This is a genomic window from uncultured Adlercreutzia sp. (genome assembly GCF_958431955.1).
Classification (GTDB): Bacteria; Actinomycetota; Coriobacteriia; order Coriobacteriales; family Eggerthellaceae; genus Adlercreutzia.
On the sequence record NZ_CAUASN010000004.1, the window covers coordinates 1 to 56,700 of the forward strand.

Annotated in this window: 51 protein-coding genes and 1 tRNA gene (1 of these 52 only partly in view); 12 read left to right on the forward strand and 40 right to left on the reverse strand. The window is 63.8% G+C overall.

Going from position 1 to position 56,700, the window contains the following annotated elements:
• The 5 genes from Q5064_RS02120 to dnaK all read right to left on the reverse strand — a co-directional run.
• Positions 1 to 984: Clp protease N-terminal domain-containing protein (locus Q5064_RS02120; RefSeq protein ID WP_302961887.1), on the reverse strand; the 984-nt coding region annotated here is incomplete at its 3' end.
• A gap of 181 nt (positions 985 to 1,165) precedes the next feature.
• Positions 1,166 to 1,543, reverse strand: coding sequence for a heat shock protein transcriptional repressor HspR (locus Q5064_RS02125; RefSeq protein ID WP_302961889.1), 378 nt, complete (start codon positions 1,541 to 1,543; stop codon positions 1,166 to 1,168).
• The gene (locus Q5064_RS02130) at positions 1,534 to 2,496 is read right to left on the reverse strand and encodes a DnaJ C-terminal domain-containing protein (protein ID WP_302961890.1); all 963 of its coding nucleotides are present in this window, start codon (positions 2,494 to 2,496) and stop codon (positions 1,534 to 1,536) included. The genes Q5064_RS02125 and Q5064_RS02130 overlap by 10 nt, the downstream gene beginning before the upstream one ends.
• A gap of 69 nt (positions 2,497 to 2,565) precedes the next feature.
• Entirely contained in the window at positions 2,566 to 3,255 is a 690-nt protein-coding gene (locus Q5064_RS02135; RefSeq protein WP_302961891.1) for a nucleotide exchange factor GrpE, read from the reverse strand.
• Between the two features lie 5 nt (positions 3,256 to 3,260).
• Positions 3,261 to 5,165 carry a molecular chaperone DnaK gene (dnaK, locus tag Q5064_RS02140; RefSeq protein ID WP_302961893.1) on the reverse strand — a complete coding sequence of 635 codons (1,905 nt, stop codon included), beginning with the start codon at positions 5,163 to 5,165 and terminating at the stop codon, positions 3,261 to 3,263.
• Between the two features lie 382 nt (positions 5,166 to 5,547).
• Between dnaK and Q5064_RS02145 the strand changes: the two genes are divergently transcribed.
• Positions 5,548 to 6,996: an ATP-binding protein gene (locus tag Q5064_RS02145; protein WP_302961894.1), complete on the forward strand. Its 1,449-nt coding sequence runs from the start codon at positions 5,548 to 5,550 to the stop codon at positions 6,994 to 6,996.
• Here the strand turns inward: Q5064_RS02145 and Q5064_RS02150 are convergent.
• Positions 6,993 to 8,627: an FAD-dependent oxidoreductase gene (locus Q5064_RS02150; protein WP_302961896.1), complete on the reverse strand. Its 1,635-nt coding sequence runs from the start codon at positions 8,625 to 8,627 to the stop codon at positions 6,993 to 6,995. The genes Q5064_RS02145 and Q5064_RS02150 overlap by 4 nt on opposite strands.
• Before the next feature lie 325 nt (positions 8,628 to 8,952).
• Here Q5064_RS02150 and Q5064_RS02155 point away from each other — a divergent pair, with 325 nt between their 5' ends.
• On the forward strand, positions 8,953 to 10,374 hold the full coding sequence (locus Q5064_RS02155) for a helix-turn-helix transcriptional regulator (protein ID WP_302961898.1): 1,422 nt from the start codon (positions 8,953 to 8,955) through the stop codon (positions 10,372 to 10,374).
• A 10-nt stretch (positions 10,375 to 10,384) separates the two neighbouring features.
• On the opposite strand, the gene Q5064_RS02160 is transcribed toward Q5064_RS02155, so the two are convergent.
• The 4 genes from Q5064_RS02160 to Q5064_RS02175 all read right to left on the reverse strand — a co-directional run bounded on the left by Q5064_RS02160 (position 10,385) and on the right by Q5064_RS02175 (position 12,855).
• Complete coding sequence (locus Q5064_RS02160; protein ID WP_302961899.1) at positions 10,385 to 10,723, reverse strand: helix-turn-helix transcriptional regulator; 339 nt, start codon at positions 10,721 to 10,723, stop codon at positions 10,385 to 10,387.
• On the reverse strand, positions 10,716 to 11,111 hold the full coding sequence (locus Q5064_RS02165; RefSeq protein WP_135970478.1) for a type II toxin-antitoxin system RelE/ParE family toxin: 396 nt from the start codon (positions 11,109 to 11,111) through the stop codon (positions 10,716 to 10,718). Before Q5064_RS02165 ends, Q5064_RS02160 begins: the two co-directional genes overlap by 8 nt.
• Positions 11,112 to 11,234: 123 nt before the next feature.
• Entirely contained in the window at positions 11,235 to 11,909 is a 675-nt protein-coding gene (locus tag Q5064_RS02170) for a hypothetical protein (protein ID WP_302961901.1), read from the reverse strand.
• A gap of 85 nt (positions 11,910 to 11,994) precedes the next feature.
• Positions 11,995 to 12,855 carry a DUF364 domain-containing protein gene (locus Q5064_RS02175; RefSeq protein ID WP_302961902.1) on the reverse strand — a complete coding sequence of 287 codons (861 nt, stop codon included), beginning with the start codon at positions 12,853 to 12,855 and terminating at the stop codon, positions 11,995 to 11,997.
• A 137-nt stretch (positions 12,856 to 12,992) separates the two neighbouring features.
• Here Q5064_RS02175 and Q5064_RS02180 point away from each other — a divergent pair, with 137 nt between their 5' ends.
• From Q5064_RS02180 to Q5064_RS02190, 3 genes are read left to right on the forward strand one after another with little or no spacing between them, the layout of a single operon-like run.
• A complete protein-coding gene (locus Q5064_RS02180; RefSeq protein WP_302961904.1) occupies positions 12,993 to 14,033 on the forward strand; it encodes an iron ABC transporter permease in 1,041 nt (346 codons plus the stop codon).
• Entirely contained in the window at positions 14,030 to 14,815 is a 786-nt protein-coding gene (locus Q5064_RS02185) for an ABC transporter ATP-binding protein (RefSeq protein WP_302961905.1), read from the forward strand. The genes Q5064_RS02180 and Q5064_RS02185 overlap by 4 nt, the downstream gene beginning before the upstream one ends.
• A gap of 21 nt (positions 14,816 to 14,836) precedes the next feature.
• The gene (locus Q5064_RS02190; protein ID WP_302961908.1) at positions 14,837 to 16,006 is read left to right on the forward strand and encodes an ABC transporter substrate-binding protein; all 1,170 of its coding nucleotides are present in this window, start codon (positions 14,837 to 14,839) and stop codon (positions 16,004 to 16,006) included.
• A 117-nt stretch (positions 16,007 to 16,123) separates the two neighbouring features.
• On the opposite strand, the gene Q5064_RS02195 is transcribed toward Q5064_RS02190, so the two are convergent.
• Complete coding sequence (locus tag Q5064_RS02195; protein WP_302961910.1) at positions 16,124 to 17,698, reverse strand: LuxR C-terminal-related transcriptional regulator; 1,575 nt, start codon at positions 17,696 to 17,698, stop codon at positions 16,124 to 16,126.
• A gap of 368 nt (positions 17,699 to 18,066) precedes the next feature.
• Here Q5064_RS02195 and Q5064_RS02200 point away from each other — a divergent pair, with 368 nt between their 5' ends.
• On the forward strand, positions 18,067 to 19,929 hold the full coding sequence (locus Q5064_RS02200) for an FAD-binding protein (protein WP_302961911.1): 1,863 nt from the start codon (positions 18,067 to 18,069) through the stop codon (positions 19,927 to 19,929).
• A 166-nt stretch (positions 19,930 to 20,095) separates the two neighbouring features.
• On the opposite strand, the gene Q5064_RS02205 is transcribed toward Q5064_RS02200, so the two are convergent.
• Positions 20,096 to 20,752, reverse strand: coding sequence for a hypothetical protein (locus Q5064_RS02205; RefSeq protein WP_302961912.1), 657 nt, complete (start codon positions 20,750 to 20,752; stop codon positions 20,096 to 20,098).
• The gene (locus tag Q5064_RS02210; protein WP_302961914.1) at positions 20,749 to 21,288 is read right to left on the reverse strand and encodes a hypothetical protein; all 540 of its coding nucleotides are present in this window, start codon (positions 21,286 to 21,288) and stop codon (positions 20,749 to 20,751) included. The genes Q5064_RS02205 and Q5064_RS02210 overlap by 4 nt, the downstream gene beginning before the upstream one ends.
• 196 nt (positions 21,289 to 21,484) lie before the next feature.
• Here Q5064_RS02210 and Q5064_RS02215 point away from each other — a divergent pair, with 196 nt between their 5' ends.
• Positions 21,485 to 22,732, forward strand: a complete 1,248-nt coding sequence (locus Q5064_RS02215; protein ID WP_302961916.1) for a helix-turn-helix transcriptional regulator — start codon at positions 21,485 to 21,487, stop codon at positions 22,730 to 22,732.
• Positions 22,733 to 22,788: 56 nt separating this feature from the next.
• Here the strand turns inward: Q5064_RS02215 and Q5064_RS02220 are convergent, their stop codons facing one another.
• Positions 22,789 to 23,652 carry a pyridoxamine kinase gene (locus Q5064_RS02220; RefSeq protein WP_302961917.1) on the reverse strand — a complete coding sequence of 288 codons (864 nt, stop codon included), beginning with the start codon at positions 23,650 to 23,652 and terminating at the stop codon, positions 22,789 to 22,791.
• Positions 23,653 to 23,858: 206 nt separating this feature from the next.
• On the opposite strand from Q5064_RS02220, the gene Q5064_RS02225 reads away from it, so the two are divergent.
• Entirely contained in the window at positions 23,859 to 25,496 is a 1,638-nt protein-coding gene (locus tag Q5064_RS02225) for a helicase HerA-like domain-containing protein (RefSeq protein WP_302961919.1), read from the forward strand.
• A gap of 90 nt (positions 25,497 to 25,586) precedes the next feature.
• Here the strand turns inward: Q5064_RS02225 and Q5064_RS02230 are convergent, their stop codons facing one another.
• Positions 25,587 to 26,648, reverse strand: a complete 1,062-nt coding sequence (locus Q5064_RS02230) for a nucleoid-associated protein (protein WP_302961921.1) — start codon at positions 26,646 to 26,648, stop codon at positions 25,587 to 25,589.
• Between the two features lie 90 nt (positions 26,649 to 26,738).
• Positions 26,739 to 27,503, reverse strand: coding sequence for a GH25 family lysozyme (locus Q5064_RS02235; protein ID WP_302961922.1), 765 nt, complete (start codon positions 27,501 to 27,503; stop codon positions 26,739 to 26,741).
• A 428-nt stretch (positions 27,504 to 27,931) separates the two neighbouring features.
• On the opposite strand from Q5064_RS02235, the gene Q5064_RS02240 reads away from it, so the two are divergent.
• The 3 genes from Q5064_RS02240 to Q5064_RS02250 all read left to right on the forward strand — a co-directional run bounded on the left by Q5064_RS02240 (position 27,932) and on the right by Q5064_RS02250 (position 29,383).
• Positions 27,932 to 28,516: a MarR family transcriptional regulator gene (locus Q5064_RS02240; protein ID WP_302961923.1), complete on the forward strand. Its 585-nt coding sequence runs from the start codon at positions 27,932 to 27,934 to the stop codon at positions 28,514 to 28,516.
• A gap of 67 nt (positions 28,517 to 28,583) precedes the next feature.
• A complete protein-coding gene (locus Q5064_RS02245; protein ID WP_302961925.1) occupies positions 28,584 to 29,108 on the forward strand; it encodes a ferredoxin domain-containing protein in 525 nt (174 codons plus the stop codon).
• A 119-nt stretch (positions 29,109 to 29,227) separates the two neighbouring features.
• On the forward strand, positions 29,228 to 29,383 hold the full coding sequence (locus Q5064_RS02250; RefSeq protein WP_302961926.1) for a hypothetical protein: 156 nt from the start codon (positions 29,228 to 29,230) through the stop codon (positions 29,381 to 29,383).
• A 363-nt stretch (positions 29,384 to 29,746) separates the two neighbouring features.
• Here Q5064_RS02250 and Q5064_RS02255 read toward each other — a convergent pair whose 3' ends face one another.
• The 3 genes from Q5064_RS02255 to Q5064_RS02265 form a co-directional block, all read right to left on the reverse strand.
• Positions 29,747 to 31,111, reverse strand: a complete 1,365-nt coding sequence (locus Q5064_RS02255; RefSeq protein WP_302961928.1) for a FibroRumin system radical SAM peptide maturase — start codon at positions 31,109 to 31,111, stop codon at positions 29,747 to 29,749.
• Between the two features lie 455 nt (positions 31,112 to 31,566).
• Positions 31,567 to 32,055, reverse strand: a complete 489-nt coding sequence (gene rhuM, locus Q5064_RS02260; RefSeq protein ID WP_302961929.1) for a virulence RhuM family protein — start codon at positions 32,053 to 32,055, stop codon at positions 31,567 to 31,569.
• Between the two features lie 141 nt (positions 32,056 to 32,196).
• Positions 32,197 to 32,274: transfer RNA gene (locus tag Q5064_RS02265), tRNA-Met, on the reverse strand.
• A 335-nt stretch (positions 32,275 to 32,609) separates the two neighbouring features.
• On the opposite strand from Q5064_RS02265, the gene Q5064_RS02270 reads away from it, so the two are divergent.
• Positions 32,610 to 33,614: a DMT family transporter gene (locus Q5064_RS02270; RefSeq protein WP_302961931.1), complete on the forward strand. Its 1,005-nt coding sequence runs from the start codon at positions 32,610 to 32,612 to the stop codon at positions 33,612 to 33,614.
• 66 nt (positions 33,615 to 33,680) lie between these two features.
• On the opposite strand, the gene Q5064_RS02275 is transcribed toward Q5064_RS02270, so the two are convergent.
• The 21 genes from Q5064_RS02275 to Q5064_RS02375 all read right to left on the reverse strand — a co-directional run.
• Positions 33,681 to 34,418, reverse strand: coding sequence for a ferric reductase-like transmembrane domain-containing protein (locus Q5064_RS02275; protein ID WP_302961932.1), 738 nt, complete (start codon positions 34,416 to 34,418; stop codon positions 33,681 to 33,683).
• 15 nt (positions 34,419 to 34,433) lie between these two features.
• Complete coding sequence (locus Q5064_RS02280; protein WP_302961934.1) at positions 34,434 to 34,961, reverse strand: hypothetical protein; 528 nt, start codon at positions 34,959 to 34,961, stop codon at positions 34,434 to 34,436.
• Positions 34,961 to 35,641: a molecular chaperone gene (locus Q5064_RS02285; RefSeq protein WP_302961936.1), complete on the reverse strand. Its 681-nt coding sequence runs from the start codon at positions 35,639 to 35,641 to the stop codon at positions 34,961 to 34,963. The genes Q5064_RS02280 and Q5064_RS02285 overlap by 1 nt, the downstream gene beginning before the upstream one ends.
• 22 nt (positions 35,642 to 35,663) lie before the next feature.
• A complete protein-coding gene (locus tag Q5064_RS02290; RefSeq protein WP_302961937.1) occupies positions 35,664 to 36,182 on the reverse strand; it encodes a 4Fe-4S dicluster domain-containing protein in 519 nt (172 codons plus the stop codon).
• Between the two features lie 27 nt (positions 36,183 to 36,209).
• The gene (locus tag Q5064_RS02295; protein WP_302961939.1) at positions 36,210 to 38,513 is read right to left on the reverse strand and encodes a molybdopterin-dependent oxidoreductase; all 2,304 of its coding nucleotides are present in this window, start codon (positions 38,511 to 38,513) and stop codon (positions 36,210 to 36,212) included.
• A 190-nt stretch (positions 38,514 to 38,703) separates the two neighbouring features.
• Positions 38,704 to 39,366, reverse strand: a complete 663-nt coding sequence (locus Q5064_RS02300; RefSeq protein ID WP_302961941.1) for a response regulator transcription factor — start codon at positions 39,364 to 39,366, stop codon at positions 38,704 to 38,706.
• A complete protein-coding gene (locus tag Q5064_RS02305) occupies positions 39,305 to 40,237 on the reverse strand; it encodes a hypothetical protein (RefSeq protein ID WP_302961942.1) in 933 nt (310 codons plus the stop codon). Before Q5064_RS02305 ends, Q5064_RS02300 begins: the two co-directional genes overlap by 62 nt.
• A 330-nt stretch (positions 40,238 to 40,567) precedes the next feature.
• Positions 40,568 to 41,926 (reverse strand): ATP-binding protein, encoded by a 1,359-nt coding sequence (locus Q5064_RS02310; RefSeq protein WP_302961944.1) that lies wholly within the window; start codon positions 41,924 to 41,926, stop codon positions 40,568 to 40,570.
• Between the two features lie 155 nt (positions 41,927 to 42,081).
• Positions 42,082 to 43,506: an amidophosphoribosyltransferase gene (locus tag Q5064_RS02315; RefSeq protein WP_302962031.1), complete on the reverse strand. Its 1,425-nt coding sequence runs from the start codon at positions 43,504 to 43,506 to the stop codon at positions 42,082 to 42,084.
• A 220-nt stretch (positions 43,507 to 43,726) separates the two neighbouring features.
• On the reverse strand, positions 43,727 to 46,450 hold the full coding sequence (locus Q5064_RS02320) for an AMP-binding protein (RefSeq protein WP_302961945.1): 2,724 nt from the start codon (positions 46,448 to 46,450) through the stop codon (positions 43,727 to 43,729).
• Between the two features lie 114 nt (positions 46,451 to 46,564).
• The gene (gene menB, locus Q5064_RS02325; RefSeq protein ID WP_016310002.1) at positions 46,565 to 47,404 is read right to left on the reverse strand and encodes a 1,4-dihydroxy-2-naphthoyl-CoA synthase; all 840 of its coding nucleotides are present in this window, start codon (positions 47,402 to 47,404) and stop codon (positions 46,565 to 46,567) included.
• Positions 47,405 to 47,572: 168 nt separating this feature from the next.
• On the reverse strand, positions 47,573 to 48,646 hold the full coding sequence (locus Q5064_RS02330; protein ID WP_302961946.1) for a type IV pilus twitching motility protein PilT: 1,074 nt from the start codon (positions 48,644 to 48,646) through the stop codon (positions 47,573 to 47,575).
• Positions 48,647 to 48,666: 20 nt separating this feature from the next.
• Positions 48,667 to 49,305, reverse strand: a complete 639-nt coding sequence (locus Q5064_RS02335; protein ID WP_302961948.1) for a hypothetical protein — start codon at positions 49,303 to 49,305, stop codon at positions 48,667 to 48,669.
• Positions 49,298 to 50,017, reverse strand: coding sequence for a hypothetical protein (locus Q5064_RS02340; RefSeq protein ID WP_302961949.1), 720 nt, complete (start codon positions 50,015 to 50,017; stop codon positions 49,298 to 49,300). The genes Q5064_RS02335 and Q5064_RS02340 overlap by 8 nt, the downstream gene beginning before the upstream one ends.
• Positions 50,017 to 50,580, reverse strand: a complete 564-nt coding sequence (locus Q5064_RS02345) for a DUF4860 domain-containing protein (protein ID WP_302961950.1) — start codon at positions 50,578 to 50,580, stop codon at positions 50,017 to 50,019. The genes Q5064_RS02340 and Q5064_RS02345 overlap by 1 nt, the downstream gene beginning before the upstream one ends.
• Positions 50,577 to 50,876: a hypothetical protein gene (locus tag Q5064_RS02350; protein ID WP_302961952.1), complete on the reverse strand. Its 300-nt coding sequence runs from the start codon at positions 50,874 to 50,876 to the stop codon at positions 50,577 to 50,579. Before Q5064_RS02350 ends, Q5064_RS02345 begins: the two co-directional genes overlap by 4 nt.
• A gap of 28 nt (positions 50,877 to 50,904) precedes the next feature.
• Positions 50,905 to 51,957, reverse strand: a complete 1,053-nt coding sequence (locus tag Q5064_RS02355; protein WP_302961954.1) for a type II secretion system F family protein — start codon at positions 51,955 to 51,957, stop codon at positions 50,905 to 50,907.
• A 16-nt stretch (positions 51,958 to 51,973) separates the two neighbouring features.
• The gene (locus Q5064_RS02360; protein ID WP_302961956.1) at positions 51,974 to 52,969 is read right to left on the reverse strand and encodes a transglutaminase family protein; all 996 of its coding nucleotides are present in this window, start codon (positions 52,967 to 52,969) and stop codon (positions 51,974 to 51,976) included.
• Positions 52,970 to 52,976: 7 nt separating this feature from the next.
• Positions 52,977 to 55,970 carry a response regulator gene (locus Q5064_RS02365; RefSeq protein WP_302961958.1) on the reverse strand — a complete coding sequence of 998 codons (2,994 nt, stop codon included), beginning with the start codon at positions 55,968 to 55,970 and terminating at the stop codon, positions 52,977 to 52,979.
• Between the two features lie 104 nt (positions 55,971 to 56,074).
• Positions 56,075 to 56,437: an Hpt domain-containing protein gene (locus Q5064_RS02370; protein ID WP_302961959.1), complete on the reverse strand. Its 363-nt coding sequence runs from the start codon at positions 56,435 to 56,437 to the stop codon at positions 56,075 to 56,077.
• A gap of 12 nt (positions 56,438 to 56,449) precedes the next feature.
• Positions 56,450 to 56,700, reverse strand: the end of a protein-coding gene (locus Q5064_RS02375) for a diguanylate cyclase (RefSeq protein WP_302961960.1). Its footprint extends 1,879 nt past the window's final position; only the last 251 of its 2,130 coding nucleotides appear in the window; the start codon falls outside the window, past its right edge; its stop codon occupies positions 56,450 to 56,452.

Consider the following 56,700-nt stretch of genomic DNA (forward strand, 5'->3'; position numbering starts at 1 on the left):
GGCGTCCTTCTCGATGTACTTGCGGTACTCGTCGAGCGTGGTGGCGCCGATGGCGCGCAGCTCGCCGCGAGCGAGCGCCGGCTTCAGCATGTTGCCCGCATCGAGCGAGGAGTCGCCGCCGGCACCGGCGCCGACGATGGTATGCAGCTCGTCGATGAACAGGATGATGTTGCCGTCGGACTCCTTCACCTCTCGCAGCACGTTCTTCAAGCGGTCCTCGAACTCGCCGCGGTACTTCGCGCCGGCCATCATGGCGCCCAGATCGAGCGATACGATCTCGCGGTCCTTCAGGGAAGAGGGAACGTCGCCGGCGACGATGCGCTGGGCCAGGCCCTCGACGATGGCCGTCTTGCCGGTGCCCGGCTCGCCGATGAGCACGGGGTTGTTCTTCGTGCGGCGGGACAGCACCTGGATGGTGCGGCGGATTTCCTCGTTACGGCCGATGACCGGGTCGAGCTTGCCCTCGCGGGCCTGCTGGGTGAGGTTCTGGCCGAACTGCTCCAAAGCCTCGAACTGGGTCTTGTCGGTCTGGGAGGTGACGCGAGTGTCGCCGCGCAGGCTCTCGTAGGCCGCCTCGATGTTCTTGCGGGTGATGCCCGCCGTGGTGAGGATACGGCCGGCCGCACCCTTGTCCTCGGACAGGGCGATGAGCAAGTGCTCGCTCGTGGCGTAGCTGTCGCCGAGCTTCTCGGCGATCTTCACCGAGTTGTCGATGACCTTGATGAGGTCTTGGCCGGGAATGGCCATGGGCGTGGCACCCGTCTGCTTGGGCATCTTGGCGATCTCGTCGCTCACGTTCTGGGAAAGCCACACCGGATCGGCGCCGATGCGCTTGATGATGGCGGCGAGGTTGTTCTCGTCGGAATCGAGCAGCGCCTTCAGCAAGTGAATGGGTTCGATGACGGCCGCATCGGCGTCGCCGGCAACGCCCATCGCCGCCTGAAACGCCTCCTGCGCCGTCACCGCCAGTTTATCTAGTCTCATAGGTTCTCCTTAGTTGTATGTCCCGTCGCACTTTCTACGCTCAACCTTGGTTGAGCAGGCGGGGAGCAGGGGGTGTGCCTCCACGCGCAGTTCCGCAGCGAACGAAAATGTCCTGTGGACATTTTCGCCGAGCGAGGACTGTCTGAGCATGGAGGCATGCTCCCTGCTCCTCGCCGAACGGCTACGGAAGTCGTCGGGCCGGGGATACGTGCACGATGGCGCCGACGGTTGCGCGGTTCTCCAGTTCTCGCACGCGATCGGCGAGGCGCCGCACGCGGCCGTGCAGATCCTCTACCTCGCTCTCGCGCTCGTCGAGCCGGCTCTGCAGATCAAGGATGCGCGTGACGCCGGCGAGGTTGATGCCCTCGCTCGTCAGTTCGTTGATGAGGTTGAGCCGGTCGATGTCGGCCTGGGAGTACATGCGCGTGTTGCCACTCGTGCGACGGGGCGTGACCAGGCCCTTCTGCTCGTAGGAGCGCAGGGTCTGGGGGTGCACCCCAGCCAGTTCGGCAGCGATGCTGATCATGTACAGCGGCCGGTTCCTATCGTCTAATCCCATGGTCTGATCTCCTTCTCCGTTGCCGCTTGGAAATCTTCCATGGCCTTCTTCTGGGCCTCGTTCATGTCGGTGGGCACCTCGACCTGGATGCGAATCTTCAAGTTGCCGTTCTGGCCCTTGTTCTTCACATCGGGCGCGCCCTTGCCCTTGATGGTGAGCACCTTGCCGTCTTGGGTGCCGGCGGGTACCTTCACCTTGATCTTCTTGCCGTCGGGCGTGGGCACCACAATGGAGGCGCCGAGCGCCGCTTCGGCCACGGTGACGGGCAGGGTCACGGTCACGTCGGCCTTGTCGCGGCCGAAGTAGGGATGCTCGTCGATCTTCGTGGTGATGAGCAAGTCGCCGGCCGGACCGCCGTTCTCGCCGAGGGCGCCCTGGCCCTTCAGGCGCACGCGGCCACCGTCCACAGCGCCGGCGGGCACCTTCACCGTGTGGGTGTCGGGCTCGCTCTTGCCGGGAATGCGCACGGTGATGCGCTTCTCGGTACCGTTGAAGGCCTCGTCGAAGGTCACGTTCAGCGTGACGTTCATATCCTGGCCCTTACGGGGCTGGGGTTGGCCGCCGAAGCCGCCGCCGAAGTCCCAGTTGCCTCCGAACGCACCTTCGCCGTGACGGATGCTCTCCAGAATGTCGGCCCAGCTGCCGCCGAAGCCGCCGCCCGTGGAGTAGCCGCCGCCCCCGCCGAAGATGTCCTCGACGTTGAATCCCTGACCGCCGCCCCATCCTTGGGGAATCTGGTTCTCGTTCGCGGTTCCGTACTGGTCGTAGAGATCGCGCTTCTTCGGGTCGCTCAGCACCTCGTAGGCCTCGTTCAGCTCTTTGAACTTGGCCTCGTCGCCGCCGGCATCGGGATGATGCTTGCGGGCGAGCTTGCGGAACGCCTTCTTGATCTCGTCGGCCGTGGCGGTGCGCGGAACGCCTAGCGTTTTGTAATAATCAGGCGTGGACGCCATTCGTTCCACCTCCGTTACTTTTGTCTCTTGAACACGGGAGCGGACCCGCAAGTCCGCCCCCGATTGGTCTTACTCTTCTTCCGGCTTCTCCCGCTTGGGGCCTCCCGTGGTGATGGTCACCATGGCGGGCCTGAGCACCTTGTCGCCCATGCGGTATCCCAGCTGGTATACCTGCGCGACGGTCTCGTCGGGAACGCTGGGGTCGTCCACCGTGCCCACGGCTTGGCAGGCCAGGGCATCGAAGGCCTCGCCCTCGGGGTTGATGACCTCCAAGCCGCCCTTGGCGAGCGTGTCGGTCAGCTTGGCCTGCACGGCCTTCACGCCGCCGAGCAGCCCGGTCTCGCCGTTGGTCTCGGCGTAGTCCACCGTGCGCACGAAGTCATCGAGCACGGGAAGCAGGCTTTCCATCAGCTTCTCGGTAGCGCGCACCTTCTCGGCCTCGCGCTGCTCGCCCATGCGGCGGCGGTAGGTGTCCCACTCGGCATGCAGGCGCACGTACTTGTCCTGCCAGTCGGCGGCCTCCGCCTTGGCAGCGGCAAGCGCCTCGGATTCCTCGATCACGCCGGCCACGGCTTCCGCGGCAGCCTTCTCGAGCTCGGAATCAAGCTCGCCGGCCTCGTTGGCCTCGATCACCTCGGCGTCGGCCACGACCTCGGCCTCGCGGGCATTGTCGGCGGCAGCGGTGGCCGCCTCGTCGGCAGCCACCTTCGCGTCAGTGGGGGTAGAAGAGGTGACCTTGTCCTTATCGGGCGTAGTCATCGGTCTTACTTCCCTTCCTTCTCGTCGTCGACGACCTCGTAGTCGGCCTCGATGGTGTCATCGGCCGGAGCGGTCTCGGCAGCGGCGGCCTGGGCACCCGCGGCGGCACCCTCGGTGGAGTACACGACCTCGGCGAGCTTGTAGCCGGCCTGCTGGATCTTCTCGGTGGCCGCCTTGATGGCGTCGATGTCGGTGCCCTCAAGAGCGGTCTTGGTCTCGGCGATGGCCTCCTCGGCCTGGGTCTTGGCATCGGCCGGCACCTTGTCGCCCAGCTCGTCGAGCGTCTGCTGGGTAGCGTTCACGAGCGCGTCGGCGTTGTTGCGCACCTCGGCCTCTTCCTTACGGGCGGCATCCTCCTCGGCATGCTGCTCGGCGTCCTTCACCATGCGGTCCACTTCGTCGTCGGACAGGGCGGTGGAGCCGGAGATGGTGATCTGCTGCTGCTTGCCGGTGCCGAGGTCCTTAGCGGACACGTTCACGATGCCGTTGGCGTCGATATCGAAGGTCACCTCGATCTGCGGCACACCGCGACGAGCAGCCGGGATGCCGGTCAGCTGGAAGCGGCCGAGCGTCTTGTTGCCCGCGGCCATCTCGCGCTCGCCCTGCAGGACGTGCACCTCGACGGAGGTCTGGTTGTCGGCGGCCGTGGAGTAGATCTCGGTCTTGCGGGTCGGGATGGTGGTGTTGCGCTCGATCATCTTGGTCATCACGCCGCCCATGGTCTCAACGCCGAGGGACAGCGGGGTGACGTCGAGCAGCAGGATGCCCTGCACATCGCCGGCCAGCACGCCGCCCTGAACGGCAGCGCCCATGGCCACGACCTCGTCCGGGTTCACGGACATGTTCGGAGCCTTACCGGTGAGGGTCTTCACCAACTCCTGCACGGCCGGCATACGGGTGGAGCCGCCGACGAGGATGACCTCATCGACCTCGCCCATCTTCAGGCCGGCGTCCTTCAGCGCCTGCTCGACCGGCTTCTTGCAGCGATCCAGCAGGTCCTTGGTGATGCGCTCGAACTCGGCACGGGTAAGGGTGAGGTCCAGGTGCTTCGGGCCGGAGGCGTCGGCGGTGATGAAGGGAAGGTTGATGTTGGTCTGCGTGGTGGAGGACAGCTCCATCTTCGCCTTCTCGGCCGCTTCCTTCAAACGCTGCAGGGCCATGGGGTCCTTGCGCAGGTCGATGCCGTTCTCGGCCTGGAACTTGTCGGCCATCCAGTCGATGATGCGCTGGTCCCAGTCGTCGCCGCCCAGGTGGTTGTCGCCAGCGGTGGAGGCCACCTCGAACACGCCGTCGCCGAGCTCGAGCACCGACACGTCGAAGGTGCCGCCGCCCAGGTCGAAGACGAGGATCTTCTCATCGTGGTCGACCTTGTCGAGACCGTAGGCGAGCGCCGCGGCGGTCGGCTCGTTGATGATGCGCAGGACCTCCAGGCCGGCGATCTTGCCGGCGTCCTTAGTGGCCTGGCGCTGAGCGTCGTTGAAGTAGGCCGGAACGGTGATGACGGCCTGGGTGATGGGCTGGCCCACCTGCTTCTCCGCGTCGGTCTTCAGCTTCTGAAGCACCATGGCGGAAATCTCCTCGGGGGTGTAGTCCTTGCCGTCGATATCGATGACGGCGCGACCGTCCTTGCCCTTCTCCACCTTGTAGCTCACGGTCTTCTGCTCCTCGGGGGTCTCGTCGAAGGAGCGGCCGATGAAGCGCTTGACGGAGGAGACGGTGTTCTCGGGGTTGGTGACGGCCTGGTTCTTCGCGGCCTTGCCGACCACGCGCTCGCCGTCCTTGCGGAAGCCCTCGACGGACGGGGTGGTGCGGTCGCCCTCGGCGTTCACCAGGATTTCGGGCTCGGAGCCCTCCATGACGGCCATGGCGGAGTTCGTCGTGCCCAAGTCGATGCCAAGAATCTTAGCCATTGTGTACTGCCTCGCTTTCACAGTTCTGGTACAGATGAATGATGTTGAGGCGCAGTATAAAACCTTAGTCTACTGCTGTCAAGTTTCCTCAACACCATTCAGTAAGCAAAGCTCACTTCGCAGCACCATACGCCCCTTCACCCTTATCCTTATAGGGAAGGAGAGGTTTGTTACCAAACGAAAACACAGCCGTCATCAGGGAGAATATATGCACCGTGCTCTTCGTTTCCCCATAGATAACCTGCATTCTCATGAATGAACGTTATGTGGAGGATAACAGAAAATCTAAGTCACTTCACAGAAGATTCCGCTCCTGACAGACGCAGATTCCTTCCCTATAATACAGTGCACAGGTATTGCTAGGGTAAGGAAGGTTTTCTCTATGGCCGCAGCGGATGCATCGCTTCCCATTGCCCGACGATCCACCTGGCGCGACGAGTGCCTCGAGGTCGTCTGCGGCATCGCGAACGCAGGAGGAGGACGCCTCATCTTAGATGCCGAGGTGGACGGCCGCGGCTCGGTGAAGCGCCGCACCAACCGAGTCATGAAGGCCATTCCCCCCGACGTGAAGCAGGCCCTCGGGCTCATCTGCGCCGTGGAGCTCGTACTCGACGGCGGCCGCTTCTGCCTGGAGGTGGTCGTTCCCCCGGCGGTGGAGCCCATCAGCTACCACGGGGTGTTCTACCTCTTCCAGGATGGCGAGAACCACGTGATGGACGACGACGCCCTCGACCGGCTGCTCCAGCCCGAGGCCGAGCCGGACGTGAAATGGGAGACGCGGCCGGTGGTGCAGGCGAGCATGGACGACTTGAATCTCGACCTGGTCACGCGCTTCACCGGCGCGGCCCGCGACACCGACATCACCGTCGACCACGCCGATGTGGCGGCCATGGAGGAGACCTTGCGCCACGCGGGCCTGATGACCGGCGTGGGCACCCCCACCAACGCCGGCATCCTGCTTTTGCACGACCGCCCCCAGCGCTTCATTCCCGGGGCCACGGTGCGCATCGGCTTCTTCGGCACCCGCGGCATCACGCCCATCTTCGAGGACGAGATCTGCGGCTCGCTCATCGAACAGCTCCACGGCACGGTGGAGGTGCTCTTCGACAAGTATCTCCCCCATATGGACGGGGAGGGCACGGTGCGCTCTTCGCTGGGCACCACCGGCACCAGCATGCCCCCGCGCGACGCCGTGCATGAGGCCGTGCTGAACGCGCTCGCGCACAAGGACTACGACAGCGGGGCCCCGGTGCAGGTGAGCGTGTTCTCCGACCGCCTGTGCATCGACAACGTGGGGCGGCCGCCGCTCAGCTGGGACGTGGGAGTGCTGCTAGGACGGCACACCTCGCGCCCGAACAACCCCAACCTGGTGGCGGCCCTGCGGTCCCTGGGCATTATCGACGGCTGGGGCAACGGCATTGCCGCCATTCGCATGCACTGCCTGGAGGAGGGCTCTCCCGAGCCCGTCTTCCAGCTGCGCGGCGACGAGACCACCGTGTGCTTCCCCATGGACGACGACAGCCTCATCGCCGTCTCGGTGACCCCGGCCGACGCCTTCGCCCCCGCCGCGCCGGCGCCCCGGGCCGAGCTGCCGGCCGTGCAGGTGGCGGCCCGCGAGCGCGCCCGGCAGCGAAACGTCGGCCTCACCCTGAACGACGAGCACGTGCTGGCCATGATCGACATCGACGGCCACCTGACGGCCCCGCGTATCGCCCGCAACCTCAACATATCCGAGAGCACGGTGCGCCGCTCGTTCCGCCGCCTGCGCGAGCTGGGCCTCATCGAGCGCGTCGGCTCGGACAAATCGGGCTTCTGGCAGGTAATGAGCTAGAGCGCGGCCACGTGCTTGCCGGCGAGGTAGCCGCCGGTGATGGCGCGGCCGATGGAGAGCCCCAGCACGTCCATGGGGTAGTCCACACCGCCGTAGAAGCAGCCGGACACGTTGCCCACGGCGAACAGGCCGTCGATGGGCGTGTGCTCGTCGGCTTTCAGCACCTGGTTGTCGGCGTTGATGAGCAGGCCGCCGATGATGGCCGAAAGCCCCATGCCGAACTCGTGGGGCACCACGATGAACGGCGGCGTGTCGAGGGCCCGCATGAAGGTGGGGTTCTTGCCGAAGTCGTCATCGGAACCCTTGGCGCACAGCTCGTTGTAGCGGTCCACGGTGGCCTGCACGGCGGCGGCGTCCAGCTCGTAGGCGCCCGATTCCGCATCGGCGGCCATGGCGGCGCAGGCCTCCTCGATGGTGTTGCCCTCGTAGTACCACATGCAGTTGGAGGCGTCGATCTCCGGATCGATGGCCTTCCATTCCGCAATCTGGTCCTGCCACTTCGCGTCCACGATGGTGTACAGGTTGCCGGCCTTCGCATCGCCGTCGGCGTCGTGGATGTAGTCGCGCACGTAGTTGTTCAGGTAGCCCTGCATGGGACCCTCGCACATGAAGCGCTCGCCCTTGGCGTTCACGAGCAGGTGCGGAGTGTCCACGCGGCCCACGCGGGCATCGTGGATCATCTTCGTATGGGTGGTCGGCTCGATTTCGCCACCGGCCCACACGCCCATCTTGTGCCCGTCGCCCGTGCGGTTGATCTGGCACGGCGGGAACTCCTTGATGTCGGGGCAGTAGTAGGCCACCATCTCGGGATCGCACTGGTAGTCGCCCGTGGCCAGGATGACACCCTTGCTGGCGTTGAAGAGCACGTGCTTGCCGTCCTCCTCGCACACCACGCCGGTCACACGGCCCGCCTCGTCGGTTGCCAGCTGCACGGCCGGGCAGCTGAAGAAGAACTCCACGCCCGCCGCCTCGGCGCCCGGGGCGATGGCCTTCACCACCTCATCGTGGCCGATGCGGAAGTAGGTGTTGGCATGCAGGTACACATCGTAGCCGTTGATGTGCAGCACGCGGTCGGCCTGGGGCTCGTCAGGGTTCACGTCGATGCCGCCAGCCGATGCAGCCTCCTTGAACCAGGCCAGAGCCTCGAAGGAGTTGTCGGCCCAGGCCTCCAGGAGCGCCCGGTTGCTGCGATGGTCGGCCAGCTTGATAAGATAGCTGATGAGCGCCTGCTTGCCCGCCTCGCTCGTCTGATTCAAATCGACGCCGGCGGCCATGTTGCCCTGGGAGGAAGGCGTGGCCTCGCGCTGCACGCAGGCTATCTTCGCGCCGGCTTCGGCAGCCGAGAGCGCAGCGGCCATGCCAGACACGCCAGCGCCCACAACGACCACCTCGTACTCGCGTGTCTCGTCGAAGTCGGTGATGGGCGCGGGCGGCACGAGGAAGCTCGGCGTGCCGTCCGCGGCCGCGGTCCCCTCGCCCGTGGCGGCGACGGGCGTGCCCTGCTGGGGCGCGCAGCCGGCAAGGGCGGTGCCGGCCGCCACGGCGGTGGCCAAGCCGCCGAGCTTGAACAGCCCGCGGCGGGTAAGCGCCGCGGAAGCGGGAGCCTGATCGGTGTTGACGATGGTATGCATGGGAGCCCTCCTGTAGTCTCGTTTCCTTCCCTGCCCGAAGCGCCGCGAAGGCGTCGGGGGCGGCCCCACTATGGCCGCCTTGCCAGCCGTCGCACATCCACCGCGCGGCGCTTTCCCTGTTTATCTTTATAAACCATCCTCATAAACACCCCTTTTTCCTGGGGAAACGCCTCGGCTCCTTCCCGAGGCGAAATCACCGTTCCGAAAGAAGGAGCCGCAGCGCACGTTATAATGGTGCGCGGGTACCGAAGCGTCCTGCCAGAAGACGGTCCTCGGCAGCGTGCCGGCATCCATTGGGGAATCGGGAGGGAGAAGGGGACGCGCCATGACCCACGATGCAGCTGCGCAGCCCATGCGCTCGCTTGCCTCCATAGCAGATATGCCGCTGTCGTTTCTCGGGTTCGCCCTGTGGCGCGCCTGGGTGTCGCTTTGCTACGCGAACCCCGTCTGCCCTATGCCGGTGAACGCGGCAGCCGGCCATCTCTCCTATGACATCGTGCTCGCGGCGTGCGCGGTGACTATCGCGCTGCTTTCCTCGCGGCTCGCTCCCCTGGCGGGCAAGCGGTGGGTCTACCCGGTCATTGCGCTCCTGCTCGGCTTCTCCGCCGCCGCGAATGCCGCAGCCGTCATCTGGCCCGCAGCCGCAATGTCCCTCGTCGGCCCCGCCACCCTGGCCGGTGGTGCCGGATCGGCCCTGCTCATTCTCCTGTGGTGCGAGATCTACAGCTGCCTGGGAGCCGCCCGCGTGGCGCTGTACTACGCGCTCACCATTATCGGAGGCGTGCTGCTCACCTTCCTGCTCCAAGGCTTCCGCGAAGAGTACCTCTACGGCGTGCTCATCGCGCTTCCCGCGCTTTCCGCGGCGCTCGCCCACCGGTCCTACCGCTGCCATATCCCCGCCGAAGACCGCCCCGGCGCCTCGGGGCGCCGGCTCATTCCCTGGAAGTTCTTCCTCATTCTGGCGCTGTTCGAGCTCGTAGCCAGCTACAGCTCCGCCGCCATCAGCGCCGAGCATCCCTCGCTCATCGGCTCCCACTCCACCTGGACCACCCTCGTCGGAGGCGTGCTGCTGTTCGTCTGGGTCTGGTGCTTTTCCGGCCGGCTGCCGCTCTCGACGCTCTACCGCGCCCCAGCCGTGCTCATCTGTTGCGGGCTGCTCATCGTGCCGCTGTTCGGCATCGGCGGCAGCGTGGCCGGCAGCTTCTGCACCGCACTCGGGGTTATGCTGTTCAACGCGCTGGTGCTGCTGTTCCTCTGCGACATCGCCAAGCGCTTCGGCGTGAGCGCCCTTCTCCTGTTCGGCATCGAGGAGGCGCTGCTGCTCGTGAGCTGGGTGGGCCGGGGAGCCGCGGAAGCCCTCGACGGGCAGGGGCTTTTCGGCACCCTCGGGCCTGCGGTGGGATCTGTGGCGGCCGTCGCCGTTATCGCCGTCGTCACGCTGCTCGTGCTGAACAAGCGGGAGATAGACGAGCGCTGGGGCCTGGCCTTCCTGGGAAAGCGCGCCGCCGAAGACGACGAGCGCGGTCGCATTGCCCACCGTTGCGCGGAAGTGGCCGCCCGCGGGCACCTCACGCCGCGCGAGGGCGAGGTGCTGGAGCTTTTGGCCCAGGGCAAGTCGCTTTCCGGCGTAGCCAGCGAGCTCATCATCGCCGAGGGCACGGCGAAGGCCCACACACGCCACATCTACGAGAAACTCGGCATCAACACCCGCCAGGAGCTGCTCGATCTGCTGATGGCAGAAGCATAAGCAGCTGAAACTACCCTACGGCCAAGCGGACGGAGCCTGCGGGAAACGCCACAGCCTCCTTCTTCCGAGGCGTGATGCGAATCTCTACGTCACACCCGAGGGCATCGGCATAACGCGATAGCGTGCCGATGCGCAGCGAAGACGTCCTGCCGTTCTCGATGTCGGATACGCGATTCTGCGAGATACCCGCCGCAGAAGCGAGCGCCGTCTGAGTCATGCCCAGCGTCTTGCGAATCTCCTTCAGCTTGTACTCCTCCACCGCCTCGATCATCTCCGTTTTAAGACGATCGACATTTTGCCGGTCAGCACCAAGCGTTTCCATGTATTCGCTGAAGCTCATCTCAGCCATCTTTCTTGCCTTTCTCGCTCAACCGTCTCAAATGCTCGTCATACCTTTCGTCGGCAATGGGAATGGCCTTTTTGTACCATTCGCCCCATTTATCGCGCCTTGACTTCTTCCTCTCCACCATCCCGCTCTTATCTCCGCCCAGAAGAAGGATGGCTTTTCTCCGAGGATCAAAGGCGAAAAGGATGCGGAACTCCGACATACCCGGCGACGGCGGTCGCAGCTCCTTCATGTTCTTGTGCCGAGACGCCGTCACGGTATCCACAAGCGGACGTCCCAGCGCAGGGCCGAATTCCATAAGCACCTCAACAGCAGCCGTCACGCAGTCCCTCGTCTCAGGGTCAAGAGAGGCCAGCCATTCGGTTACATATGTATAATCCACGGTCCACATAGGCAAAATATAACATATTTACGATAATATTTCCAGGAAAGCGAGTTCCACGCTTTGGAAGCGGGAGCCCGCATCCGCAAGTTCTTGCGAGAGCCAACCGAGATGCACGCATCGCAAAAGCGATTAGCGCTCATCTCCGTACGTGCTCTTACATCTGACAAGCGCGGCCGACAGGACGGCTGCTCGGCCCTCCTTGTCGGGAGCGATGCGCATGCGATCGGGCCACGCGGCGGCGAGCAGGGCCTCGGCGTCGTCGGCCAGATAGTCGCGCACCACCACGAGTGCATGGGGAAACGCCGCAGAGGGGCCCTCGGCGAGCAGGCCCACCGCCTCGGTAAGGCCGCCGCCGCGCCAGATTTCCAAACGGCCCAACTCGTCCACGACGAGCAGGGCAGAGCGCCGAAGGCGGGGCGGCGCTTCCGATTCGGAAACAGCCTCGGCGCGAACCAGCGAGCGCAGCTTCTTGAAGTGGGCGTTCACGCGCTCAATGGCCGCGTCGGATATATGCCAGGCCAGTTCCGCCCGGGCGGCCTGGGAGCCCTCGTCGAAGGTGCCGTCGGCGCGGGCCAAATCGCCCCGGCGCGCGAAGGGAATGCGCTCGCCGCCGGGCAAGAGCACGTTGTCGATGCCGAGCTTCTCGTAGCCGTTCCCGTCGGCGCGCTCTCCCGCCGAAGCCACCCACTGCCCCGGAGCGAGCACGCCGGCGCACGGCACGCCGCGCTCGGCCAGATCGGCAACGAGCCCCTCCAGCCAGCGCGTCTTCCCTATCTGAACCTCGCCCGTTAAAAGAAACAGCATCCGAAAACCTCTCGCATTCGCCCGCCCATCGTGCCCCCCGCTTCGTCCCGCGTTTCGGCAGCCAGACCCCACGCGGGGAAAGCTCCTAGACTTCAGGGTTGCGCAGAGCGGCCATAGTCAGCGCCTCGCCGAAGAACTGGCCCGTGCCGTTCTTCACCGCGAACGCCGCCTTCTCGGGGTCGGCCACCACACTGCCGGCCAGCATATCTACGCCCCAGCGGAACAGAAACGGCGCCATGACCACGCTCGGTCCCACGAGCACCGTCGTGGCCTGCGCCGATAGGTCAAGCAGGCGGGGAGCCGTCTTGTTGATGAGGGTGACGCCGGTCATGAACACGTAATCGGCCTCGGGCACCACATACTCGCACGCTGGATCGGGCACGTCGTTAGCCTGGCTGCACTTCCGCTCCAGGACGGTGAGTCGCGCATACTCCTCGATGCGCTCTACATGGGGAAAGTGCCCCACCACGACCACGCGCGCGTTGCCGCCAGCAGCGGCGATGCGCGGACGATACATCTCGAAGGCGTCCATCTTGCGAATAGTTCCGTCGGGGACCTCCACCGCGGCATCGTAGGTGCACCCGAGGGGATCCAGCAGCGCGCGCTGAGCGTACCAGGCGTTCAGGGCGGCCACGCCCAGGCTCGCCTCCTCGAAGCACCACGACTTCGCCAATTCCGCCATCTCGCGCAGCGGACGGCCACGGAAGTCATCGGCATACCGGCGCCGGGAGCCGCCGCTCGTCGTGAAGCTCACCCCCATGCCGCTGTCAGCGGTCACATAGGACCAATGGGTGCCCAGGCACCAATCGCGCACGAGCACCTCTTCGGGAATGCCGGCGATCAGATGGTTGTACAGCTTCCACGGCGTGTTCGCGCCGAAGGTATCGGGGAATCGCGTTCCTGCCGCCTCGCCGGCACTGCAGCAATCTCGCTCGGGACATCCCATGGCTCCGCCTTTCCTCGCCTTTTCTTCCTCCTGTTATAGTACCTTATTATTCTCACTTGTAAATTATACTCAATTAAGTATATAATCACCTCGCTCGCCATCGAGACCGGATTCAATAAGAGAGGGGGTACATCGCCGTGGGCCACACCGTCGCGCCGTCTCGGCGCTCCCGCGCCACCGCGCGGGCGCGCTGCGTTGTCGCCGGGCTCGCGGTGCTCCTCGTGGTGTCGGCCACCGTGTCGCTTCTGCTCGGGCGCTACCCCATCTCCCTTACCGAGGCGGCGGCCATGCTCGCCAACCTCATCGTACCCCAGGAGCCCATCTGGTCCGACCAGCAGGCCACGCTCTTCTTCAACGTGCGCCTGCCCCGCGTGCTGCTCGCCCTCATGGTGGGCTGCTGCCTGGCCGTGGCCGGCGCTGCCTACCAGGGCACCTTCCAGAACCCGCTCGTGTCCCCCGACATCCTGGGCGCCAGCCAGGGAGCCGCCTTCGGCGCGGCCGTGGCCATCCTCTTAGGTCTCAGCTCCGTTATGACCTCGGTGTTCGCCTTCGGGTTTTCGCTTCTCACCGTGCTTTTGGTGCTGCTCATCAGCGCGCGGGCCCGCGGCAACCACATGATGGTGGTGGTGCTTGCCGGCGTCATGGTGTCGTCGCTGTTCCAGGCCGGCGTCTCCTACGCGAAGCTCGTGGCCGACCCTACCGATGAGCTGGCCGACATCACCTACTGGCTCATGGGCAGTCTCACCGGCGCCAGCATGCGCGACATCACCATGGTCTTCCCCATCATGCTCTTAGGCTGCGCCACCCTGTTCGCCCTGCGCTGGCGCATTAACATCCTCACCATGGGCGATGACGAGGCCGCCACCATGGGCGTCAACGCCAAACGCACCCGCATCGTCGTCATCATCGCCGCCACCCTCGTGACGGCTGCAAGCGTCTGCGTCACCGGCATGATCGGCTGGGTGGGGCTTATCATCCCCCATCTGTGCCGCATGCTCGTGGGGGCCGACTACCGCCGGCTCATCCCGGCCTCCATGCTCATGGGCGCGACGTTCCTGCTCATCGTGGACGACATCGCCCGTCTGGCCACGACCGCCGAGATTCCCATCGGCATCCTCACGGCCTTCGTGGGGGCGCCCTTCTTCCTGTACCTCATCACCCGGAAGAAGAAGCTATGAGCATCGAAGTGACAAACCTGAGCTTCTCCTACGGAAGCCGCGAGATCCTGCGCGACCTGACCTTCTCCATTCCCGACGGCACGCTCGTGAACGTGCTCGGCCCCAATGGCGTGGGCAAATCCACCCTGTTCCGCTGCATCCTGGGGCTGAACCCCGGCTACACGGGGCATATCGCGGTGAACGGGAAGGATCTGCAGCGCCTTTCCATTCGCGAGCGCGCCCGCGAGATCTCCTATATTCCGCAGTCCCATGCGCCAGTGTACGACTACGAGGTGGTGGACGTGGTGCTCATGGCCACCGGCAACGACCTGAAGATGCTCGCCACCCCCGGCCCGGCCCAGCTGGAGAGGGCCCACGAGGCGCTCGCCCGCATCGGCATCGAGCACTTGGCCCACCGCACCTATACGCAGATCTCCGGCGGCGAACAGCAGCTCGTGCTCATCGCCCGGGCGCTCGCCCAGAACGCCCGCACCATCATCATGGACGAGCCCACGAGCGCCCTGGACTACGGCAACACCATGCGGGTGCTCTCCTGCGTGCGCCAACTCGCGCGCGAGGGGCTCTCCATCGTGCAATCGACCCACAATCCCGACCACGCCTTCCTCTACTCCGACGCCACCATGGTGCTCGCCGAGGGGCGGCTTGCGGCTTTCGGCAACCCTCACGAGGTCATCACCTCCAAGCTCATCAGCGAGCTGTACGACCTCGAGGTGGAGGTCAATTCCCTTTACGGCGACAAGGTGCGCGTCTGCGTGCCCGTTCGCGAGATAGAACGTTCCTGACTTGGGAGGAAAGGAAACCACATGTTGAGAACCTTGAGGAACAAGGGCCGCGCGCTGGCCAGCGCCACCGCAACGCTCGCTCTGGCCGGATGCCTGGCCTTCGCGCTTGCCGGCTGCTCCGGCAGCGACGGCGCCGACAGCTCCGATACGCCGGCCAACCCCGCCGTCGAGCAGGAGGTGGACGCCGATGCCGAGGCGGCCGCCGACGCTGCGGGCACCATCACCTTCACCGACGACCTCGGGCGTACCGTGGAGCTGCCGGCCCAGATCGACAAGATCTGCCCGTCGGGCTTCACCGCCCAGCAGGTGCTGCTCACCATGGCCCCCGACAAGATGGTGGGCCTGGCCCAGGAGCTGACCGAAGACCAGCTGAAGATCTTCGGCGAGAAGTTCGCCGACTACCCGGTATTCGGGGCCGTGCTCGGCGCCACCGACAGCCTGAACCGCGAGGCCGTGGCCGCCGCCGCGCCGCAGGTCATCATCGATACCGGCGAGGCCAAAGAAGGGGCCGAGGAAGACCTGAACGCCCTGCAGGAGCAGCTGGGCATTCCCGTGGTGTTCATCGAGGCCAAGCTGTCCGACTACGGCGCGGCCTACGCGCGCCTGGGCGAGCTGCTCGGCATGGAGGATCGCGGCAACGAGCTTTCCGCCTACTGCGACGACGCCTACAAGACCGTGGAGACCGCCATGGCGGGCATTCCCGAGGACCAGCGCGTGCGCATGGCCTACCTGCTCGGCGATAACGGCCTGAACGCCATCGCCAAGACCTCGTTCCAGGGCGCCGTGATGGACATGGTGGCCGACAACGTGGTCGTCGTGGACGACGTGTCCGGCAAGGGCAACGGCAACGAGGTGAGCCTCGAGCAGATCGCCCTGTGGAACCCCGACCTCATCATCTTCCAGACCGGCAGCATCTACGACACCGTGGGCGACGACCCGGCCTGGGCCGGCATCGCCGCCATCGACAACGACAACTACTACCAGGTGCCCAACGACCCGTGGTGCTGGATGAACAACCCGCCGACGGTGAACCAACTCATGGGCCTGCAGTGGCTGCCGCGCCTTCTGTACCCCGACGCCTTCGACGATTCCATCGAGGACGTGACCCGCGCGTACTACAGCACCATGTACCACTACGACCTCACCGACGAGGAGCTGGCCGACCTGGTGAAGGATGCCGTGCGGAAGTAACGCCGCGACCTTGCACCCCCACAACAGGGGAGGCGCTTCTCCAAGCACGCACGCAAAGGGCGCCCCGGGCGAAAGCCACGGGGCGCCTTGTCGTTGAGCATTCAAACCCCAGGCTCGTCAAGCGTGCGGCCCGCGGGTGAGGCGGAGAATGTCCTCACGCGAGGAGACATCGAGCTTCCGGTAGATGTTGTGAATGTGGGTGCGCGCCGTATTGGGCGATATGAACAGAGCGCTGGCGATGTAGGATCCGTTGTGGCCCTCGGCCAAGTACGTGAGAATCTCCCGCTCGCGGGCCGTCAGGCCGTGGGCGTCGGCGAGCGCGCCGCAACGCGCGGCAAGCCCTAAGGCCTCGCGCCCACGTGCCGCATCGGGCGAGGAGGCCCCTTCGGCCCCCGCGTCCACCGAACCGGCCGCAGCTGCGGGGGCGGACGCCGCTTTCCCTAAAGCCCCCGCATCGCCGAGAACCGCCTCGACCTCGGATCGGCGACGCACATGGGATACCAACACGAGCGCAAACGCGTAGAGCGTCGTGGTGAGGGTGACGACGACGGAGATCATCTCATCGGGCAGCGCGCCGCCCACCTGCTGTCCCAGAAACGAGGCCCCGCAAAACGCGCACAGAGCCACCGAGAACACGAGATCGGCCGAGAACTCTCCCGCGTGAGCTACGGCGCACAGCGTGGCCAGGGTGAGCACGGCCGCCACCGAATACAACCCGTAGATGAGCCAATCGGACACTCCGCTGCCCCACCCGAGCGTGGCCGTGATGCTGATGCCGGCGAGCACGACCATGGCGAAGATAGGAAGGAACGTCTGCTGCAAGCCCCCGGAGAGCAGAAACGGCCCGCGCTTCATCAATGCGAAGGCCACAATGCCCGCGCCCGACAACGCGAGGGCCCCCAAATAGGCGCCCTGCCCCTCGTTGAAGGCCGTGCGCATCACTGCCATGGCGAAGGCGAAGGCCACCAGTCCCAGACTCGGCATGCCCGCCACGTCGAACAGCGACGCCAGGGCAGGTCGGCCGGCAGCAGCCACATCTCCCTGTGCGGCCGCCGGCTCATGCACCGCAAGGGGCACGACCGCAGCCACCGCCGAGCAGACGAACAGCAGCGCCAGCATCCCCTCCAACGGGAGCCACCCATACAGAGAGCACAGCGCGGCCGAAAGCACCGAGGCGGCACCGACCACCACCAGGGCCAAGCGGATGGGCAGGCGCCGTGCGCACACGCGGCCCCACACGAGCACCATACCGCAATCGGCCACCCCAGCCGCCACGCCGAGCAGCGGATAGACCGTCGGGACATCAACGGCAAAGTAGCAGGCGAATCCGAAGCCGAGGGCGCAGCAGAGATAGGCTACAGCCGCCACCGCTCCGAGGGCCATGAAGGGAAGCGGACGGGAACGACGCAGGCTCACCGCCGCCAGTGCAGCCGCGATCAGCGTAGCCGCCAGGAGTGTCGTCTCGGCGAACATCCCCATGAAGCCTGCAGGACCCGAGGCCAAGCTGAAAACGGGAAAGCGCAGGAAGCTGATAACCGTGCCGGAATAAATGAGCAGCGACGAGAACAAGCTGCCCAACCCGAGCACCAGGAGGGCCAGCGTCCCGCGCGATGGAACGTCGGCACGCGCCACGTTGTTCGACGGGCGAGGTTCCCGCGATGCTACGTCGGGCATGTCAGCGGACTTCGCCATAGCTCGCTCTTTTCTCCTTCACGCGCTGCACACTCGGCCGGCCGCATCGCCGCGAGTTATCGCCTGCATGCGCTCCCTCCCAAAAACATCGCCGCGCAGCCGCAGGGGCAAGACGGCGCGAGCACTGGTTGGCATTATAGCAGCCTCGCAGTCAACGTATCTTCCCCATCTCCTCTCACCTGGTGTTTCACCTGAACTCGCCACCAAAATACGTAAAAGCGTTGAGACGGTTCTCGGCGATAACCAGGAAAATATCGACGTTTTTGCGGATGGATGCACCCTGCGGTCCCTGCCATGATGGGGTCATGAGGCCCGACCGATGCGTCGAGCCACCGATTCCGATAGTCGATTGATAAGGAGAGGGAATCATGGAACTGTCTCGTAGGAACTTTCTTGCCGGCGCCGGTGCCGCGAGCGTGCTCGGCGTGATGGGCTTGGCCGGCTGCGCTCCCGAGACCAAGGCGACCGCCTCCGCGGGCGCCGCCGAGGGCGATCTGAGCGCCACGGGCTCTGCCGCCGCGCGCCCCGATTACTACATGTGCGACGAGGACTGGCTGGGTACCGCCCCCGAGATCGCGGCCGATGCCATCACCCAGACGAGCGACTTCGACGTCGTGGTGGTCGGCGGCGGCCATGCCGGCACCCAGGCGGCGCTCGCGGCGGCCCAGGAGGGCGCGAAGGTGGCCGTCATCGAGAAGCACAACGACGGCGAGATCGTCTACCGCGGCGACGACATCTGCTCGTACAACTCCAAGATGCTGGAGGCGTGGGGCTTCGGCCCGTACGACCTCGACGAGATCGTCAACGAGTACGTGCGCCGCGCCAACGGCCGCTGCAACACCGAAGTCATCCGCTCGTTCGTGTACAACTCCGGCGAGATGATGGACAACCTGGCCTCGCTCATCCCCGACACCTCCAACGTGTTCGACTACGCCGGCAACGAGTGCATCGTGCAGATCGCCTACGACAAGCCGAACGGCTCGGACTACCCCGTGGAGATCTCCGGCTACAAGATGTGGGCCTCCACCGTGCAGACCGTGGGCACCCAGAACGCGCAGCCGGTGGGCAAGGCGGGGCTGACCGAGGTGTCGCGCCTCACCGAGATCGAGACCTACTGCCGCGACGCCGCCGAGGACCTGGGCGCCGAGTGGCACTGCGGCATGACCGCCGTGCGCTGCCTGTCCGATGACTCCGGCGCCGTCACGGGCGTTATCGCCGAGGACGCCGAGGGCAACTACGTGCAGTTCAACGCCGCCAAGGGCGTTATCCTGGCCACGGGTGACTTCGGCGCCAACCCCGACATGGTGTGGGAGCTGTGCTCCGAGTGCGCCGAGAACGCCATGCGCCACGGCGTGGACCGCGAGCGCCTCACCGGCATGACCGACTGCGACGGCTCGGGCCACAAGATGGGCTGCTGGGCCGGCGGCGCCATCGAGAGCCACCCGCGTCCGGTGGCCGGCGACGCGCCTTCCATCTCCTTCGGCCCCTGGGGCTCCACCCCCTGCCTGTGGCTGAACTGCAAGGGCGAGCGCTTCATGAACGAGTCCTTCGCCGGCCTGGTGCTGGCCCAGTCGGTGCGCCAGCCCATCGACCAGGAGGCGGCCATGCCGGGCAACTTCGCCATCATGGACAAGAAGCATATGGACTACATCAAGGCGGGCGGCCTGGACCACGGCGCTCCCAACTGGGGCTTCCCTGAGGGCATCGAGGAGTACGAGGCCCAGATGAACGCCGCCGATCCGGCTGCCGGCACCGTGACCGTGCGCGGCCTGGAGATCGCCAACCGCGGCATGGCCATGACCAACGACGTGTTCGTCGGCTCCACGGTGGAAGAGGTGCTGACGAACGCCGGCCTGACGGGCGAGGCGCTCGAGAACGCCAAGGCCGCCGTCGAGCGCTACAACGAGCTGTGCGCCGCCGGCAAGGACACCGACTTCGGCAAGCCGGCCGACAACCTCATCCCCATCGACGAGGCCCCGTTCTACATTGCCGCCCAGAACACCCCGAACCTGTACGGCCCGGGCCTGAACACGCTGGCCGGCCTGTGCGTGAACGGCAACATGCAGGTGCTGACCGCCTCGAAGAACGAGGTGATTCCCGGCCTGTACGCCGTGGGCAACACCATGGGCGAGCGCTACGGCAACGCCTACAACTGCCCCTCGGCCGGCAACAACATGGGCAACGCCATGACAAGCGGCCGCGTGGCCGGCAAGCACGCCGCCGCGAACTAGCGGACACGGAGCGGCCCCGTCGGCCGACCCCGAACCTACCCTCCCTCAAGCGCCCCGCACCCTCCGCGGGGCGCTCTGCTTCCCATAAGCCGGCTTCCCTGCAGCCGAACCCCCGTCCCCGGAAACCGGCCCGGAGCGCACTTTCCAGGGACGACGCGGCAAACGTTTAGGCGAGGGAGGTCAAAAACGCCTTTTCGACGGGGATATAGGGGGTCATTTGCATATCCGCAACGCACTCCACGCAATCGGACTGCACGAGGCGCAAGTACCCCCAATGATAGGGCGATGTCATGTACTTCCCCAGGAAGGTTGCCGCAGTGTCGAAATCGCAGTCGTACACGTAGTTCCAGGGCACTGCCCCCGCGGAATCAAACACCTCCGAGATCTGCATGTTCACGAGACCGGGCACATACTCCCCCACCTCGAGCAGCCGGCGCCGCATATTCTCCACCTGCTCGGGAGCCACTCCATCAACGAGGTGCACGAGCATGACGCGATGACAAGCGCTCTCGTCACCTTGCAGCCTCTCCTCTCCGGGACCGTAGGCCACAAACGTCATATCCCCCATGACCGCTTCCTCCAAAAGAGACCTCAGGGCCTCCCATGTCTCAGATGCAGCGGCGTCGTCGTAGTCGGCACGCTCGGCAAAGCCGAGTTCGCAGAACAGTTCACCGGCATTGCTCGGGGAGTCCTCGGGCACGATCTCGCAGGCAAATGTTGGGGCCAGCCGGCCGCACAGCTCGCGAGCGGCATCGCGAATCTCCGACTTTTGGTCGGCAGATGCGTCTTCGGCGAACTTCACAATATACAAGGCGTTTATCATTGGTTGAGCACCTCCACATCGGCTTCACTCGCAAAATAGGAACGGTCGCGGCCTTCGAGTTTCTCCTCAAGCTCTCGCCACCAAGCCGTAACGCTCGCATCGCCATAGGAAATGGCCGCGGCAAGGGCCGGATACCCCTGGAAAGCCCACGTGAACTCCAGCGTGTTGTTGCTTGCGGGATCGGTGAGCCAAATCGGCGGAGCTATCACCGCCCGATCGAGCGTCATGGATTTTTCGGCAGCGACGGCCTCGAAGTGCTCGAGATACGCATCGTGCACCTCGCGACCAAGCCCCGGCTTCGCCACCAAGCGGTCAACGAGGTAAATTACCGGCCTCGCAAAGTTCTCGTCTTCCACCGGTGCCGTTTCGGCAAGGTCGGTGTCCGGCTCTGCCTCTGGAGCAGCCGCCGATTCCTTCGCCACTTGCGCTTGCCGATCGGCACACCCCCCGAGCAGCCCCGCGCCTACCGCCGCGCACCCGGCCGTAGCGCCAACCTCGAGAAATCTTCTGCGCGAGACAATGAAATTCCTTCCCATACTTCCTCCTATCGTTCTTCCTAATCCGATTCGCCTTCGCTCTCCTCCGGTCTGGTGCCGACGAGGTAAAAGCGCTAGAATCAGCAAGCGATATGGCGAGGGGACGCACTATCACAGGCTTCATCTGTCGGCGAATCGGACACATCGGATGCTACCGCCGCCGCGGCAAACGAGTCGATCTCACGAAATTGCTTATATGGGAGAGATCGATCATCCGAAACGGACGATTTGGAACGGAGGGGCCATGCAAGTACATTTGCATGCGGAGCGAGTGGGGCTTTCCCATTCTTTGAAGATTGCAGTTGTCGATGCGGTGATCTGGGTATGGTTCTATCAGGTTTCCCATACCGACAGCGCGGCTTTTCTCGGACGAGGCAGCGCCTCTTGGTGCGATCGCATCATATTTGGGATCCTCGTCACCGCCATCGTGCTTCTGCTGCGCTGGGATCGCTTCCCCCGGCCCTTCCGCACCGCCGTTCCCCTCGGCACGAGTGCCGTGTGCGCCCTGCTCATTGCGCTCGACGGCACCGAGTCTTTGCCCGACGCAGTTCACCTCGTCCTTCTGGCAATGCTCTCTATCGGCTCGTTTACCTGCCAGCTGCTGAGATTCGACAACCTGGCCCGCGCGGAGAACATCCGAGCGCTGGCCCTCACTCTCACCGAATCCCTCGTGCTGTTCTACGCTCTCAATCTCGTTTTCGCGGAAACATCGGGGGCGCTGCGCAATGCCTACCTCATCGTGGCACCCCTCGTCCTGCTCGTCGGCCTGAGAGCCCCCGATGCCCCCACCCTTCACCTTCGGCCGCTCTCGATAAAATCTCTTGCGGTGTTGCCGAACTTCCTCGTAGGGGCCTTCGGCGTTGCAGGAGGGTTCATCTTTATCGTGGGCACCCTGCGCGTACCGACGGGTCTGACAGACTTGCTGTACAGCCCCATGCCCACGTACCCGACCATGCTGCTGCTCTATATGGCGCTCTCCATTATCGTGGCCTCGGGGCTTCGGTTTCCGAAGGCATCGTATTTCTCGCTAGTGAACCTATCGTGGTCGATAGGCATCGCATTCGGCAGCGTGGTGATGAACGCGGGGCTGCAAGTACCCGAGAGCGTTTCCCTCCTGTTCGCCGCGGCGGCCATGATGAGTTTCTTCCTCTTCCAGAGCACGTGGATCGATCGCCCCGAACACGCCCCCTCGACTCCTGCCCAGCAAGTAGAGGACATCGCCGAGCACTTTGGCCTCACGAGACGAGAGAGGGAGGTTGCCGCGCTCCTCTTGGAAGGCCGCAGCCTTCGCCGCATCCAGGCAACGCTCTTCATATCCGAGGGCACCGCGAAAACGCACGTGAAGCATATCTATGCCAAGCTGAACGTGCACACCAAACAAGAGCTTATCGACCTCTTCAACCAGCCCCCAGCGCCAATAGGCGGCAGCGCCCCGCGTCCGTGAATTGCGGGGCGCTGCCGCTTTAGCGGAACTGCCGGCTTGCGCTTGGCGGGGAGGTTCTACCCCAGAAGCGCGCAGACGTTTCCGAGGAGGGGCTCGAAGGAGACGCCGCGAGCCTCAAAGTCGGGCTGCTTGGCGGAGACGACCATGGCGTCGGCCGTGAAGTCGGCGGCGAAGCGCGTAGCCTCGGCCAGGTCGCGACCGGCCATTACCGCAGCCAGCAGCGTGCTGGCGAACACGTCGCCCGTGCCGTGCAGCATGTAGGGGAGCTTCGCGTTCGTGGTCTCGGTGAAGTCCACCGAGTCGCCCCACACGTAGTTGTGGATGAGCCCGTCGCCGTGTTCGATGCCCTTCAGCACCACGTTCTTCGCGCCGCGCTCGCGCAGCTCGAGCATCATAGCGCGCACGCCTTCCTCGTCCACGTCGGCTCCTTCCCATTCGCGGCCCAAAATGATGGCCGCCTCGGTCAGGTTCGGCGTGAGGATGTCGGCCCCCTGGGCCAGCTCGCACATGGCGGCCACCAGCTCGGGCGTGTAGGTGGGATACACCTTGCCGTGATCGGCCATCACCGGATCAACCACGCGCAGCGCGTTCGGGTAGGTCTCCCACACGTGGCGGATGATGTCCACCTGCTCGGGCGCGCCGAGAAAACCCGAGTACACCGCGTCCAGCTCCACGCCGATGCCCTGCCAAGCGGCCAGGTAGTCGGTAAGGATGTCGGTAGTATCGTGCATGTACCAGCCGGGGAAGGCCGTGTGGCTGGAGAACAGGCCCGTAGGCACGGGGCACACGTCGCAGCCGGCCGCCGACAGCACGGGGATGGCCACGCCGAGCGAGCACTTCCCGTAGCCGCACAGATCGTGGATAGCCGCCACGCGCGGGATGTAGGCGCCCTCGCGCTCGTAGAGTTTCGTTGCCGTCATGAGGTTCGCTCCTTTCGTCGAACGATCGGGAACGATTCTACCGCTGCGCGGGCACCACGGGCCCTAGGCTTTTCCGAACGGAAGGGGCATCTGGTTGGCCAACGCCTCCACAGGCCGTTGACAATTCCCCCGCCGCGGCGAGCGCCCAGCGCGAGCAGGCGTAGCATGGCGGCATGACTCCGATTGCCCACGAAAGCGAGGCTCCCATGCTGGAAAACGATCGCGTCAAGGTAGCCCAGGGCGAGAACCCCTGCTATCTGCTGCTTGACCAGGCGAATCGCCACGGACTCATCGCCGGCGCCTCAGGCACGGGCAAGACGGTCACCCTGAAGGTGCTGGCCGAGGGATTCTCGCGCGCCGGGGTGCCGGTGTTCATGGCCGATGTGAAAGGCGACGTCACCGGCATCGCCCAAGCCGCCGACGACACGCCCGAGCTGCGCGAGCGCGCCGCCTCGCTCGGCGCCGAGGCCTGGCAGCCCCAAGGCTGCCCCACCCGCCTGTGGGATATGCTCGGCGACGGCGGCATCCCTGTGCGCATCACCGTGTCGGACATGGACCCCGACCTTCTGGCCCAGCTGCTCGACCTCACCGACGTGCAGGCCGGGGTGCTGTCTATCGCCTTCCGCGTGGCCGACGACAACGGCATGCTCATTATCGACCTGAAGGACCTGCGCGCCATGCTCACCTACCTGGCCGACCACGCCAAGGAGGTGGAAGCCGCCTACGGGCGCGTGTCCAGCCAGTCCATCGGCGCCATCCAGCGGGCGCTGCTCACGCTGGAGGACGAGGGTGGCACCCTCTTCTTCGGCGAGCCGGCGCTCGATCTGGCCGACTGGCTCGCCTGCACCGACGATGGCCAGGGCGTCGTGAACGTGCTGGCCGCCGCGCGGCTCATGGCCAGCCCGCGCATCTACGCCATGTTCCTGCTGTGGATGCTCAGCGAGCTGTACGAGACGCTGCCCGAGGTGGGCGATGCCGCCAAGCCGAAGTTCGTGTTCTTTTTCGACGAGGCACACCTTCTGTTCAACAACATGCCCCGCGAGCTGACCGACAAGATCGTGCAGACGGTGAAGCTCATCCGCTCGAAGGGCGTGGGGCTCTACTTCATCAGCCAGTCGCCCTCCGACATCCCCGACGAGGTGCTCGCCCAACTTTCCAACCGCATCCAGCACGGGCTGCGCGCCTACACCCCCGCCGAGCAGAAGGCGGTGCGTGCCGCCGCCCAGGCCTTCCGCGAGAACCCGGCCTTCGATGCCGAGCAGGCGCTTCTGGAAGTGGGCACCGGCGAGGCGCTCGTGTCGTTCCTGAACGAGGAGGGGCAACCCTCGGTGGTGGAACGGGCGAAGGTGCTGCCGCCGGAATGCCTCATGGCCGCCGCCTCGCCCGCGACGCTGGAGGCAGTACGCGCCGAGGCAGCCCCGCTCATGGAGAAGTACGGGACCGCCATCGACCGCGAGAGCGCCTACGAGCTCATCAACGCCGAGCGGGCCGAAGCCGCCGAGGCCGACGCCCTGGCGCAGGAGAAAGCCGCCTTGGAAGCCGAGCGCGCCGCCTTCGAGAAGGAGAAGGCCGTCGCGGAGGCCAAGGCCCAAAAGGAAGCCCAGCGCCAGGCCGATGCGGCGGCGAAGGCGGCCGAGAAGGAAGCAGCCCGCGAGGCGGCGCTCGCCGAGAAGGAGGCGACTCGGGCTGCCCGGGAGGCCGAACGCGAGGCGGAGCGCGCCGCCAAGGCCGAGCAGAAGCAGCGTGAGCAGATGGCGAAAACGGTGAACTCGGTCATCGGCCAGATCGGCCGCGAGGCCGGCCGCCAGCTCATGCGCGGGCTTTTCGGCAACCTGCGCCGCTAAGGCCCTTCGCAGACCCCGGGCCGCCATCGCGCAAAACAATCCGAGCGCCGAGCGCCGCCGCGAAGCAGGCCGGCGGCGACCCCGCTTTCCCTAGCGGTTCTCGATGGCGCCGATGTTCTTCAGGGCGATCTCGATGCGCCCGTCCGGCGTGCTGAAGAACTCGATGAACTCGGGGTTCTCGCCGTACTCGGCGGGGAAGGTGAGCTCGATGCCCGTGTCGGTGCGGATCTTGTGGTTGCGCGTCACCTTCTTGGCCACCGCCTTCTCCACTACCACGCGCTCGGGCAGCGCGCCGGCGTCCACGGCCCTATCGAACCGCTCCTGGCACACCGGCTCGTCGGCGAACACCTCGCGCGCGAGCTGGCGCGCGTCCACCTCATCGGACTCCTCGGCGTTCTCGGCCACGTAGGCCTTCGCCTTGGAGAGCGCCACGGCAGTGTTGGCGCCGTACTCCTCGGCCACCTCCTCCACCACGGTGGTCACGGCCTCGAGCACTTCCTTGCTGGAAGCCTCCATGGAGCACTGCAGCAGCCCGTCGGGAATGATCCAGCGCTTCTCGCCGGCAATCTCGCGCTCCTTGTCGCAGAACCACACGGCCATCGCGTCGGCGTCGATCAGCGCGAACGACGCCACCTTCTGCGACGGGTTCGGCAGAATGGCGTGGTGGCGCGCAATGGTGGTGGCGGTGTCGCCGAAGTCGTTGCTGCCCACCTCGTGCATGTAGGCCTGGCGGCTCTCCAGCAGGATGATGGCAAAGTACCGCGTGCCGCGCCCCTTGAAGGCGGCCTCAGCCTCCTCGTCGGTCATCTCGCGCACCGTCTGGTCCAGGTCGCCCTCGAAGTCGATAACGAGCAAGTCGCAGGAGGGCGTCTTCTCCATGCGCGACAACTCGCCCACCATGAACTCGCCGATCTGCTTCGACAGGTCCACGAAGTCGCGCTCGCCGCGGAAGTAGGCGCGCAGCTCCTCGGCGAACAGGCTGTTCTCGGCGAAGGTGCCGCGCTTGCTATCCATATTTCCCACGGCGCGCTTGGCCTGGCTCGTCACGTAGCGCTTGGCGGTCTTGTTGCCCAAGTCCATCTCGGTCTGCGCGAACACGTTCACGCAGGACACGAAGTCGAACACATGCAGAATGGCCTTGTTGATGTTCATGGGCAGCCTTTCGAGTCTTGCAAAGGGGGACGCTGGGCGCCGCGGGCCGACGGGCGGCCGGTGCGGCGGCGTTCCATTATAGCGGCGCGGCTAGGAGGTTTGGAACCAGATGTTCAGGTCGGCGTCGGTGGAGATTCCGGGGACGGTGCCCTTGTTGGTGTACTGCCAGATGGCGAAGTTGAAGGTGACCGTCGGATCGTCGATGCCGTACTCGGCGAGCCACAACGGGTACTCCGCGCGCTCCTCCACCGACAGGCGCAGCAGGTCTTGCTGGTTGCCGTAGATCATCGGCGAGAACCCGGCCTTCGCAATGCGCTCGCAGAACGCCCGGGCGTTGGCGGAGAACTGCTCGGGCGGCAGGTCGTTGGCGCGGGCTCCGTCGATGTCCACCGGCTCGTGGTCGTAGGCCACCATGTGGAAGGAGACGCCCTCGTGCTCGGCCTCGCGCAGCTGCTCGATGGCGAAGGCGGCCTCCTCGCGAGCCTCTTCCTCGTCGATGGACTGGGAGAAGAAATACGCGCTCACGGGAATGCCCGCTGCCTGAGCGCCCAGGGCGTTGGCGAGGAAGTACTCGTCCACTCCCAGCTTGCCCTCGGTGGCGCCGCGGTTGCCGATGCGCACGAAGGCGAACTGCGCGCCGGCGCCAGCCACCGCGTTCCAGTCGACTTCGCGCTGGTGCTCGGACACGTCCACGCCCCACTGCGACCGCAGCTCGTCGTTCTCGTAGTACACGGGACGGCCGCCATCCCAGATGAGGTTGTCCCAGTTGTAGGGGCACGGCACCTCGGCGATCTGCCGAGCGGCCACGTTGGAGCTCTCCGAGCCGCATCCGGCGAGCAGGGCCGACAGCGCCACGGCGCTCGCCCCCACGAACGCGCGGCGCGTGATAAGCGCGGGCGACGTTGCGCGTCCGGATGCTTCCCCGACCGGCTGCGCGGATGCGCAACTGCGAGGAGCCATCGTTCGTGCCGGCACGGTAGAGCCTTCTTTCCCAGAGAACCTGTTTTTCACGGCGCTTATTGTAAACCACCCTGCGCCAGTGCGGGCGTTTTCACGCCGATCACAGATCGAGAAGCCCCGTTCGGCCCCTGAAACCGCAGGGGATGCCCCCTGGGGCGGGGAACGACGCGCCGCGCGAGCGCTTGTGCGTTCATCAGAAAACGGGTCGGTAAAAATCGGCTCTCGCATGGCGCCAAAAACGGAACGCGGCCCCTATGATGGGGGAGTTCCACAAGCCCCGCATCCACCGGGTGCGGTAAATTCCCTGATGAAAGAAGGATCCCATGGCTGAATCGACACTCGTTCTGCATCAACTGAAGACAGCGGCCAACTACAGTAAGCTGGCCATGCACAAGTGCGGCCCCCGCAGCTTCAAAGAGGGCCAGGGCGCCCTGGTGAAGGTGCTCTACAAGTTCGGCGACGGCAAGCTGTCGCTCGCGAAGCTGGAGGAGGTGCTCGGCTGGAGCGGCCGCGAGGTCATCGACGTGGCCGAGAAAGCCCAGGCCAACGGTTATGTCGCCTTCACCACCAGCAAGAAGGGCAAGCTATCGGTGAAGCTCACCGACAAGGGCGTCTTGGTAATCGAGAAGCGCCTGGCCGCCGAGGACCGTGCGGCCGAGGAGGTGCTCGCGGGCCTCTCCGACGAGGAGCGTGCCTGCCTGCTGAAGCTGTGCGGCAAGGTGATCGACACCTGCAAGGGGCTCGGCGTGGACTACCGCACCATCGCCGTGAAGGGCAACTCCGACCGCAAGCCTGGCAAGCACCACGGCTGCTGCGGCCACAAGCACGGCCACAGTCACAAGCATGGGCGGAAGTGCGACGGCAAGCGCGGACACGGCGACCGCAAGCCCAACTGTAAGCGCGACTAACTCCCCTCGCGGCCATCGTCGCGGTATCATGAGGCCCACCATCCCATCGAGAGAGGCGAGGCACCCCATGATCTACGACGAGCGCGCCATTCGAGAGGCCCAGGCGCTGGACATTGCCCAGAAGATGCTGGTAGCGGCGCGCACAGCGCCGAAGGGCAAGGGCGTCGACGTAGTGGAATGCGCCGTGGTGGACGGCGACACCATGGAGGAACTCGCGTGCGCCATGGAAGCCATCGGCCAGGAGCGCGGGCACCAGTTCTTCCTGCGCGATGCCGGCTGCGTGCGGCGCAGCCACTGCGTCGTGCTCGTAGGAACGCGCAGCAAGCCGCAGGGCCTGAACTGCGGCTACTGCGGCTTTCCCACGTGCGGTCAGAAGCCCGCGGAAGCCCCTTGCGAGATTAACGCCGTCGATGTGGGCATCGCCCTCGGCGCCGCCGTATCCCGCGCCCAGCTGTACGGGGTGGACACCCGCATCATGTTCTCCGCCGGCACCGCCGCCGCCCGCCTGGGCCTGCTCGGGGAGGGAGTAGGGCAGGTGTACGCCATCCCCGTGAGCATCAGCTCCAAAAGCCCCTTCTTCGACCGAAGCTAAAGCCGAGGCGCCACCGGCACCCCAGCACGCCCTCGAAAATAGATGCCGGTCTTGCCGCCTGGGCTTTAGGTGGCCCGGGCGTCAGCACTCATATCGACACTCGGGAAATCCCTGGCAACGTGACCCTCTCCATCGGGCACTTACGCATTGGCCGCGACAAGGATCTCTCCCTGCGCTATCGGGAAGACGGCCGCTGGGTTCAAGTGGGCGCTATCCAGCACTTCGCCGATGCAACCCTCGCCGCCATCAACGCCTACCGCAAAAACACGCTGTAGCAGCCTCCTCGCAGACAAGGCCGCGGATGTCTTCAAGATAGGCGAAGAGCTCGGCGCAGTCATATACAGGAATGGTCGAGCGCTCAAAATAAGGTCACGACGACTCCAGCGCGTTCTCGATGTCGTACTTCTCCAGCGTGCAGATGCGGGCCAGCCGTTAACCTTCAGCAATCGCAGCTTCACCGCACCCGCGAGCTGAGACCTGCCTCCTTCGGCCAGCAAATAGAACGCATTGGTAAACTACGAGGAGCTCATCCGCAAGTCAGCCTCATCCAGAAGGATGGTCGTGGGAGTTTGCTGCGCTATGCCAGAACGGGCGCAAGGACTGTAGTTCCTCGCGCCCGCCCTCGCCTCTATCAGTAGCTATCTTGAATGCTCTTTCAGAGCGGCAATCTTATAAAGATCTTTGACGAGGAACTCCAGCGTTTTCTTAGCATGAATGCACGATCGACTGTCTACACAATGAAGTCCCTTTTCAGGGCTGGCCGTCCTTGCGTTAACTGGACAGCCTCCTCCGCATATTCCGAGCGCCACGCAATCCAGGCAACTCTCTTCGTTGAGGGGCACCAACGCTGCCCACTTTTCCCAGAAAGGATGTCGGTTGGCGTTAAAAGTCTCATCCCAGATATCGGCCACATAGTTTTCGCTTTCAGCCATCAATCCCTGGCAAATGCCAATTCTCCCGTCTGGCGCAAAAAGAATTTGACCACCAGAAGTCGCCCCGCAATCCGAAAAATGAATCCTAGCTGATGCAAAAGCATTGAGCTTACGCATGATCCTGTCCTCGTAAACCCCATCGCCACGTAAAGCCACGAACGAATCGATTATGAACTGTGACGCTTTTTGATAGTAGGCGTCAGACTTTTCCTCATCGCCCTTGGCAAGCAAAACGTTATAGCCAAAACCCTTTACTCGATACTTTCTCACCAATTCGAGCATATGAGGTAAGTCATCAATCGTCTTTTCGGAAAGTGTAACCGAGAGAGAAGGTGCGGGAACATCAAGCGCGTTATACATCTCCAAAACTTCGATGACCCGAGTGTAGGTCGGCCGCCCTGCCTTATCGACTCTCATATCATTGGCTTCTGCGGTGAAACCGTCGATGGAGATGCTAACGGCCACACCTAGATCATGAAGCTTTAGAATCCGCTGTTCGTTGAGAAGCGTTCCATTAGTAATAACGGCAAACTGTGTGTTAGAGAGAACGGGCCTTTTTCTCGCAAGCTCCCTAACCCGCTCAACAACATGAACGAGAACATCAAATTGAAGTAGCGGCTCACCACCGAAGAAGATAATATCTGACTGCTCTTCTTCATAGTTCGTCGAGGAAAGTTCGAGCTGGCGCGCAAAAACATCTATGGCTTTTTCGGCGATCTCTCTTGTCATATTCTTCGTTGACGAGCTGCCGCACCCGCAGACATCACTACCTACAAAACAATATCTGCAGGCAAGGTTGCAGCTTTCGCTCAGAATAAAATACCCGAGTCTAACATCAGGCTCGGGTACATTCCCCCTGATTCGCGCTAAGATCTCCTCGTCTTCGCCCTCTTTCGCAGTGAGTATCTTTGTGCGCATCAGTTCGTCCCTGAGGACACTTGAGCATTCTCCCCGCAGAAATCGCTCATAGACCTCTCTGTCAAGAAACACAGGCTGCATTCTTAAAGAGTGCCACAGCGCAACGCATTCACCCAAATCGAACGCATGAGTAAACCTTGAGATCTTTTCCATATACAGAAGGGCCTTCCGTTTGCAATCGACGATTAATCAATCCAATTCTGGTCTTTAGGCTCTTCCGGATAGAGACGACCACAGCGGCAATGGCACGAACAATTGCATGCACAAGAACACAAGTGAGCACCTGCAGTATCCTGACCAATCGCACCATACATCTCCTGCAGATCCTCGGTCGTAATCGTAATCATTGTCTACCTCTTTCCTCGAATGACTATCTTGCATTTCGACCATCTAAAGTGATCGATTTAGCTAGAGTATCAAACGAGGGGGGGGGTCAAGAGAAAGCCAAATACAGCCCCTGCCTGGTACCGTGGGAGGAGCTGCCCGACCGCGCCAAGGAATGAAACCGCTCGGCCGTGCGCAGCATCCCCAGCCTGCTCGCCAGCGTAAACCTAGCCGTGGTGAAGTACTACCCCTCTAGCTGCTTGATGGCACGGTCGAAATCGCTTTCAAGCCGCGACGTAAATGCCCGTCACTTGCTGATAGAGGTTGCGCTCGCTGGAGCGGATATCGCGAACACGCTGAAGCAGCTCGCGGAAGTAACGACTGCGACCATCTTTGAGGCGGCGATCATCGAGCGCGAATCCTTTAACGGCGTGCTCCTTCAGAACCCGTGTAGCCCATTGACGAAAATGAGTTGCCTTGCGCGAGCTTACCCGATACCCTACCGGAATCACTGCATCGAGATTGTAGACATTGGCCAAGCGCTTGACCTGGCGACTTCCCTCTTGGCGAACTTGTTCCATTTTGGAACAAGTTGCGGCAGGATCCAGCTCCTCTTCCTCAAATATATTACCTAGATGTTTGGTGATTTCCTGACTGCTCATGCCAAACAACTGGACGATTTGCGCCTGCGTCAACCAAACCGTCTCGTCTTCAAGCTGAGCGTTCAGGCGGATATCACCATCGGGTGATTCGTAGATCTCGATATCGCCCATGGGACGCTCCTCAGAATGAGATAGTCATTCTTTTGAAGCCGCGCCCATTGGTAGGAGTCTGAATCCAGCCACTTTCCAGCCACTTTGCCCGAAGAAAGAGAAAAGGCCAGCACACTTATAAGTGGCTGGCCTGGTGTTTCTTGGTCGCGGGGGCCGGATTTGAACCGACGACCTTCGGGTTATGAGCCCGACGAGCTGACCAGACTGCTCCACCCCGCAATGGGTTGCCTCAAAAGGCAAGGGTATATGCTACGCCTCTCTCAGCCGATTGCAAGGAAAACTTCATCACCCGGGCCAATGAGCACAATTCCTGCACATTGCAGCGTTTTCCAGGGCGAAGCCGTGAAGTCGATCCAGAAAAATGGCCAAAACATGCCTCGAGTGAGCTCGCCAAGATGTAAAATTGCCACATTCCTCCCATCAAAACGTGCAAAAACGGCATTTTGGCAATCTGCGAAGCAAAATTCAGAGCTTTAGGCGCCCCCAAGAGCGCACTCGAGGTCCTTTTTGGCCAAAAAACAAAAACGACTTGTCGTGCTATCATGCTCGGCGCCATGTTTTCACAGCTCAGACAAAGCGGACTGCCCTCGTGGGCCTACAAAGCGGCGCTGCTCGTTGCGGCGGCCATTTGGGGCATGGGCACAGTCGTCATCAAATCCACGGTAGACGAGTTCCCGCCTTCATGGCTCGTGGGCGTGCGCTTCACGGGTGCGGGCATCATCCTGGGCCTCGTCAGCATCCGTAAGTTGCACAACTGTCTGGCTGCCGACGGCGCGGGCCACCTGCGCGACGGCGCCGTGCTCGGCGTGCTGCTCTTCCTCTCCTACTGGGCGAACTCCTCGGGGCTCACCGACACCACCGCTTCCAACAGCTCGTTTCTTACCACGCTGTACGTGGTCATCATCCCCTTTCTCAGCTGGTTCATCATTCGGAAGAAGCCCACGCGGTTCAATATCGTGGCAGCACTCGCCTGCATCGGCGGCGTCGCCTGTGTCGCCTATACCGGCGCCGGCGCGTTCTCACTGCGCTTCGGCGACCTCGTCACACTGCTCTCGGCGCTCTTCCTCAGCCTGCACGTGCTGTACACGGCGAAGTTCGCCCCCGGCCGCTCCATGACGGTGCTCACGGTCATCCAGTTCGTGGCAGCCGGCATCCTCGGCTTCATTGTCGGCGCCGTTACCGAGCCCACCCCGAACTTCACAAGCCTCTCGCCCGACACCTGGGTAAGCCTCGCCTACTTGACGGTCTTCGCCTCGTGCATCGCCCTCGGCCTGCAGAATGCCGCCGTAGCGCGGGTCAATCCGGCCCAGGCGTCGCTCTTCCTCTCCACCGAGTGTGTCTTCGGCGTAGTGTTCTCCATCGCCCTGCTCGGCGAGGTGCTCACCCCCTCGCTGTTCGCCGGCTTCGCCCTCATCTTCGTCGGCATCGTCATCAGCGAATACCTGCCCCTGCGTGCCGAGAAGAAGCGAACCCAACGCGCAGCCGAAAAACCGCCGACCCCCGAAGAAGCCAGCGCGCTCATTACCGATCTAGAAGAGGCCGAGACCTTTATGCGGTAATCCCCCGGGTGCCTCGCTATACGTTCCCGAAAATCCCTCATAGTATTCCCGATAACGAGAGCTACATCAGACAAGCTCCAGCTCTAAATCCGGCGAGACCGAGCATTCCGCTTGCAGCGCTCCCTGAACCCCAAGACCACAACGCGTTCTCGCCCACCGAGCAAGCCGCAAAATAACATAGAGCAGGAACACGCCACTATACAAAGAGACCGAAAAAGCCGCAGCTCCTCCCGTCATACTTGCCGGCAGAAGCAGCACTACCGCATGGACGGTCACGAGCGCAAAAAACGGGTAGGAAAGCTTCTGAATGGCCCGCCAGGTTTTTCCCTGCATACGACAGCGAATCAGACCAAACGAGGTGACGGTGAGCACGCCAAGAATCGCACATAGCAGCAGCGCCATCGCCAGTGCCACAGTCGTCGAACTCGCCGCCGTGCTGAACCCTCCCAGAGCAACACCAGCATAAACGCCCAGATAGCTCACCACATGGCACAGCACCAAGAGAGTCGCCACGATAGATAGCGAACCTCGCACCGGATTAAGATACTGGCGAAGACGAGAGCTCTCCGGAAGCACCCCAATGTACATCACTACTACGAACAGCGCATAGGGAAAGATGCATCGCCGCAAAAAAGGCAGCAGCTCACGGTAAAAATCGGGAGAGATATCCTCCAAAGCGCCCGATAGAAACAGCAGGTCAATCGCGACTGTCATGACGTAGAATACGCCGGGAATCCGAACCAGCGGCGTACGAAGCGCAAGGATAAGCGCTATGGCTAAGCCAAGAGCGACAAGAATATCCATGTTGAGCAAGTCTCCTTACTTCTTATCGGCGGAACTCGTCGCCAAAACGGCACCAAGGACCGCCAAAACGGCGCCGAGAAGCATTGCCGTCAAAACAACGAGGGCCGAGTCCTGCACCACCACAACAGGCAATGCTCCCAGCGCAAGCGAGCTCGCTATCGTACAAGGATAGAAAAGCGCACCGTAGACGCCGCCCACAACGAGGGCGGCCCGTTCCGAGGACTTGCGCAAAGCTCCATAGGCCACGCTGGCCACCGCCATGGGAGCGAGGGAGGACGCCCCCATGACAGGGCTCATCAAGAAAAGTAGCAGCGAGAACAGGGCAATCGCCGCTACCACTACGGAAAAGAGCAAACCCTTCCGCAAGCTGAAAGTGAGCGCGAAGGCAGAGAGCGGCGCCACCAAGACGGCATGAAACCCAAAAACCCACGGAAGCGCCTGGGCTGCCGGCCGAGTCATAAGCCCGAACGCCAGCAGTGCCGCAAGCAAGACCAGCGCCCCGAACACCTGACGAGCGGCGCCCCTCAAGGTTGGCGAAACCATTATTCACCAGAGCCTTCCGAAAGCCAAGCGCTGTCCTCGGCAACAAAGTCGCGCACGAACGCGGCCCAGCCCCGGTAATAGCTCCCCGGCGCCTCACCCACACGCTCGCTGAAGGCCTCAACCCAACGCCCCAGGTGCCTTGCAAGAAAACCAGCTTGGGCCCGATGCCAGCGTTCTGCTGTGTCGGCGTCACCTGTCTCGACAGCCTCAGATTCGCGCTGGGCCAGCTCAGCCATGAACTCCAGCTCATAGCCTATATGATCGTCGGGCACCTGGTTGCGTCGCGCCACAGCAAGACCGCAGCACTCATATTCGTCGCGCACCTGCTTGGTTGTCTCGGTAAGCAGTCGGCGCGGAGAGCCTCGATAGAGCGACTCGTATAGCGGTGCCAAAGGAGGGCGCGGGCCGACGAAGAGCTCGGCATACTCACTCCGCACCCGCGTTCCCAAAGAGCTGTCCTCCGAGTCGAGCGAGGCAAGATGGACCAGCAACGCATGCTCGCAATCCAGACTCCAGCCCTCACCTGCATCCAGTGCGCTTCGGGCGGCGCGAATGCTCTCGGACAATTTCTCGTCGGACGGCTCCTGGAGAAAGGACTGGGAAGCCAGCCCGTAGAGCGCTGATCGCCACTGTGCATACTCCGCGCGCCCACTGGCGTCCATAGCCGCAAACTCTCTCATGGCCGGCCTCCCTCCAAACTTCTTAAGCAATGGGGATAAAGCGCATATTGGGGTCGGTCGCCTCAACGGTGAATCCGACGCCTTCGGCCACGCCGCCCTGGGCTTCCAGATCCTCAATGGTGCCCACGGCAAGCACTTTCACCGGGCAAGCGTCCACACAAGCCGGATTCTCACCCTTGTCTAGGCGGGCGGCGCACATATCGCACTTCACCATGCGATCGTTCAAATCGTTCTCCTGAGGAGCACCGTAGGGGCAGGCCTTCGCGCAGGAATAGCAACCGATGCATACCTCGGGGTCGTGCACCACGATGCCATCCTCGCGCTTATGCACCGCGCCTGTAGGGCACACATCAACGCAAGCCGGATTGTTGCAGTGGTTGCAGGCCAGGGAAATGTACGGACCCTTCAGCTCAATCTGCGAGCTGGATGCTTGACGTGGGTAGATGCCGGGGGTCAAGCCGTGACGCGCACGGCACGCAGCTTGGCAAGTCTGGCAACCGATGCAGTACTTCTGGTCAAGAAGAAATCCCATCTGGGTCATTTCAGTATCCTTTCCACAAACAGGCGCTTAGGCCTTGGCGATCTCAACGAGGCAACTCTGGAAGGCGACACCACGGCCGAAATCAGCTTGGGAATCGGTGGTTACGCAGTTGACGTTCTCCACGCCAGTCACCGTCGACCAGGTGCTTTTGTACGTGCAGGCGGTGCCGGGCGCCATAACCCCCTCCATGACGCGCGCCTTGCGACTCAGCGAGCCACGATCGTTGTAAACAGTAACCTCGTCGCCATCGCTGATGCCGCGAGCCTGAGCATCGGCCTCATTCAGGTACACATAACTCTCGCCGAACAGCAGGTTGTTGTCTTCCATGTTGCCGAACACGCCGTTCAGGAACTCCTTTGCACTGGGGCTCACCAACGCAAGCGGATACTTGGCGAACAGCTCGGGAGCCTGCGTCTCGCTCTCAGGATCCGGCGTGTAAATCACCGTACGCGTGCCGTGATCAGCCTTAAGCTCATCACAGGCGAACTGGAACTTCTTGGAGGGGGTATCGAAGCCCTCCTTCAACTGCGCCTCCCAGGTCTTGGGGGCCACATCATACCAGCCGTTTTTCACCAGATCATCGTAGGTATAGTCCTTGCCATCGAGGAAAAGAGCCCGCATGTCGTCATAGGTGCGGCTGAACACCGCATCGTCATAGCCCATGGCCTGGCCGAGCAAGTTGCACAGCTCCAAATTGTCCTTGCACTCGCCCAGAGGCTCGATAACCTTCTCGTTGAAGCAATCATAATTATGGCCGTAACCGCCGTTGAACTCCTCATACTCGAAGAAGGTCGGAGCCGGCAGCACAATGTCGGCGTATTCCACCGTCGGCGTCACAAAGATATCGTGCACCACCGTGAACAAATCCTCACGCTCGAGGCCCTCGCGCACCAGGTTCTGATTCGGGTTGGAAACCATGGGGTTGCCGCCGAAGATCATAATGGAGCGAATAGGATTCGTGGCAAAATCATGGCCCTCGCCATAGTTCACACCCGTCAGCACCTTACCGAGTGCCGGCGAGGAGTAGTTGCGAATGGTGGAGGCATCGGAGGATTCTGAGGGGACGGTCTCGGTGAACATCTCCAGATTTGCCGCCGTATTCACCCCGTACCCGCCCGAGCTCGTCATGTTGAAGTAGCACTCAGGGTGACCGATAAGACCAGTGAGCAGCTTAATGGAGATATGGCTCATACCGCCGTTGTTGCGACGCCCCAACTGCAGGCCCGTCTTCAGGCAAGCGCTCTCTCGGTTCTCCCACAAAAGCTCGGCAAACTGGCCAACCTGCTCAGCAGGAATACCACATTCGGAAGCTACCTTGTCGGCCGTCCACTCCGCGGCAGACTTGGCGTAGTCCTCATAACCGATGGACCACTCTGCGATGAACTGCTCATCAATTTTGCCAGCATCCATAAGGTACTTGGCTACGCCGAGCGCAAAAGCGCCGTCGGTACCAGGCTTCAACTGCACGTGCAGATCAGCCCACTCGCATTCCGGAACACGCACTGGATTCACCACGGCAATCTTGCCCCCGGCCTTGTGCATGTCTTTGATGAATTTCATGGTGTGCAAGCTGCCCGCGGAGGGGTTGTGCGCCCAAGAAATGTACAGATCCTTGCTAGCAATATCCTCAGCCCTCATCACGGTAATAGACCCCGTCGTATAGGGAAGCGAGAACACATACCCGTTGTTGCACATGCTCGCTTCGTGATAGGTGGCGCCCATCTTAAAGAAGAGAGGCTCAAGGCAGCGGCGATGAATAGCGCCCTGATTGCCCTGATAGCGGAACCAAGTGATAGCTTCGCCACCGTTTTCGGCAATAATCTGCTTCCAAGTATCAGTGATGGCCTGAATGGCCTCGTCCCAATCGATGCGCTCGAAGGTGCAACCCGGGCCCTTCTTGCCCGTACGCTTCATGGGATAGAGAATGCGGTCCTCGCGATAAACGTAATCGACGTAGTTCTGAGTCTTCACGCATAAACCGCCGGCTGTATAGGGGTTGCCCTTATCTCCACACACCTGCACGAGGCGCCCATCGACGACCTTGCTCATAATCATGCAGGTGTCGAAGCAATTGCGCGAGCAAGCGCTGTGATGCCATTCGCCCTCGGCAGTCTCTGCCTCATATTGATAGCCAATGGCGGAAACATCGCCTTCGCCCGTCTCGGCCAGCTCGTCGGCTGCCTGCTGCTTAGGGGCGCAACCCACCAAGCCCGCGCCAGCAACCCCCAGCGACAGGCCCGCCAAGGCCGACCCTTTCAGGAACCCACGGCGGCTCACCTTTCCTCCTTGAGCAGAGCCGGACATCAGAGTAATGCCCTGATTCTCTTTCATCACTTCTCCTCCTCGCATCTTAGGTACGCAGGGTCGCGGTCTCTCGTTCCCCGACCGAGGAGAAGTATTGCTTAGGCGATATTTTCGCACATCCTAACGAGTTTGGGATTTTGCGATTCTCCCTTAAATGGCATCCCAAAGTCTTTAGGATGGGCGAAAGAAACACCTGGTCGGAACCTCGCTATTGGCTCTATTCGGAACCCTTCGCAATGAGCTCCTGGCGCGTGCGGACGCCCACCTTCTCGTAAATATGCTTCACGTGGGTCTGCACGGTGGACTGGCTGATGCACAAAAGCTCTGCGATAGCGGGCACGTTGCGCCCCGAAAGCAGCAACTCTGCCACTTCCGATTCACGGGCCGAGAGCCCGTACCGCTCAACCCAGTGCGCGACAATCGCCGACGGCGTAGAGCCTGGGCGACTGTCGCCCGCAGAAACCTCTGCCACGCCCATGGCAGCACGTGATGCGCTGGCAACGGCACCTGTCTCTGGCGGAGTCGCCCTCTGCTCCTGAGCTTGCTTCGCCAGAGCCATTTCAAGCTCTGCTTTTTGGAATGTGGTATTCACGCGCATGATAGAGAGAATAACAGCAATGACAATGGCGTTGGCACATACGAGCAGCAGCACGGTAAGAGTAGAAGATTGCACCGGGACAATGAGTAGGCCGGCAAGCAGGCCGACGGCCTCCGCCATACTCAAGATGGCGAAACCGCAGCCAAACAACATGCGCGACGAGTATCCCCGGCGTCGGCAAATGGCCGCAAAGTGCGTAACGAGCTGCACCTCGGCAATATTATGGGCCGCAAACACCATAGCGAAAGCAAGTATCTGCACATTCGAATCGATAACGGCCACTACGGTAATGCCCGCGAACGTCAACGGTACGAATATCCAAAAACGTCTTCACTGCCGGTAATCGCAGCACGTAGGTGAGCACCGCGAGCACGAGCGAAACGATGACTATCAGTGCCGCCACCGAAAGCGAAAACGTCAGGAAGTCGGAACCTTGAAACAAACGCGAGACAGCCAGGGGCCACATCAGGCCAAATGTAAGCCACAGCACCGATGTGTACGCAGAGATCTTCCACTTGGTAAAGCGGCTACGTGCCGGCTCCTCCACCTGCGGCAGGAGCGGTTTTTGAGATTCTCCGCCTTCGTGAACACGGCGATAAGCCAAATCATGCAGAAGAACCATGCCGCATGCCAAAGGCAACAGCACCAGCACGGGCACGGCAATGGCTACGGCGTTGTTCGCTACCAGCGCATAGACAACCGCACCAAGAGCCATAGCCACGGGAACGACCCTCATGCTTAGGCGAACACTCAAGCTTCCATCCATTTTTCCGAACGCCAGAGAGAGGCACGCATCGCCCAGGCCGGCAAGGGCAAAACCACCAAGACCAACTGCGAATGCCCCGGGGAATGTGCCATTGGCTACAACCGCAAGCAGCACGCCTGCCATAGCGGCACCTGTACCGAGCTGGATAATCGCTTTATCTGAAGGCATCCGATCCGCTGCGCGCGAACAGAAGAACACGCCCACTGATCCTACGGCAAACGCGAGCAGAAAAGCCAGACGCCCTCCAGCCAGCAGCCCATAGGCATCAGTCGCCCGAACTACTGCAACGGGCGAAAAGAACAGCCCCATCCGCCATGCGAAAAGGAAGGCCTGACCACACAGGCGCAGAGGGGGAAGTTGAAGTCGCGTACTCATGACTAGTAGCATAGCATCCTCATGCTCGAAACGCACGACTAACTTCCCCCCAGCCCCTCCACTCGGGAAAATATCCCCCAGTTTTTAGGATGGAACCGATTAAGGAAACTTAGAGTTCCTTGGTGGAACTCAGTAGATTCCATCTGAATCCGTGAATTATGTTGCAAGTCCTAAGAATCGAATCCACGGATTTTGGGCATCTGGCAAAATCTTTGTCAAATATCGGCGGGAGTTACAACCATCCAACTCTTTTTATCGTTCAGCAACAGCAAAAGTTCGCCTTCGAAATAGAACTCTTCTTTCGTCCTCCCTATCGTGGGGCCCCGGCCAGTGCCTCCGTTTTTATGCCTCTAGCAGCCACTTCCAGGCAGGGCGAACCCTGACGATTCCTTCCTCTACCGGTACATCTAATTCGTCGTCGAACGTTAAAATGAGCGCTTCCTCTTTGTGGAAGCGTTTCATGGCTTCTCGCAGAGCCGATACCTCGCGCTCTCGAGTTTTCGGGCTGCCCATATCGAAGCATACTTGGACGAGCGTCGATACTTCATCGAGCGCAGCATCGCCTTCGATGAAGTCGATCTCTTTGCCCGAGCAGAGCTTCAACATGGCAATATCGCCGAGCCTTCCCGTGCGGCGACGGCGACGCAGTTCCAAATAAATTGCCGTCTCGAAGGCGAAAGTCAGCCCGTCGTCTGTAGCGATAGACGATGCCCAATAAAGCCCTGGATCAGCTGCGTACAGCTTCAAACCGCCAAGCCGAATCTTCTGAGCCGAATAGCTGAACTCGAACACTTGATATACCAAGTGAGCGTCTTCGAACGCATCAATCAGCTCGGTCACACCAGCACGACCCGGTGAATAACCGGCTTCGCGGCTTTTGTTGTCCAGGCGCGAAATAGACACATCGCGCGCGCTTGACGTAAGCGCCGTGCGCGACAACGAGCGGGCAAAAGCCGCGTTCGAGAACCCGAACCGCTCCACCACGTCGCGCGCTACCGTCAGCTGGGCATAGCTCTGCAGAAGCTGGGCGCGCTCCAAATCATCGAGCCCTTGGGCCGCGGGAAATCCGCCTTCCACAAGGTATTCGCGCAGAGACTTCTTCAGCGAGGAGGACAGCACCTTGCTATCCAGCGACCCGCCTACCGGCTCCTCCCCCCGAGCACGCAGATACTCCCGGAAGCTATAGGGCAAGAGCTCATAGGAAATCGAGCGTCCGCGAAATTCCGTGGACACGTCTTCCGAAAGCATACGCGACGACGATCCCGTAACATAGAGGCACACCTTCTCGGTATCGAGGATACGCCTCACCGTGACATCCCACGCAGGGACATCCTGCACCTCATCCAAGAACAGATAAGCCCCCTCCTTCCGGGCGCGCGGGTGCAGTTCGTAAAACTCTTCGATCACTTCGTTTACCAGCCCGTCCGGATAGGGGCGCAGACGATCGTCGTCGAAGTTGAAATAGCAAACGCACTCAGAACTCACTCCCGATTCCAACACGGCAAGAAGTTCCTGATACATACGAAAGGTCTTGCCCGACCGACGCATGCCCACAATCACCTTAGCGGTAGAGCCAATCTTAGGCCTCCGTATTTTTCCGAGGGGCAAGTCACGCGGAACCAATTCCTCGGCAACAGCCGGGAGTACCTGACTTTCAAAATCGTTCAGCAGATATCGAATGGTGGCGCGATAGCCTTCCATAACACCCTCCTCGGAGAATATCCCGAAACTGTCACAGATTTTAGCAGTTTTTTCTTAAATCTGTAAATATCTGTTACAGGTTATGAAAATAGGAAAAGACGAGCCGATCATTCGGCTCGCCTAAGAATTTAGCCTGAGAAAGCGATCAAGCGCCGCTATTCCCGGCCGTCCCAGCAGTAGGTGCAGATCTTCTCGGGATCGATGCCGATGGCCTCGATCATGCCCTGGAGGCTCTGGTAGCTGAGGGAATCGAAGCCCATGTCCTCGCAGATGGTCTTCAGCAGGCACTGGCCGCGCTCGGTGTTCGCGTCGGCGTACTCGGCCAAATGATCCAGGCCCTCCTCGCCTTCCAGCTGATCCACCACGCGGCGCGCGATGAGGTCCATATCCGACTTGCTCGACGAGAAGCTGAGGTACTTGCAGCTGTACATGATGGGCGGGCAGGCGCTGCGCATGTGCACCTCGGCGGCACCGGAATCGTACAGGAAGTTCACCGTCTCGCGCAGCTGGGTGCCGCGCACGATGGAGTCGTCCACGAACAGGAGCTTCTTGTCGCGGATGAGCTCGGGCACGGGCACCTGCTTCATGTTGGCGATCTTGTTGCGCAGATCCTGGTTCGCCGGCATGAACGAGCGGGGCCAGGTGGGCGTGTACTTGATGAACGGGCGCCCGAAGGGCATGCCGCTTTCCGTGGAGTACCCGATGGCATGCGGCACGCCGGAGTCGGGCACGCCGGCCACGTAGTCCACCTCGGGGCACGCGCCGCGGCCGGCCTCGTCGCGGGCCATGATGGCGCCGTTGCGGTAGCGCATCACCTCTACGTTCATGCCCTCGTAGTTGGAATTGGGATAACCGTAGTACACCCACATGAACGCGCACATCTTCATCTCGTCGCGCGCCGGCGAGAGCACCTCCACCGCATCGGGCGTGAGCCGCACGATCTCGGCCGGCCCCAGCTCGTACTCGTCGTGATAACCCAGCTTGTGGTAGGCGAACGATTCGAAGGCCACGCAATGGCCGTCGCCGTCGCGCCCCACGAGCACCGGCAGGCGTCCCATGAAGTCCCGGGCGGCGATAAGGTCGCCGTTGTCGGTCATGATGAGCAGCGTGAGCGAGCCGTCGATCTTCGACTGCGCGTACTGGATGCCGGATACCAGGTCGTCCTTCTGGTTAATGAGCGCCGCCACCAGCTCGGTGGCGTTCACCGCGCCCGAGCTCAAGGCCATGAACTGGCTGTTGCGTGCGGCGAAGTACTCCTCCACCAGGGCCTCGGCGTTGTTGATGGCGCCGATGGTGGTGAGCGCGAACGTGCCCAGATGCGAACGCACGAGCAGCGGCTGCGGGTCGGCGTCGGAGATGCACCCGATGGCGCTCGTGCCGTGGAACCGCACGATGTCGTCCTCGAACTTGGTGCGGAAGGGCGTGTTCTCGATGGAGTGGATCTGGCGCTGGTAGCCGTCCTCGTGGTCGAGCACGATCATGCCCGCGCGCCGCGTTCCCAAATGGGAGTGGTAGTCCACCCCGAAGAAAACGTCCATCACCACATCGCGCTGGGAAACTGCCCCGAAAAAGCCGCCCACGACATCCTCCATCTCGGAAAGCCTGACTGACTCCGTTAGTATAAATGGTGCGGCTGCGCGAATGTTAATCAGCCGTTAAAAGGACGAAAGAATCTGTGAGAGCGCCGGCGCCGGCCCGGCAGCCTTCGCGGGAGAGCGCGCGGACCCGACCGTGAGCATCGGCAGCATCTCAGCCGTGCGCCCGACCCGGCCCCGCGCCCCGTGTCGCGTCCGCCTCCCGCTACTCCACGACGAAACGGCGCTGGCGCACCTCGGCCAGGGCACGCGGCGCCAAGTCGCACCCGATGCCCCACTCGTGGCCGGGGGAGTTCAGCGTGATGATGCCCTGGGGCGCCTCGTAGGCGGGCACGGTGAGGTCGGCCTCGAAGTAGCGGGCCGTGGCGCCCAAATCGCCGGGGATGACCACACCGGGCAGCGTTTGGAAGGCGGCGTGGGCGAAGCGCGAGATACCCGTGTCGTACATGCCGCTCATGCACACCTCGCGCCCGCGCGAGAGCGCCTTGTGCACGAACTCGAGCGAGCGCTGGATGCCGCCGAACTTCCCGATCTTCACCATGGCGCAGCGCAGCTCGGGGAAGTCGAAGATGCGGTCGGCCTCCTCGGCGTTGACGAACGACTCGTCCACGCACAGGGGCATGGCCAGCGTATGCTGAAACGACGCCAGGCGCGAGAAGGCGTTCTCGTGGCTGCTCACGCCGGCCGCGTCCAGGTTCAGCGGCTCTTCGATCCAGCCGATGTCGAGCTCGTCGTAGGCGCGCAGCTCGGCCATGTGGTGCAGGCTGAAGCTCTGGTTCGCGTCCAGGGTGACGAGCAGCCCGGGGAAGGCCCGGCGCACCGCGCGCACGGCGGGCAGCCCCTTGCCGGGGGCCACCTTCAGCTTCACGCGCTGGTAGCCCTCCCGCACGCAGGCGCGCACGTCGGCCACCGTCTGGGCCGGCGTGGCCATGCCCACCACCGCGCCGCTGTACACCTGGCGCGGGCGGGTGCGCCGGGCGGGAAGGGCGGCCTGGCCCACAGCGGGCGGCTCCTCCTCACAGAAGGCCGCCAGGCGCGTAAGCCGGTCGAACTCCTCGCCGAGCAGCGCCCACAGCGGCTGCTCGCACACCTTCCCGTACAAGTCCCAGCAGGCCATCTCCAGCGCGCTCATGGCCATGGGGAAGCGCTCGGCCCCCTCGGCGGACGCCAGATCGGCGGCCACCTCCCGCGGATGCAGGTACGTGCCGGCGATCACCCGCGGAGCCAGTACCTCGCGTATCATGCGCACATCATCGTCCAGCGTCTCGGGCAGATACCAGTCGGTGTCGAACGAGGTGCACTCCCCCAGGCCCACCCGGCCCTTCTTGTCCACCACCTCCACGATAACGAGCTCGCGGTAGGTCAGCGTCTCCTTGGGCGTCTTGAAGGGCTTGGTGAAGGGCAGCCGCACCCGGTGCAGGATCACGCGCTTCACGTCGATATGCTGGCGGAAGAGCCCCTCGCAGGCCGCGCGGTCGATCTTGCCGATGCCCGAGCGGGGCATCTCGTCCACGATGCAGATCTGCTCGGGAATGTAGAGGCGCGACAGCCGTCGGGCCAGCGCGTCCTTGATGATGGCCGCCGAGAGCGGGGGCGCGCCGGGCGCGAGCTCCACCACGGCCGCCGGGCGGCGTCCCCAGCGGGCGTCGGGCACGCCGAACACGTAGGCGTCGGCGATGCCGGGAATGCGCACGAGGGCGTCCACGATCTCAGCGGGGTACACGTTCTCGCCGCCCGACACGAACATGTCGGCCGTGCGCTCGCGGATGTAGAGGCAGCCCTCGTGCAGCGCCGCGGTGTCGCCGGTGAGGAAGAAGCCGTCCACGGTGAAGGCCGCCCGCCCGTTCGCGTAGCCCGAGAACACGCCCGGGCCCCGCAGGGCGAGCCGCCCGAACCCCTCGGCGTCGGGCTCGACGATGCGCGCCGAGTAGCCCGGCAGAAGCCTGAGGCCGCCGGTGAACTGCGGGGTGATGAGGGTGTTCGCCACCTGGCTCGACGTTTCGGTCATGCCGTAGCTGGCATACACCCGAGCCCGTGCCTCCAGCGCGCGGCTCACCGTGTTCGCGTTCAGCGGGCCGCCGCCGAGCAGCAGGCAGTGGTAGCCGGAAAGCGCGTCCGGCCGCGCGTTCAACATATCCTGGAGCATCTTGTCCACGACCGAGATGTGCGTGGCGTGCAGCTCGACGGCGTCGTGCAGGATGCGCCCGGCGTCGAAGCGCTCGTACACGCGCAGCGGCCAGCGGCTGCACACGCTGCGCACGAGCACCTGGAAACCCCCCACGTGGAAGAAGGGCAGCACCGCCTGCCACAGCCCCCGCGTGAGCGTGCGCGGCGAGAGCACGCGGTTGGAGGCCTCGGCCGCCTCCACCAGGTTGCGCCACGTCAGCTCGGCACCCTTCGGCTTGCCGGTGGTGCCCGATGTGAACATGATGAGCGCCCGATGACCGGCGTCGAAGGTGTGGGCCGCGCGCTCGGCGAAATGGATGGCGTCCTCCACCACCCCGCCCAGCGAGTCGTCCACCCGCCCCGAGGGGGACTCGCCGCGCAGAAGCGAGTTGCACACCTGCTCGAACAGCCGCGGCTCGTTGCCCGCGTTCACCCGATAGGCGATGCGAATCCCGCAGCGCTCCAGCTCGAGCGTGCGCGTGAGCTTCTCGGCATCGGTCAGCCGGTGGTTCAGCACCACCAGGCCGAAGCCGCCGTAGGCCGCCGCCAGGACGAGCATCACGTACAGCGGGCAGTTCGGCAGATCGACCGCCACCATGTCGCCAGGGAACACCCCCTTGTCGCGCAGGCGGCGCGCGAGCTGGGCGGCCAGGAGCCGCGTTTGGCGGTAGGTGAATGTCATCTCCTGCCCCGCCTGGTCGACATAGGAGAAGAACACGGTGTCAGGACGCGCCTGTGCGGTGCTTTCAAATATGTCGATCATGGAGCTTCACAAGGTTCCTTCAGAAACGAACTGGCGGAAAACGGCGGGGACGGACCGGCAACCCGCTAACGACGCGGGGCCGGGCGGCCGGGCGGCAGGCGGCCGGAGCAGATCCTACGGGAACTTCGGGAACTGGGTGAAGTCGGGGGCGCGCTTCTCCTTGAAGGCGTCGCGGCCCTCCTTGGCCTCGTCGGTGGTGTAGTACAGAAGCGTGGCATCGCCGGCCAGCTGCTGAATGCCCGCGAGCCCGTCGGTGGCGGCGTTGAACGAGGCCTTCATGAAGCGCAGGGCTGTGGGGCTGAACTGCATCATCTCGGCGGCCCAGTCCATGCACTCCCGCTCCAAATCGTCGAAGGGCACGACCTTGTTCACAAGCCCCATCTCCAGCGCCTCGGCGGCGGTGTACTGGCGGCAGAGGTACCAGATCTCGCGGGCCTTCTTCTGGCCCACGATGGCGGCCAGGTACCCCGCGCCGTAGCCGGCGTCGAAGGAGCCCACCTTCGGACCGGTCTGGCCGAACTTCGCCGTGTCGGCCGCGATGGTGAGGTCGCACAGAATGGAGAGCACGTGCCCCCCGCCGATGGCGTAGCCGTTCACCATGGCGATGACGGGCTTGGGCACCACGCGGATGAGCCGCTGCAGGTCGAGCACGTTCAGGCGCGGGATGGAGTCCTCGCCCACGTATCCGCCGTTGCCGCGGATCTTCTGGTCGCCGCCGGAGCAGAACGCCTCGTCCTCGTGGGCGCCCCCATGGTTCACGCCGGTGAGCAGGATAACGCCCACGCTCGCATCGTCGCGGGCCTCGGAGAAGGCGTCGTACATCTCCATGACCGTCAGCGGCGTGAAGGCGTTGCGCCGCTCGGGCCGGTTGATGGAGATCTTCGCCACGCCGTCGCACAGCTCGTAGCGAATCTCGCGGTACTCCTTGCCGACCTTCCAATCGTAGGTGCTCACATTCCCGTCCTTCCCTTGGAGCGCCCGAAAAGAGGCGCGTTTCTCTAACCTGCCATAATAACGCAGAAAGTGCGCCCGCACAGGCAAAACCCGAGGTGATTTTGAGAAAGGGCGCCCGCGAGGGCGCCCTGGGGTCGCAGAGACGATGTTCCGGCCGAGCGTGAGGCGCTACATGCCCTCAGACTCGAAGCGCTTCTTCAGGGCCTCCTGGTGGATGGCGTGCTGCAGGGCCACTTCCTTGGACACCGTGCCCTCGCGCACGAGGCGGTGCAGGCTCTGATCCATGGTGCGCATGCCGGCCCCGGCCGAGCTGGCGATGACCGAGTCGATCTGGTGGGTCTTCTCCTCGCGGATGAGATTGCGGATAGCCGGCGTGGCCGTCATGATCTCGAACACGGGCACAATGCCGCCGTCCACCGTGGGCACGAGCTGCTGGGACACCACAGCCTGCAGCACCATGGACAGCTGCATGCGAATCTGGCGCTGCTGGTTGGCCGGGAACGCGTCGATGATGCGGTCGATGGTGCTCGCCGCACCCGTGGTGTGCAGGGTGGAGAACAGAAGCTGCGCCATCTCGGCGGCGGTCATGGCGGTGCCGATGGTCTCGGAGTCGCGCATCTCGCCGAGCAGGATCACATCGGGGCTCTCGCGCATGGCACTGCGCAGCGCTTCGGCGTAGGTGGCCACGTCCGAGGGGATCTCGCGCTGGGTGACGATGCAACCCTCGTGGCGGTGCACGTACTCGATGGGGTCCTCCATAGTGATGATGTGCCCGCAGCGCGCCTTGTTCAGCTTGTCGATGATGCAGGCGAGCGTGGTGGACTTGCCGGCGCCGGCCGGGCCCGTCACCAGCACGAGGCCCTTCTGGAAGTCGGCGCAGGCCATGACGTCGTCGGGAATGTGGTAGTCGGCGGGGTTGGGCAGCGTGAAGGGGATGACGCGGATGACCGCGCCCAGGCTGCCGCGCTGGCGGAACACGTTCACGCGGAAGCGGCCCATGCCGGCCACGGCGAAGGAGAAGTCGTCATCGTGGTTGTGGCCGTCGACGAACACGGCCATGCTCCGGCCCGACAGGTCGTAGATGGCCTCGACGAGCGCCTTGGTGTCCGCGGGCATGAGCGGGGCCATGTCCATGCGCACCTGGCGGCCGTCGGCGGTGTAGGTGAGCGGAAGACCGGCCACGATGAACACGTCCGAGGCCTTCTTGTCGATCATTTCCTGCAGCAGTGTCTTCAGTTCCATGGGCTTGCTTTCTCCTCACTTTAGCCGAGCCACAGGTTCGCGCCTGTGCCGTCGTCGGTCCATTGGGTCGTCGTCTTCCATTGCTCTATGCGATAGGTGGCGTCGTCGTTCACGCGCAGCACGGCCTCCAGCGTGCGGCCGCTCTCCAGCGAGAACGTGACGCTGATGAGCGTACCGTCGAAGGTGCCCGAGGCGGTGACGGGGTCAGCGGCGGGACATTCGATGACCGCGACGGTCGCCTCATCCCCGACCGTCCCCGAGAGCGACTCGTCGGCAATGGCCTCGCCGGCGGGCGTCTCGTCGGCAATGGCCTCCCCCGCCTCGGCGGCAGAGGCGACCTCGGCGCCCTCTGAGGCCGAAGGCGTCGACGGAGCGTCGGCCGCAGGAGCCGTCTCGGTCACGCCGTAGGCCGCGAGCACCGCGGAGAGGGCCGCGGCGTCGCCCTGGGCGAGCGCCGTGTCCACATCGGCCACGAAGGTCTGGGCCATGGTTTCCAGCTGGTAGGTCTCCGTCGTCGTCGCGGCCTGGCGCTCGGTGATGGACAGCTCGGCGCGGGCCGTCGTGACCGAGAGCGTGGCCAGCACGGCCAGGCACAAGATGATGATGAGAGTGAACAAGCTGATGGGGCCGATGCGCACCGAGCCGTGGGGCTTAGCCATGGGACACCTCCCCTTCCGCCTGCGAGGGGCTATCGGTCGCGGCGACGCCGGGTGCCGTGGCCGCCGTCGCGCCGTCGGCCGCCGCGCGCGCATCCGAAGCCGGCACGTAGCGGGCCGTTTCCAGGGTGTACACCGGCTCGTCGTCCCAGTGCTGGAAGCACACGCCGTCCGACCCGCCGGCCACGATGCCCTCGTCGAGCATCTGGCTCGGATCGGTAAGCACGCGCACCTTCAGCACCTCGATGGTCAGGTAGTGCAGCGAGCCGCCCGCCGTGGTCTCGGTGGAGAACCGGCAGTCGGCCAGAAGCGCGCTCTCGCCGCTGACGATCTCGCCCACCGGCTCCGAGAGCCACCGGTCGGCCATGGCGTCGGCGCCGTAGGCCTCCTCCAGGGCCACCGGGTCGGCGGCGAACTCCTCGGCGACGTTCGAGGCCAGGGCCATGGCGCCCATGAGGTCGGCGCTCTGCTCGCCGGCGGCATCGGCCGTGGCGTTCAGGTTCATGAGCACCGCGAGCGAGCCGGCCAGGAACACGAGCAGCAGCAGCGCCTCCACGATGAAGGCAGCGCCGGGCCACACGCGGCGCTCCACGCGGTGGCGCCCCACATACTCGTGGTAGCGCTCCATGCGCGCATCGCCCGCGTTCACGCCGCGCGCATGGGCCGCCACGGAGTAGTCGGCCATGGAGCGGCGACGGGTGCTTCCTCCGGCCATTATCGATCACCTCCCGCGCTGCGCAGGGCCACCGACACGCTGCCCGCATCGGTGGTGATGGTCAGAAGGCCGCCCTCGTAGGCGAAGTCGAACACATCGGAGGCCACGATGGCCGTGGCCTTCTCCGGGTCGTAGGGGGCATCGGCCAAGGCGTACTCTTCCATAATGGTGCCGTCGTAGCAGTACAGGCGCGTCTCGTACACGCCGCTGGGCAGCGTCTCGCGCAGCACGAGCGCCGGGCCCGAGAACAGGCTGCGCGCCTCACCTGCGGCATCGGCGGCCGCGGCCAGGCCGTCGGCGCCCTCGGCCACCTCCACCTGCACGGCGTCCTCGGTGACCCACGCGCGGGCCACGGCGTCTATCTGGTCGTTGGCGCGCACGTCGTTGGCCAGAAGCGTCAGCGACAATCGCTGCTCGTCGGCAGCCGCGCCCTCCTGGTGCAGCGCGCGGTACACCCCCGTGCCCACGAGGATGGCCATGAGCAGCGTGACCACGAACAGCGCGAACAGGATTCCCGTGAACACGCGGCCGAAATCGCGCTCGCGGCGGCGAGGGTTGCTCATCGCGGCCTCACCTCCACCGAGGGGGGCACGTTCGAGGCGAAGGCCTCGTAGGTGACCACGTAGTCGCTGCGGTTCACGATGAGCCCGTAATGCTCTTCCAAGTACTCGAGCGTAGAGGGATAGGCCCCCTCCACGGCGGCGCACTGCATGGCCGCGTCCAGCACGGCATGGCGCACCGACAAGGCGCCTTGGGCCTCGGTCTGGTCGCTCGCCGTATCCCAGGTGAACCACAGCACCACGGCCAGCACGCAGGCCGCGATGGCACCCGCCACCCGCCAGGCGCGCCTCCGCTTCATCTGGGCTGTCTTACCGTGAATCATGATGCTATCCGATCGATCCCATGATGCCGATGAGCGGCATCATGACCGAGATGAGCGTGGCGCCCACGGCGATGGTCAAGAAGGCGGCCAGGGCGGGCTCGATGTTGTCGATGGCCCCGTCGATCTGCAGGATGGCGTCGTCGAAGAAGTTGGCCGACAGGCGGTCGAGGGCCGCGTCGAGGGAGCCGGAGCGCGTGCCGATGGTGAGCATGCGCGCGTGAATCTGCTCGAACACCTCGGCCTCGCTGATGGCCTGGGCGAGCGAGCGCGGCGCGGCGGCGTCTATCATGAGCGCGTAGGCGCTCGCGGCCTTCTTCTTCAGGCCGGCGTGCTCCACCACTTCCATGGCCTCCTTCATGGCCGTATCGGTGTTCACGCCCGAGGCGGTGTAGGCGGCCAGGGCCGAGGCGAAGCGCGACACGGCCAGCTGCTCCATGGCGCCGCGCGTGGCGGGGAACTTCTCGAACAGGCGCATCACCGCCATGCGGCCGGCCTCCGACCGGCAGGCGATGACGCCGCCGAGGGCCACCACCGTGCACACGAGCGTGACCCCGAGGGCCACCCAGCCGATGGCCACCGACAGCCCCACCGCGCCCGACGAGCCGTTGGTCAGCGAGCCGGCGATGGACACGTACACGTCCTCGAACACGGGCAGGATGATGATGACCGTGAAGGCCAGGATGATGGACATGATGCACAGAAGCGCCGCCGGGTAGCCCACCGACGAGCGGATCTTCGCGAACAGGCGGTCCTCCTCGTCGTAGTACACGCCGAGCGCGCGGAGCACTTCCTCGGTGCGGCCGGCGTTCTCGCCTACCCGCACCATGTCCACCGCGTATCGGGGGAAGGCGCCCGAGGCCTGCATGGCGTCGGCGAGGGCATCGCCCGCGTTCAGGCTGCGGTACACCGCGGTGCAGGTGGCCTGCAGCCCCGCGTCTCCGATATCCTCCGAGAGCATCCCCACCGCCTCGTCGGTCTGGATGCCCGCCGCCAGCATCATGGCGACGCTCTCGCAGAAAAGGCTGATGCCTGCGCTGTCGAGTTTCGGTTTGGCCATATCCTCTCGCCTCTCCCTAGTACGTGTATCGGTCGGTGTAACTGGTGCCGTCGCCGATGGTGGACGCCGCCCCGCTCGCGGCGAAGGTCAGGTCCACCCGGGTCCAACTGTTCGGTTCTATGCTGATCTCCACGCTCACCCATTCCCCATCAATATATACCATGTTCCACGCATGGTACACGTCATCGGGAGAAACGTAGCCGGTGATGACCTGGCAGGGTATGCCGAGCGAGCGCAGCATGGCGGCGCCCAGCGAAGCGTAGTCGAAGCAGATGCCCGTGCCCGCGGCCAGCGTGGCGTCGGGGTCGGGAACGTATCCGGTCACCGAGGCGAGCTCGGCGGCCTTATCGTGGTCGTAGGAGATGTTGGCCACCACCCACTGGTAGATGTTGCGCACCACATCGCCCTGGTTGGCGGCGCCCTGGGCCAGCTCGCGGGCCTTGGCCACCACCGAGGAGGACTCGTCGTAGTCCACGAACATGTTGGGCACGAGGAAGGGCGCCTGCTCGCTGGCAAGGACCACATCCGCCGTCGTGGCGAACAGCTCGACGTAGTTGTTGCCCGAGGTGTTCTGCATGACGCGGAAGGTGTAGGAGCCATCGCCCATGTTCACCGGCACCACAATGGGGGTGCCGTCGCCGGGCAGATCGTAGTTGTAGCTCATCTCGCCCTTGCTCACCTGGAACTTCAGGCGGCTGTCGCTTTGGGCCGATGCGCCCACATAGCCCTCGGAGGCGGCGGAGGTGTCGATGGCGCACCCGTTGCCCTCCTCGGCGAAATCGGGATGGAAGGCCGAGAGGGCCACCGAGCCGGGGGGCGTGAAGGCCGGGCCCGACGTGGAGCCGGCATCGACCTCCGAGGCGCCTTGCGCATCCGGCGATGCGGCCGCCGCGCCGCCGCCCGAGGGGGCGTCTCCCCCCGAGCCGCCGCAACCGACGAGCGCGAGCGCGCCGACGAGCAGCGCCGCAGCGGCGAGACGGAGGGGGGCGGTATGTCGGCGGGAGCGTGTCATCGGGGGCCTACAGCCACTCCTTCAGCGTCTTCACCAAAAGCTCGATCTCCATGGGCTTGGACATATGGGCGTTCATGCCCACCGCGCGGGCGTGGGCCACGTCGTCGGCGAAGGCGTCGGCGGTGAGGGCCACCACCGGGATGGTGCCCAGATCGGGGCGCGGATCGATGGCCTCACCATCGGGGCCTTTCCCCTCGGCGGCCGCACGGATGGCGCTCGCGGCCTCATACCCGTTCATCACCGGCATCTGGATGTCCATGAACACGAGCTCATAGTGGCCCGGCTCCGCGTTCAGCAGCATGTCCACGGCCACGCGCCCGTTCTCGGCGTGGTCCACCTCAAGCCCGGTCATGCCCATGATGTCGAGCGCGATGGCCGCGGCGATGGAGTTGTCCTCGGTGAGCAGGATGCGGTGCCCGCTGAAGTCGCTCTGCTGGAGCACCTCGTACTCGCTGGCCGGCTCGGGCTCGTTGCTGGCGATGAGGCCCTTCATCACGTGCACGAGGCGGCTGCGGAACAGCGGCTTGGAGATGAAGGCGTCCACGCCCACCGAGCGCGCCTCCTGCTCCACGGCCGTCCAGTCGTAGGCCGACAGGATGATGATGGGCATGTCGTCGGAGACGATCTCGCGAATCTCGCGGGCCGCCTCGATGCCGCTTTTGCCGGGCATCTTCCAATCGAGGATGATGGCCACGTAGCTGCGGCCGTTCTTCTCGGAGTCGCGCACGGCGGCCACGGCGTCGTCGCCCGACATCACGTAGTCGGGCTCCATGCCGATGGAGCGCAGCACCTCGCAGGCGCTCTCGCAGGCCTCCGGCTCGTCGTCGGCCACCAGCACGTGCAGGCCCTCTAACGGCGTCAGGTCGTGCTCGTCGCCTTCGCGCAGCTTCATGTACACCGTCACCGTGAAGGTGGTGCCCTCGCCGAGCTTGCTCTTCACGTCGATGGTGCCGTTCATGAGGTTCACCACGCTGCGCACGATGGACATGCCGAGCCCGGTGCCCTCCACCTTGGTCACGCGGGAGTCGTTGGCGCGGGTGAACGGCTCGAACACCGTCTTCACGAAGTCCTCCGACATGCCGCAGCCGGTGTCGGAGAAGGTGAACTCGTAGCAGCCCGAGCCCTTCACGCGGCTCGGCAGCTCCTTGATGCGCAGGCTCACCGTGCCGCCCTCGGGCGTGAACTTCACCGAGTTGCCCATGATGTTCACGAACACCTGCTGCAGGCGCATCGGGTCGCCCACCACGTGCTCGTGCTGAATGTCGGCGATCTCCACCTTCAGGTTCAGCTTCTTGTCGTTGATCTGGGGCGTCATGATGGAAAGGAGGCTCTCCACCGTCTCGGGCAGGTCGAAGTCCTCCTCCGACAGGCCCAAGTTCCCGCTCTCGATCTTCGCCATGTCGAGCACCTCGTTGATGAGGCCGAGCAGATGCCGGCTCGAGGTGGTGATCTTCGTGAGGCAGTCCTTCACGCGCTCCGGGTCGTCCACGTACATGGAGGCGATGGCCGTCAGCCCCATGATGGAGTTCATGGGCGTGCGGATGTCGTGGCTCATGGAGTTCAAGAAGTCGGTCTTGGCGCGGCTCGCCCGCTCGGCCTCGTTGAAGGCGTCCTGCAAGGCGTTGTGCTGGGCGATCTCGCGCTCCTTCACGTCGGTCACGTCCTGCACCGACAGAAGCACGCTCGTCACCACGCCGTTGGCGTCGCGCTGCAGCGGGATCATGGAGGCCTGGTTCCACTTCACCTCGTCGGTCTCCTGGTCGCGCAGGCGGTACTCCAGGTGCAGGTAGGGCACCTCGGGCGTCAGGTGCTCGCGGATGAACTTAGGCATGAGCTCCGCCTTCATGCGCTCGCGCTCGTCGTCGTCGCAGAAGCGCGTCTCCCAGTAGTAGCGGAACATGTGGTACTCGCCGTTGCGGGGCAGATCGTCCTTGATGCCCTCGTCCTTCAGGTACTCGTAGGTGTTCTTCTCCAGATCGATCACGGCGAAGCGCTGGAAGAGCGCCAGCGACGAGTTCACGATGCTCGTCACGTGCTCGCTCTCGCTGATGAGCTTCGAGCGCTGGCGCATGGTCTGCACGAGCAAGAAGCCCGCCACCAGGGCCAACGCGCCGCCCACGAGGCCCACCAGCACCAGGCCGGCCAGGCTGGCGCGCGCCTGCATGGCGTCGGTGATGGAGGCGGGGAAGGTGCGCATGATCATCCAGTCGTAGTTGGCCACCTGCATCACATAGGCCGTGCCCGAACCAGAGTCGCCCCGGTAGGTGAAGGTGACCGAGGTGCCGTTGCGGAAGGCCTCTTCCAGCTCGGTGCGCGAGATGTTGCCCGAGCCCTCCTCTTCCAGGTACAGGTCGGCGGCGTTGCGCACGTTGCTGCTGTAGGTGGTGGAGGAATGGGCCACCACCGCGCCGTCGCGCTCGACGAGGTAGGTGTTGGTCTGCTCGTCGAAGATGTAGGTGCGCAAAAACTCCTCCATAGAGCCCTCGCGGTAGGCACCGGTGATGACGCCGACCACCTCGCCCTGGAAGTACAGGGGGGTGTAGAAGATCACGGACAGATCGTCGTAGAACAGCGAGTGATCGGTGGCGCACACGCCCGACTCGCCCTCCATGCCGCGCAGGTAGTACTCGCGGTCGGCGGCGTCGTCTTCCTTCCCCGTGTTGTCGAAGGTGGTGCCGTCGGCCAGGGAGATGGTGGTGTAGTCGAACTTCGTGTAGTCGGCCAGCTGCTTGATGCTGTCGGCATCGATCTCGTCAACGCTCGCAAGGGTGCTCTCGTACATGGAGGCCAGCAGCTTCACCTCGGTCTGGGAGTCGGCCATCCACTCGCTGATGCGGCGGGACGACTGCTCGGTGGAGCCTTGGAGGTACTTGGCGTTCTGCTCGGAGATACGCTCGTTGTTCATAGTGATGAACAGGAAGAACGCGATGATCACCAAGGCCAGGGCGACCAGGGATATGAGAATGCGTCCGCGTCTCGTCTTGTTATCTGTTTCCATCATGCGTTCGTTCCTTTGTCGAAGTCATCGTGCGGCTTCAGGTCATCGGGTCGTCGGGCTCGGGCATCGCCGCGCGGGTGCGCCCGCCTGCCCGCCTCTCGCGTCGCCTAGATGATGGCGATGGAGTCGACCACCAGGGTGTAGGCGTCGCGCACGGCGGGCAGAAGCTCGGGCACCGCCGCCAGGTTCGCCGGCGCGCCGGCATCGTCCAGGCGCAGGGCGTCGGACAGGGCGCAGGCGGCCTCGAACAGGGGGGTGAAACCCAAGTCGCGGCTCACGCCCTTCAGCGTGTGGGCGCCGCGGTAGGCCTCGGAGAAGTCGCCCGCCTCGAGGGCGGTCTCCAGCGTCTGCATGGAGGTGTCCTGCAAAAAGATCTTCGCGAACTTCTCGATGCGCTCATCGGTCATCAGGCGGCCGCGCACCGTTTCCAGGTCGCCCCCCATGGCGGCATAGGCAATTTCCAGTGACATAGTCTCGCTCCTTTATCGGTCGGCGGGGGCCTCGTCGTCCCCCTCTTCGTCGGCATCGATGCCCGAGAGGGCCGTGCAGGCATCCTCCGACAGCAAGCCGCGCTCCTCTTCGGTCAGATCGTCGTAGAACACATACCCGCTGCGGCCGCCGCGCTTCTTCTGGTACAGCGCCACGTCGGCCCGGCGGAACAGCTCGTCGTAGTCGCGCACGCCATCATCGGTGGTGGCCACGCCCATGGACACCGACAGCGGGAAGCCCTCGA

What these genes read in the sequence shown, in the direction of transcription:
- Q5064_RS02125 (WP_302961889.1), bottom strand. Translation starts at nt 1,543, where the DNA reads ATGGGATTAGACGATAGGAACCGGCCGCTGTACATGATCAGCATCGCT.
- Q5064_RS02130 (WP_302961890.1), bottom strand. Translation starts at nt 2,496, where the DNA reads ATGGCGTCCACGCCTGATTATTACAAAACGCTAGGCGTTCCGCGCACC.
- Q5064_RS02135 (WP_302961891.1), bottom strand. Translation starts at nt 3,255, where the DNA reads ATGACTACGCCCGATAAGGACAAGGTCACCTCTTCTACCCCCACTGAC.
- dnaK (WP_302961893.1), bottom strand. Translation starts at nt 5,165, where the DNA reads ATGGCTAAGATTCTTGGCATCGACTTGGGCACGACGAACTCCGCCATG.
- Q5064_RS02145 (WP_302961894.1), top strand. Translation starts at nt 5,548, where the DNA reads ATGGCCGCAGCGGATGCATCGCTTCCCATTGCCCGACGATCCACCTGG.
- Q5064_RS02150 (WP_302961896.1), bottom strand. Translation starts at nt 8,627, where the DNA reads ATGCATACCATCGTCAACACCGATCAGGCTCCCGCTTCCGCGGCGCTT.
- Q5064_RS02155 (WP_302961898.1), top strand. Translation starts at nt 8,953, where the DNA reads ATGACCCACGATGCAGCTGCGCAGCCCATGCGCTCGCTTGCCTCCATA.
- Q5064_RS02160 (WP_302961899.1), bottom strand. Translation starts at nt 10,723, where the DNA reads ATGGCTGAGATGAGCTTCAGCGAATACATGGAAACGCTTGGTGCTGAC.
- Q5064_RS02165 (WP_135970478.1), bottom strand. Translation starts at nt 11,111, where the DNA reads ATGTGGACCGTGGATTATACATATGTAACCGAATGGCTGGCCTCTCTT.
- Q5064_RS02170 (WP_302961901.1), bottom strand. Translation starts at nt 11,909, where the DNA reads ATGCTGTTTCTTTTAACGGGCGAGGTTCAGATAGGGAAGACGCGCTGG.
- Q5064_RS02175 (WP_302961902.1), bottom strand. Translation starts at nt 12,855, where the DNA reads ATGGGATGTCCCGAGCGAGATTGCTGCAGTGCCGGCGAGGCGGCAGGA.
- Q5064_RS02185 (WP_302961905.1), top strand. Translation starts at nt 14,030, where the DNA reads ATGAGCATCGAAGTGACAAACCTGAGCTTCTCCTACGGAAGCCGCGAG.
- Q5064_RS02190 (WP_302961908.1), top strand. Translation starts at nt 14,837, where the DNA reads ATGTTGAGAACCTTGAGGAACAAGGGCCGCGCGCTGGCCAGCGCCACC.
- Q5064_RS02195 (WP_302961910.1), bottom strand. Translation starts at nt 17,698, where the DNA reads ATGGCGAAGTCCGCTGACATGCCCGACGTAGCATCGCGGGAACCTCGC.
- Q5064_RS02200 (WP_302961911.1), top strand. Translation starts at nt 18,067, where the DNA reads ATGGAACTGTCTCGTAGGAACTTTCTTGCCGGCGCCGGTGCCGCGAGC.
- Q5064_RS02205 (WP_302961912.1), bottom strand. Translation starts at nt 20,752, where the DNA reads ATGATAAACGCCTTGTATATTGTGAAGTTCGCCGAAGACGCATCTGCC.
- Q5064_RS02210 (WP_302961914.1), bottom strand. Translation starts at nt 21,288, where the DNA reads ATGGGAAGGAATTTCATTGTCTCGCGCAGAAGATTTCTCGAGGTTGGC.
- Q5064_RS02215 (WP_302961916.1), top strand. Translation starts at nt 21,485, where the DNA reads ATGGGAGAGATCGATCATCCGAAACGGACGATTTGGAACGGAGGGGCC.
- Q5064_RS02220 (WP_302961917.1), bottom strand. Translation starts at nt 23,652, where the DNA reads ATGACGGCAACGAAACTCTACGAGCGCGAGGGCGCCTACATCCCGCGC.
- Q5064_RS02225 (WP_302961919.1), top strand. Translation starts at nt 23,859, where the DNA reads ATGCTGGAAAACGATCGCGTCAAGGTAGCCCAGGGCGAGAACCCCTGC.
- Q5064_RS02230 (WP_302961921.1), bottom strand. Translation starts at nt 26,648, where the DNA reads ATGAACATCAACAAGGCCATTCTGCATGTGTTCGACTTCGTGTCCTGC.
- Q5064_RS02240 (WP_302961923.1), top strand. Translation starts at nt 27,932, where the DNA reads ATGGCTGAATCGACACTCGTTCTGCATCAACTGAAGACAGCGGCCAAC.
- Q5064_RS02245 (WP_302961925.1), top strand. Translation starts at nt 28,584, where the DNA reads ATGATCTACGACGAGCGCGCCATTCGAGAGGCCCAGGCGCTGGACATT.
- Q5064_RS02255 (WP_302961928.1), bottom strand. Translation starts at nt 31,111, where the DNA reads ATGGAAAAGATCTCAAGGTTTACTCATGCGTTCGATTTGGGTGAATGC.
- rhuM (WP_302961929.1), bottom strand. Translation starts at nt 32,055, where the DNA reads ATGGGCGATATCGAGATCTACGAATCACCCGATGGTGATATCCGCCTG.
- Q5064_RS02270 (WP_302961931.1), top strand. Translation starts at nt 32,610, where the DNA reads ATGTTTTCACAGCTCAGACAAAGCGGACTGCCCTCGTGGGCCTACAAA.
- Q5064_RS02275 (WP_302961932.1), bottom strand. Translation starts at nt 34,418, where the DNA reads ATGGATATTCTTGTCGCTCTTGGCTTAGCCATAGCGCTTATCCTTGCG.
- Q5064_RS02280 (WP_302961934.1), bottom strand. Translation starts at nt 34,961, where the DNA reads ATGGTTTCGCCAACCTTGAGGGGCGCCGCTCGTCAGGTGTTCGGGGCG.
- Q5064_RS02285 (WP_302961936.1), bottom strand. Translation starts at nt 35,641, where the DNA reads ATGAGAGAGTTTGCGGCTATGGACGCCAGTGGGCGCGCGGAGTATGCA.
- Q5064_RS02290 (WP_302961937.1), bottom strand. Translation starts at nt 36,182, where the DNA reads ATGACCCAGATGGGATTTCTTCTTGACCAGAAGTACTGCATCGGTTGC.
- Q5064_RS02295 (WP_302961939.1), bottom strand. Translation starts at nt 38,513, where the DNA reads ATGAAAGAGAATCAGGGCATTACTCTGATGTCCGGCTCTGCTCAAGGA.
- Q5064_RS02305 (WP_302961942.1), bottom strand. Translation starts at nt 40,237, where the DNA reads ATGCTACTAGTCATGAGTACGCGACTTCAACTTCCCCCTCTGCGCCTG.
- Q5064_RS02310 (WP_302961944.1), bottom strand. Translation starts at nt 41,926, where the DNA reads ATGGAAGGCTATCGCGCCACCATTCGATATCTGCTGAACGATTTTGAA.
- Q5064_RS02320 (WP_302961945.1), bottom strand. Translation starts at nt 46,450, where the DNA reads ATGATCGACATATTTGAAAGCACCGCACAGGCGCGTCCTGACACCGTG.
- Q5064_RS02330 (WP_302961946.1), bottom strand. Translation starts at nt 48,646, where the DNA reads ATGGAACTGAAGACACTGCTGCAGGAAATGATCGACAAGAAGGCCTCG.
- Q5064_RS02335 (WP_302961948.1), bottom strand. Translation starts at nt 49,305, where the DNA reads ATGGCTAAGCCCCACGGCTCGGTGCGCATCGGCCCCATCAGCTTGTTC.
- Q5064_RS02340 (WP_302961949.1), bottom strand. Translation starts at nt 50,017, where the DNA reads ATGGCCGGAGGAAGCACCCGTCGCCGCTCCATGGCCGACTACTCCGTG.
- Q5064_RS02345 (WP_302961950.1), bottom strand. Translation starts at nt 50,580, where the DNA reads ATGAGCAACCCTCGCCGCCGCGAGCGCGATTTCGGCCGCGTGTTCACG.
- Q5064_RS02350 (WP_302961952.1), bottom strand. Translation starts at nt 50,876, where the DNA reads ATGAAGCGGAGGCGCGCCTGGCGGGTGGCGGGTGCCATCGCGGCCTGC.
- Q5064_RS02355 (WP_302961954.1), bottom strand. Translation starts at nt 51,957, where the DNA reads ATGGCCAAACCGAAACTCGACAGCGCAGGCATCAGCCTTTTCTGCGAG.
- Q5064_RS02360 (WP_302961956.1), bottom strand. Translation starts at nt 52,969, where the DNA reads ATGACACGCTCCCGCCGACATACCGCCCCCCTCCGTCTCGCCGCTGCG.
- Q5064_RS02365 (WP_302961958.1), bottom strand. Translation starts at nt 55,970, where the DNA reads ATGATGGAAACAGATAACAAGACGAGACGCGGACGCATTCTCATATCC.
- Q5064_RS02370 (WP_302961959.1), bottom strand. Translation starts at nt 56,437, where the DNA reads ATGTCACTGGAAATTGCCTATGCCGCCATGGGGGGCGACCTGGAAACG.